This is a genomic window from Terriglobales bacterium, assembly GCA_035561515.1.
In the GTDB taxonomy this organism is placed as follows: Bacteria; Acidobacteriota; Terriglobia; order Terriglobales; family Acidobacteriaceae; genus DATMXP01.
Genome location: DATMXP010000019.1, coordinates 57,672 through 115,342, shown reverse-complemented (window position 1 = coordinate 115,342; position 57,671 = coordinate 57,672). Strand labels below are relative to the sequence as shown.

Genomic DNA, 57,671 nt, shown 5'->3' with positions numbered 1-57,671 from the left:
GTACCCGAATTACATTATTCTGGGCGCGTGTAACCCGCCGCTCGCACACCGCGCGCTTCAAGCTGAACCACGCCTGGGTCTCCTTCTGCCCTGTAACGTCACCGTCCGTGAGGTTGGGGGAGGAACCGAGATTGCGGTAGTTGATGCCGACGCGATGCTTTCAGTAGTCGAAAACGAGCAGCTCAAACCCATTGCGCGAGAAGCCTCCGACAAACTCCTGCGCGTGCTCGAGTCTGTCTGATATGAACCAGCCGCACGAGCACCATTCTCACTCGCATCAGTCAAAGCCGGTTGAGCCGGGATACCCGGAACACCCCGAACAGCGAGTTCCGCACGACCTACACCTCCAAGGTACGGAGCACGCCGGCCATGACAAACACGCTGGCCACAGCCTGGCGATGTTCCGTAAGAAGCTCTGGTTATCTGTGGTTCTGACCATTCCCACCCTCGTGTGGGGACACATGCTCCAGAGTGCTCTCGGATATGCAGCGCCACATTTCCCTGGCTCCATGTGGATTCCCGCAATTTTCGGTACCGCGGTGTTCGTTTACGGAGGCTGGGTGTTCATCCTAGGAGCGGTTCGTGAACTTCACGACCACCTGCCTGGAATGATGACGCTTATCTCTTTGGCGATCTCGGTGGCATTTGCTTTTAGTGCGGCGGTAACTTTGGGCTATCCGGGTATGCCTCTTTGGGAGGAACTGGCGACGCTCGTCACGATTATGCTCCTCGGCCATTGGATCGAGATGCGCTCGATCCAGCAGGCTCAAGGCGCATTGAAGGAATTGGCAAAGCTTCTGCCCGACACCGCCGTTCGAATCGTCGATGATCGCACGGAAGAGGTGCCTGTCTCCACACTGCGCAACCGAGACATGGTCCTTGTTCGACCCGGCGCCGCCATTCCAGCCGATGGCATCGTCCGCCAAGGTGACGGCGAGGTTAACGAGTCCATGATCACCGGTGAATCTCGGCCAGTACACAAAATCGAGGGACAGAAGGTGATCGCCGGAACGGTCAATGGGTCCAGTTCACTTCGCGTGGAAGTCACCGGCACCGGCGAGCGTACCGCATTGGCGGGAATCATGCGTCTGGTCGCTCAAGCTCAGACATCGCGCTCGCGAGCCCAGGCGTTAGCCGACCGTGCGGCATTCGTTCTCACTCTCGTCGCACTTGGATCGGGAGCCGTAACGATCATTGTGTGGCTCTCGCTCAGAGCGGCCCCCGCTTTCGCAGTTGAACGTCTGGTCACGGTCCTTGTCATCGCTTGTCCACATGCACTCGGACTGGCAATACCGCTCGTAATTGCTATCTCCACAACGCTCGCAGCACACAATGGGCTGTTGGTCCGAGATCGACGGGGGCTGGAAGAGGCGCGCCTCATCAACTCCGTCGTGTTCGATAAGACTGGCACACTGACGCGCGGTGAATTCGGTGTGGTGGCCATCACAACAGCGGATGGTTTTGTCGCCGACGAGGCGTTGCGACTCGCCGCTGCTGTCGAACGGGACTCCGAACACACCATTGCACGAGGCATCGTACGGAGCGCCGAACAGCGACAACTGCTGATCCCAGCAGCGCAGCGCTTCGAGGCAATTCCCGGCAAGGGAGTCAAGGCCCAACTCGACGGACGAGAACTACTGATGGGCGGACCGGCCCTTCTCCAAGCTTTCGGCATCATCGTCTCGGAATCGCTGCGACGAGCAGCTCTGGAAGCGGGGATTCGAGGGCAGTCGGCTATCTACTTAATAGAGCGCGGTGACGCTATCGCCGTGTTCGCAGTAGCCGATGTTATCCGTCCTGAGTCGCATGCAGCAATTCGTGACTTGCATCAACGAGGTATCGAGGTCGTCATGATGACAGGAGATGCACGTGCCGTAGCTCAGTCCGTCGGAACGGAACTTGGCATCGACACAGTGCTCGCTGAGGTCCTCCCGGAGCAGAAGTCAGCCAAAATAGAACAGCTGAAACGCTCTGGCAAGCGGGTAGCGATGATCGGTGATGGCGTGAACGATGCCCCGGCGCTGGCTACCGCCGACGTTGGAATCGCAATTGGTGCTGGGACGGATGTCGCGGTTGAAGCCGGGGATATCGTGCTAGTGCGTAGCGACCCTCGTGACGTGTCACGCATTATCGACTTGTCGAAGGCCAGCTACCGAAAGATGGTCCAGAATCTCGCTTGGGCAGCGGGATACAACGTGATTGCAATTCCTCTCGCGGCGGGTGTTCTCTCGCGCTGGGGCATTATCCTTTCGCCAGCAGTCGGGGCAGTGCTCATGTCCGTGAGCACAGTCGCGGTCGCAATCAATGCCCAGCTCCTGCGGCGAACCCAAGTTGGGAGAGTCGTGTAACAGGCATTTGGCTGACGCCTTTAGCCCATCTGTTCTCAAGTTGTTCCTGGACGGACAGCCATAGGGTTCATGTCTGTTGCGATGCTTGGAGTTCTGAGCCTCCGTCACAACTACCGGAAAGGGCTTGTTGCGGCAGTGCGTGCACGAATTTGGACTGTTCGCCCGGACAGGTTTGTGTTGTTTCCAACTGAGGTGATGCGACAACATAAGCTGCCGAAAGCAGCTTTGTTTACGAACGACCAAAAGAAATTACGGGCTGCCCTCAAGCAGCCCGTTCGTGGTCAAAACACCCAATTAGGAGCCCACAATCCAAGTTGACACAAGCTTATAAGCGCCTGAGTCGTAGAACAGCAATCCTCTTACTTGGACCTGATTCCCGTTGGCGATTGCCGGCAGATTGTGCATTTGCGTTTCGTTCTGTTTGTAGACGGTGATACTCGACACTCCAGTGAGAGTTGTGAATGCCGAGTCCGCCGGAAGTGTCAGCGTGAATGAGGCCTGAGACCCATTGGCGGTATAGTTCGAGACGGTTCCGAACAATCCCTGCTGTTCCAGTTCGACTTGGCTTGCATTGATGGTCCCGAAGCTGCTGCCGCCACCCATCATGCCGCCACCGCTCATCATATTGCCGCCGCTCACCACGTCGATCTTCTGGCCTTTGGCAATGCTGGAACTATCGAAGGTCGGAGTGAAGGGCAGGTTTGCCAAGTCAACGTTGTCGGAGTCGGCCGAATAGGGAGTACTGCTCGAAACGTTGACGGTGATGTTGCCAGCTATCGCTGACATCATCATTCTGCCACCAATTCCGTTGTGCGCGACAATATTCAACTGAGTCGGCGGGTTTCCGGTAATGCCCGTAACAATTCCCCCGCCCATCATGCCACCGTTATTCCACTTGTATTCGACATGTTGCGCAAGCAACGATCCGTCAGCCTGGGTGATTCCATCCACACTGACGATGACTCCATTCGACATCATTCCCATGCCGCTCATGCCGGAGAACTGCGTATTGCTGTTTGTGTGGAACGTGGCCGATTGCATTCCCATCAACATGTTCATGGTGAATTGCGATCCGGACACGCTTGAGACTGAGCCAACCATGTGTTGCATGTAGCCCTGCCACGGATTTTGCCCAGTGCCCAGCGAGTTCATCATGCCGGTAAAAGTCGGCGTGATCGTAACGTTGCCGTTGCTGATGGAAACCGATGACCCCATGTTCATGTCAAAGTTGAGCGACATCGGAGTAGATCCGACCGACATGGCTGGATTGAAGTTCACTGTTCCAGTGAATGGCCCGGCCATCGTTTTCTGCACGTACTGATGTGTCGCAGGGTCCATGTAGCCCATCTGAATAGAAGAAATGCTGATGGTTGCGCCTGTATAGGTTCCTTGAGGAACCTGCATGATCGAAACCGGTTGCACAGTTCCCATCAGCCGTATCATCTCCATCTGCGTGGGAGCTGGAAGCATGCTGACCGTGCTGCCATTGCTATTCGTCAGCATGATGGAGTTGACGGTCATACCGAACGTCGTGAGCCAATCAGCTGGCGAATCTCCCAATCCCACCTGTACGGTGGTACTCAACGTCGGCGCTGAAGAGGATGAACTGGGGGTTGAGGAATTAGTGCCTCCGCCGCACGCCGCCAGGACGAGCGCCAGCGAGACCAGGGTAATGGAAAGAGTGATATTTCTTCGATGGCTGTTCATAAGTACCTCGTGGCACCGGTTGCTCCGGCGCAATCTAATCCACCCCGGCCTGCCAGGAATGGGTACCTGGTAGGCCGAGGTGGGAGTATTGGCTTATTGCTGCTGATTTCTGCCGAAGAAGCGGTGCTTCAAACTCGAGCCAAAGCCTTGAATGCGGTTCCTGTTCCGGGCACGCGTCGTCGTGGTCTGTCCCCCGTTGCCCGCACCGTTTGCTGAACCGGTTCCTTGTGCTCGGTTCATTCCGCGGGTATTGCTTCCAGAACCAACTGCTTGTCCTTGATTCATCGTTCCCCAACCACCGCCAGAACCCATTCTTGGCCCTTGGTTCATCGATCCCCATCCTCCAGATCCCATCCCACTTCCTGGACCCATGCTGCCTTGCCCCATCCCAACTCCCATTCCGTGTCCGGCGCCCATGTTTCCATGACCGAATCCACCGTGCATTCCACCGCGGCCCATCTGTGCCGCACCGAAGACTGGGAAAACCGCTAGTGCCAAGAAGAACACCGAGAACTTTGCGACTGCTTTCATAACTTCACCTCGAATGAAAATGCGAGGCTTGTGACTCAAACTCATTTAATGCTTTGGTCCCATGCCACCCATCGTGCTTCCTGACCGTGTGCCCATAGTCCCTGAATTGCCCGGCATGCCGATCCCTGGCATGCCCGACATTCCAGACCCCATCATCCCGGGATTCATCTGGTTCATCATCTGCGGTTGAGTGGGCCGCTGACCGCGCCGTACCCATACCATGTGTCCAGGCTTGACCATGACTTCATCCTCGGGATGAGCTAGATTAGCCACGCCGACGAGACCCTTCTCCACCCCCACTTGCGTATCACCATTTTGGTCAACGGCAACATGGAAGATAGTTCCCCTGACAGCGATGATCGCGGTTGGCGTGGTCATCGACTTAGGGTTTGGTCTGCCACTAAGCTTTTCGATCTGCACCCGCACGTTTCCGAGCAGCAAGTTCAGAAACTCTTTCAAAGTGCCACTGCCCGGGCGAAGAACAACGTGCGAGTTGGGATAGATACGAACCGTACTTCCGTCAGGAATCCGTAATGTTGCCGAGGACTTCTTATCCGTGAGGATTTCGTCCCCGGATTGGACGGCGTCGTTATCGTGCAGAAGGACAGGCGCTGCCTGACCTCGCACAAGGCTAACCTTCCCCTTCACCTTCTCCAATTGGCCTTGCGTCACTACCTGCGACCAAACGGGCAAGGCCGTGATCAGCAGGACCAAAAGAGCAGTGAGTTTGAAGTGAGTTCGAGTCACATTAGCCTCGCTTTCAATGGTTGCAATCCAGGAACCAACCTCGCGCGAACGGAAGTCGCTGATAATGCGTGACTAGTCTTTGTCATCAATGTCCGATCTCTGCGATTCGGGCACATCGGTGTGCCCTTCATGCACGAGACCCCAGCGTTCCAACTTCTTGTAAAGAGTTCTGCGCTGGATGCCGAGGCGCTCTGCGGCCCGCGTTCGATTTCCCCCGCTCAGACGCAAGGCCTCGAGAACGTGTTCCTTTTCAGCGTCTTCTAGCGTCTGCGGATTTGCTGTCTTTGCTGTCTCTGGCGATTTTGAAATCAACGCCCGGCGGACGTCCGCCTCTCCGAGCGGACCGGGGGAAGACATAGCGACCAGTCGTTCGATTGCATTCTTCAATTCACGGACATTGCCGGGCCATGCGTGAAGCTCAAGTGCTCCGATTGCTTCTGGCTCAAGCCACACATCCTTGCCTTGTTTTTGAGTGGCTTCAGCGAGGAAACGGGATGCTAGCAGCCGAATGTCCTGTACTCGATCCCGTAATGCAGGAACTGGAATGTTGAGAACACTAAGTCGGTGATACAAGTCAGAACGAAATTCGCCGTGCTCAACCATTTCTTCTAGTGGCCGATGGGTAGCAGCGAGGATTCGAACGGTCGTCTTCCTGGCTGTAGTCCCCCCAACCGGGCGATATTCCTTTGCTTCCAGGAAGCGAAGCAGTTTCGCCTGAAATGAAATCGGTATCTCGCCGACCTCATCCAGGAAAATGGTGCCTCCACGAGCTTGTTCAATGATTCCGGCCCGGTCTCGTTCCGCACTGGTGAATGCTCCCTTAGTTGAACCGAACAGTTCGCTTTCCCAGAGATTCTCGGGGATTGCTGCGCAGTCGACGGGCACGAATGGTTGCCGAGATCGACTACTAGCGGTGTGAATGGCCCGTGCAACAAGTTCCTTGCCGCTGCCGGTTTCGCCGCGGATCAATGCCGTGGCGTCGGAGCGAGCCGCGCGAGCAATGTTCTTGTAGAGTTCAACCATGACCGAAGACTCGCCGACCATTTCTCCTTCGGCGCTGGCCTCAGCAACAGGCCGTTCGCTTCGAAGTGACTTTTCTGCTCTTTCGAGCACCTTCAGGAGGTTAGAAAGGTCAATCGGTTTGGGTAGATAGTCGAACGCGCCACCAGATTCGGCCTCCACCGTAGTTCGAACAGAGCCCTTGGCCGTCATCAGGATGACGGCACAATCTGACCACGCTGCTTTCGCGGTCTTCAGAATGTCGAGTCCCGTTACACGGTCGATGTAGATGTCAGCCAGGACGAGAGGAAATTTCTCTTCGGAGGCGAGACGTAATCCTTCCTCTCCACTGTTGGTGACCGTGACTGGGTAGCCTTTCGCTTGCAGATATGTCGCAATTGAGAACGTAATCCCTTCGTCGTCATCGACTAGCAACACAGGCAGCCTTGGTGTCATCGCTCACACTCCCTCGGGAGGAAGAGAGAAAAGCGGGAACCTTTTCCCGGCTGGCTATCCACCTCAATTCTTCCTCCGTGTTGCGTCACGATTTCCTTAACGAGTGCCAATCCCACTCCGGTGCCAGACTCGCGCTCTTCGCGATGTTTATTGGCACGGTAAAACCGTTCGAAGATCCGGCTTTGCTCAGCGACTTCAATCCCACAGCCTTGATCAGCAACTGCGACAGATGCAAACCTCGGGTCGGATCGCACGCTGACAGTGATAGACGATCCGTTCGGACTGTACTTCACTGCGTTCGCTATCAGGTTATAGATCGCATATTCAAGTAACTCTGAATCACCCGGGACCGTTACAGTCTCCAGCACCTTTCTGATCGTTATTTCTTTCTTTAAGGCCAATAACTGAGCGCGTTCGCTTGCCTCAGAAACCACTGCAGCGAGTTCAACTTGCTGCCTTTGTAACTGCAAAGCCCCGGCCGAAATCCGTTCTACGTCTAAAAAGGTGGTAACGATTCCCGACAACCTTCCGGATTCTTTAAAGATTCGCTGAGCGATCTCTTCTTTCTTCCGTTCGGGAACATCGGAATCGGTTATCAGTTGACTGGAAGCGTGAATGGCCGTGAGCGGAGTTTTGATCTCGTGGGCTACGGCCTGGAGTCGGAACGCATATTCTTTCCGTCCCTGTACTGCCTCACCGAGTTGACGGCGAATAAAGCGGGTCTGTCCAAGGAAACAAACCAGCGAAGCAGAGACGTGAGTGACTAAGCACGATGCCACCGGAATGATGAGACCCGCCCGTAGCGCCCAATACGAAAAAACAGGGATGACGACAATCCCCACGATTGCTACCGCGGCCAGAGATCGCCCCTTGCGCCACCAGGCAGCGGCGGTAACTGCTGCAACTATGGCGAGCAGAAGGATGAGTTCCGAAACGGGCCCGAGCGGTGACAGGTAGGCGCCGTCCAGAAGCGTTGCGAAGATGTTGGCGTGAATTTCGATACCACTCATCCCAACGCCAGCAGAAAATGGCGTGAATATCCGGTCTCCAGCTCCCTGGGCAGTGACGCCGAGGATCACCACCTTCCCGGTAAAGGCAGATAAAGGCACACGACCTTCCAACACGCTTGCGACAGACACGCGCTGGAATGTTCCTTCTGGTCCGCCGTAGTTAATCCAAAGGAGGCGCCCACTTGATTGCGACGCTGGCACACTACGCTTAGCCACTACGACTCGATTGGAATATTCGATCGGCGATCCCTCAGCGCCAATTGCTGCCCGAAACGCTTCAAAACCCAGAGCCCAATAGCGACTTCTTTGATTTGCTTTCGTAAGCAACAACGAGCGCGCAACACCGTCCCGATCTGGCTCAATATGCACGTGCCCGATTGCGTACGCGCGAGATTGAAAGTCTGGAAGAGGTGTTATCCACCGAGATGCTGTGGCGTCACTTCCTGGCTCCAACGCTGACGCAAGGACGACTTTTGGGAAACGACCTAATGCATCGGCTAAGCTGGCATCCGCCTTCTCTTGCGTATGTTCTGAAATCAAAACATCTACAACAAGTACGCTCGGTTTCGCACTGGCTACCGAATCGAGGGCTGATGCCAGAACGGCACGATTGAGAGGAAGGGGACCGTATCGATTGACAGTGTTGTCATCGACTGCGAGTAATACAACCTGTTTTTGAGCTGCACCCTGTCGCCGGGGGCTCAGCCTCAGCAGCATATCGTAAGACGAAGCATCGGCCGCCTCCACGAGGCCATTCCAGGCCAGGAATGGCAGTGCCAGTAGAACAAGCAGACCAACCGCCACGATAACGAACTTGCGGCTCACAAAAGAACGTCCTTCGACTCAGTCTTCGCACGCCCAATCGATACGAAGCACCGTAAGAGAGATGGCCGGGAACAGCGCTATCGGATTAACTACTTCTACCAGCATTGTCACAAACTGGATGTGATAACCATCACATGCGCAGCGGGGGGCGGCGCGTTCCGAGCAAGGCTGACGATCATTGGGCAACGATGATTAATAACGGCATAGTGATTCATCGTCCTGACTCGAGTCTTAGTTTTGAGGGATACTGTTCGAAGAAGTACCCAGGGTCATGTTTGTAGATCTGGTCCAAGAGTGATTCGCTGGCGAGGTTCTTCTTTCACGGCGCCGCCCCGCGCCTGAAAGGCGCTGAACTAAGGCGAAATCCTTCCCCGTCAGCAACACAGTCCGATTACTTCAGTCCACCTACCTGTCACAATAAATTGTGACAGCAGCCGAACTCTGGTAATCATATACATGAGCATGAACGTCGGTTGGCGCAGGTTCGCGTCTCTCCTGATACTGCTTTGGGCAGTAGTGGATATGAGTGTGCCTTCCCTGTGTCAGGCCGATAGCGACTTCCTCCCGGTTCCTCAACAACAATCGGCTACTGTATCGATCGATCAGAACCGAGATTCGCAACCAGCATCTCCTTCAAACGAGGACGATTGCTTCTGTTGCTGCTCTCACGTTTCACTCACGCCGCATTTTGAGTTGTCAACGATTGCGAGCCGCCCCGAAGACGTTGCGCCGGATCCAATCCTTCATCTTTCGGAATACGCGGAACCTCATTATCACCCTCCTCGCGCTTAGTCTGCCCCCGTCCTGACCTCCTCGGGAACTCTCCGTTGAAGGTCGCACCAGGACTTTTTTCACCGCGGACTAAATCCTATGTTCTTCAAGAAGCGCGCCATCGCGGACGCGGAACAGTTCTCTTTGAACTCGGCTCCGACCGTACTGCGATTCTTCCAGATGTTTGTAGGCGATCAGGCAGCAGCGGAAGCTCTGACGATCGACACGTTAGCGGAACACATACATGGTTCCGGCACATCCTCGAACCCTGACGCTCGGATTCCGTTGTTGCGACGGGCCTTGCAGAAAGCCGTGGCAGCGCATGTCTTGCCGTCCCGAATCACCGATCCGGTAATAAGAGCCGTGACTCAGCTCGAGCCGCGCAGACGTGCCGTAATTGTGCTCTTCCGCGGTTTGTCTCTGGATATGGCAACGATCGGAGAGATAACCGGCCTTGATCAGGGCCAACTCCGACGTCTCTGCTTTGACGCTCTGGAAGAGCTGCGCACGCTACTAAACCCAGCAAGGCCCGCCGTGCCTCCCTCTCAATTTCGGGAGGCGAGATGATCCTGCGTCGTTTGGCAGACTCAACAGGGACAAGCGCCGGGGCTGGATCAGTCGAGCGTATACGTCACTGGGCCACAACAGTGCTTCGATTTTGCGAGCTATTCCTCGGCGATCGAAGCCTGGCAGAGGAAGTAACAATCGACACGTTCGGCCAATCACCGAGCGTAGCTACCAACATCCCTGAGGGAAAGCCAGTTCAGCTACTGCGTGATGCTTTTACGCGATGCAGAACGCGTCGAGCCCGCCTGACAACTCAAGATGCTCTGCACTCTTCCATCCTTCGTCTAGCAGAGGTTGATCGGGCTATCTTCATCCTCCATGCGGCCCTGTCCATTCCGACGCCGTGGGTGGCAGCCATTGTTGGTGCTTCACATGGTGAAACCAACAGGCGGTGGGCAGAGGCTCTGTTCCAACTTCGCGATTTTCTACTACCAACAGGTTTTTTTGAGGAGCGGTCGAAATGACCCTGAAAGTCCTGCCCTGTATAGGGAGATGTCTGACCATTATATTCCTGCTGCTGATCGTGCCCGCTGGAGCCTTCGCTCAGGATCAAGTTGCAGTTCCCCAACAGCTCACGCTTGAGGAGGCCCTGCAACTTGCAATGAAGAACAACCCAATCATGCTGCGCGACCGCCAGAATGTGCCGATCGCAAATGCAAACTTGCGCCAGGCCAAGCAACTTCCGAATCCGGAATTTGATATCAATTCGGAAAGCTATCCTCTGTTCGAGTCCAATCCGGGATCCTTTTGGAACAACCAGGAGCTTACGTTTCGCGCCGGGCAAACAATTGAAACGGCCGGGAAAAGATCAAAGCGCACACGCGTTGCGCAACAAGATCTCACCGCGACAGGATCAGATGTTCAGAACACTGAGCGAGAGGTAAGGCTCGAAACCAAGCGGCGATACTTTGCAGTTGTTCTTGCAAAAGCGCAGCTCTCACTCGCGCAGGAAATTCTGAAACAGTTCGACGATGTTATCCGGCTTAACGAGGCCCGTTTTAAGGAAGGGGAATTGTCCGGATTGGAGATGAACCGTATCAGGGCGGAGAGGCTTCGCTTTTATACGGACGTCCTTGATTCCAATCTCCAGCTCAGAAACGCGAAGACTGCTCTGCTCGAAGTTGTGGGCGCATCCGACCTCACTTCGGCATTCGACGTCACCGAGCCATTAGGAACGACGATCCAACCAGTTCAACTCAGCGAGCTACTGCAGCAGGCACTTCAAAGCCGCCCCGATTTGCTGGCCGCACAGCAACGACTCGAACGCAATCGCCGAGAAGTCGAACTGCAACGGGCGGAAGCTGTACCCAACATTACACCTTCCTTCGGATATAAACGCGACTTCGGCTTGAACACTGCTGTATTTGGAATCGCTGTACCGCTGCCATTCTTCAATCGCAATCAAGGCGGAATCGGTAGAGCCACAGCCCAAGTAGAGCAGCAACGCTATGAAGTGACCCGAACGCTGCTGGCCGTCCGCCGCGAGGTCCAACAGGGATACCAAGCGCTGCAAACACAAGCGGAGCGTCTCGGTGCATTGGAAAAGGAATACGTCCCGGTTGCGAGGAAGACGCACGAGATCGCGCAGGAGTCGTATCGGCTAGGTGCGTTGGATCTGATTGGTTTGCTTGATTCGGAGCGCGTTTATCGCGAAACCCTTCGTTCCTATAACCAGGCGCAGTTCGATTACAGAATCGCTGCCTTCCAGTTGGAAGCTTCCGTAGGAAAGGAATTTTAGCGTGAATAAGAGGGCGTTCATTGCCGGTATTGTCGTCATTGCAATCATCGTCGCCGTCGTTATGTTTGTGCGTTCGCGAAAGCCAGCAGCCGAAGTTGCTGAAGCAAAGACGGATCCCAACATTGTGGAGATCCCAGCGGATGCACAGAACGCGGGAGGCATCGAGTTTTCGCAAGCCGCCGAACGAAAAGTTCAACAGGTCGTAACCACAACCGGAGTCATCTCGCCCGATGAGTCGCGCGTATCGCATATCGTTCCGCTCTCGCAGGGCGTGATCGAGGATGTTTTCGTCCAGCTAGGGGACCGGGTAAAGAAAGGTCAGCCGCTGCTGATCTACGACAGCATTGAGCTTGGGGAATCGGTCGGGGAATACAAGAACCTGGCAGGGGGCGTGGACAAGGCTCTTGCCCAACAGGACGTCGCGCGGAAGTCCCTTGACCGAGCGCATTCCCTGATCGCAGTGGAAGCGATTTCTCCTCGAGAGTTGGAGCTTCGGCGAGCCGAGTACCAGCAAGCGACGGCCGAAGTGGACAGCCGACGCGCGGAACTGTCGAGGTCGGAAGAAAGGCTGCACCGTTTTGGTCTTACCGATGCCGACATTAAGCAACTGAACAGCCCCGGGCACGCAATCCATCGGACGGCTTCTCACAATACGGTTCGTACGCCACTTTCGGGAGTTGTAACCAAGTACGATGTCTCCAGAGGCGAAGTAGTCGGACGCGATAAAGAACTCTTCACCGTGGTGGATACCAGCACGGTATGGGCGCTTGCCGATGTTTACGAAAAAGACATCCAATACGTCGCTCGGGGCGGCGAATGCGACGTAAAGCTCGCCTCCTATCCCGACGAAGTCTTCCGCGGCAAGATAGCTTACCTGAGCGATGCCTTGGATCCTTCCTCTCGCACTGCCAAGCTCCGCTGTGTTCTCCCCAATTCAGACGGCCGTCTGAAACTGGAGATGTTTGCCACGGTCACGGTACCAACGAAGGAATCCAAAACGGGTATCACTGTTCCAGCTACGGCTCTGCAGGACATCAATGGCCAGACCGTAGTCTTCGTCCGAACTGAACCAACTAAGTTTGAGAAAAGAGTCGTTGAGGTAGGCGAGCGAACACCCGACCTGGTTGAGGTCAGGTCCGGTTTAAAGGGTGGAGAACAGGTGGTCACAAAAGGCAGCTTCTACGTCAAGAGCGCCCTCATGCGTGAACTCATCGGCGGGGAGGAATAAACCTCCATGAACAGGGTCGTTGAGTTCGCACTTCGAAATCGTTTTTTAGTGATTGTCTTTGCCGTTCTAGTTATCGCAGTTGGCATTTGGGCAATGCAGGCACTGCCGATTGATGCCGTACCGGACATTACTCCAAACCAAGTCGTGGTCCTCACCAACTCCCCTGGACTAGGTCCACTTGAGATCGAGCGTCTCGTAACGTTCCCAGTCGAAACGGCAATGAGCGGACTTCCCGGCGTTACCGAAATCCGCTCTGTTTCGCGATTCGGTCTCTCTTCAGTGACGATCTTCTTCAAAGAAGGCATGGACGTGTACTTCTGTCGACGTTTAGTCATGGAACGGCTGCCGCAGGCGAAGGAAGCTATCCCAGCAGGCTTTGGCACGCCGGAGATGGGCCCGATCAGCACGGGACTTGGCGAGATCTACCAGTTCGAGGTTCGCGGTGATGGCAAATCTTTGATGGAACTTCGCAGCATCTTGGAATGGGACATTGCACCGATCCTGCGATCTGTTCCTGGCGTTGTCGAAGTCAACAGCTACGGAGGCGAGCTAAAAACTTACGAGGTTCAGCTGGATGCAAACCGCCTTGTTAGCTACAACATCCCGCTTTCGAAGGTGTTCGAAGCCCTGGAAAAGAACAACTTCAACTCCGGCGGTGGGTACATCGAGCACAATCAGGAGCAATATGTAGTACGGGGTGAGGGGCTGGTTGGATCATTGGAGGACATTGGCAACATAGTTGTCGGAGCTACAAAGAACGGCACGCCCGTTTACATCAAGAATTTGGGAAATGTGCAGTTCGCTCCAATGCTGCGGCAGGGCGCTGCGACGCGGGACGGTCGCGGTGAGGTCGTGACGGGCGTGGTGATGATGTTGATTGGAGAAAACTCACGCGTCGTTGCTAACCAGGTCGACAAGAAACTACTAGAAATTCAGAAGACCCTGCCACAGGGTGTGACGGTTGATACCTATTACGACCGCACACATCTCGTCCAGCAAACCATTAAGACTGTAGAGAAAAACCTCGTAGAAGGTGCTCTGCTCGTCATTGTCATCCTATTGCTGCTCCTCGGCAATATCAGAGGAGCATTGATCGTTGCCGCCGCTATTCCACTCTCCATGCTTGCGGCATTTGCCGGCATGGTGTGGTTCGGCATCAGCGGAAATCTGATGAGTCTCGGCGCCATCGATTTCGGTCTCATCGTAGATGGTTCGGTGGTGATGGTCGAAAACATCATTCGTCACCTGGCCGAGGCAAAATCGCGTGGAGAGAAAAACAACTTCACCGTCGTACTCGACTCGGCACGCGAGGTAGCGCGCCCCGTATTTTTCGCAGTTCTGATCATCATTGTCGTCTACGTCCCCATCCTCACACTCGAAGGAGTGGAGGGAAAGATGTTTCGGCCGATGGCCTTGACGGTCATCTTTGCCTTGATCGCCTCGTTGGTGTTTGCACTCACTCTCATGCCCGTGCTCAGTTCCTTTTTCCTGGCGAAGAACGTAAAGGAAGAAGAATCGAAGCTAATCCACAAGGTAAAGGAACACTACATACCTTGGCTGAAGAGAGTCATGATCCGTCCGGGACTCACGGCGGCAGTAGCGACCGTTGTTTTGGTCGTTGGAGTCGTTGCTGCGATATTCATGGGAGCAGAGTTTATCCCCCGGCTAGACGAAGGCACGATTGCCCTTCAGACGTGGCGACTGCCCAGCGTTGCTTTGTCTGAATCCGTTCACAGTACAACGATGGTGGAGAAGGTTCTCAAGCAATTTCCCGAAGTCGAAACGGTGGTGTCGCGTACGGGGCGGGCAGAGATTGCCACCGACCCCATGGGTGTCGAAGTCAGCGACGTATACGTGATCCTGAAGCCGCATGACGAATGGAAGACAGCATCGAACCGTGAGGGCCTTATCGAAGCCTTCGACAAAGCGCTCAAGGATAAGGTTCCGGGCAACATCTTTAGCTATTCGCAACCAATCGAGCTGCGAATGCAAGAGCTGATCGCCGGCGTTCGCTCCGATGTCGCAATTACGCTGTACGGTAGCGATCTCGACATGCTTCGGCAGAAAGCAGACGAGATTGTCCGAGTGGTGTCGCAGATTCCTGGCGCAGCGGACGTGAAGGCCGAGCAGACTGGCGGATTGCCATATCTTCGCGTGAACGTCAAACGCGACCAAATTGCGCGCTACGGGATAAACACTCGTGACGTGCTTGATGCGGTTGAGGCCATCGGAGGGAAGGAGGTGGGGCAAGTTCTCGAGGGACAAAAGCGTTTTGCGTTACAAGTGCGCTTTGAGAAATCGGATCGGGACGCCGTTGAAAAGATCGGCAACATCAAGGTCGCAGATCCACAAGGTCGCCTGATACCGATCAGTCAATTAGCTGAGCTCAAGGTGGAGGAGGGGCCGGCACAGATTAGCCGCTCTGACATTCATCGCCGTATCAGCGTTGAGGCGAATGTTCGCGGTCGTGATTTGTCCAGCTTTATCAAGGATGCGCAGGCAGCCGTCGGCAGCAAGGTCTCTTTGCCGACCGGCTACTGGATTACGTGGGGAGGCCAGTTTGAGAATCTCGAACGGGCGACGCAGCGTTTGATGATTGTTGTTCCCTTATCTATGTTCTTGATTTTCATTTTGCTCTACACAACGTTCAATACGATGCGACCGGCACTTCTAATTTTCTTGAACGTGCCGATTGCTGCCAGCGGAGGGATTCTGGCGCTTGCCCTGCGTGGATTGCCGCTCAGTATCTCTGCAGGCGTTGGCTTCATCGCCGTGTCAGGTATTGCTGTGCTGAACGGCGTCGTGCTGATCTCGTATATCCTCCAACGACGCAGAGAGGGGGCACCCCTCGAAGATGCAGTCACCGAGGGGGCGATCACGCGACTTCGTCCTGTGTTGATGACCGCTTTGGTGGCGAGCCTAGGATTCGTTCCGATGGCGCTGGCGACGAGCGCGGGAGCGGAAGTGCAGCGCCCCTTGGCGACCGTTGTTATTGGCGGATTGGTGACTTCCACACTTCTGACGCTGTTCGTTCTTCCGACACTATATCGCTGGTTCGAAGCACGGCGCGAGGAAGTGGAGATATAGGTGGAAACAATGAAAGAGATAAAAGCGATTATTCAGCCGTTCCTGCTCTCCAAGGTAGTCGAAGCCTTGAAGGAAATTGATGGTCTCCCAGGCGTAACAGTATCGGACGTGCGAGGCTTCGGTCGCGCACGTGCCGTTGGCTCCCCGAGCCCAGTGCTCAAGGAAGGCGTCGAGTACGTCAAGAAAGCGAAAGTGGAGATCGTGGTACCTGATCGACTAGTAGAGTCAGTTCTGAAGGTAATCCTTGAGAAAGCTCACACCGGCAACCCAGGAGACGGAAAGGTTTTTGTTTATCCCGTGTCCGACGTTGTGAAGATCAGGTCAGGCGAACGAGGTGAAGCCGCCATATAGGCGGGAACTCTGAAAAATGGTGCCGACAGGAACAAAACGCGGAATGCGAGCCCAAACCGATTGGTTTGGATTGGGTTCCAGTTCTCTGTTTGTGTTTATCGGTGCTTTACTGCTTGGTCGAGCCATGTGGCACATGCTTATGCACAATGACTTGATGCTTCGGACGCTCATGGGCGGCGCCTTGTTTATCGGCTTGGGTGTGTTGTTCGCACGCGAGGCGCTGCGGTCGAGCTCATCTCGAAAAAGGTCTTTCAGGAAATGAGAAAAGAGAGCTTAGTGAGGGGAAGTAGCAAGGTGGTGTATCAGGCCTACTATCACGAGGGCGGTTACGAATCCCAAAAGGAAGAACCACTTTTCGCGTCGCGTCATCGACCAGCATCTTAACTCTGTGATCGCAGTGATTGTTGTGATTTCTGAGCGATAAAAATGTGAGGCAGTCCGGAAGAATGATCGACAGCAATTCACCAACTACGGCGGACGATGTTTGGAATAGTCGTTGTTCTCGCGGCAATGATTCTGACGGTCCTTTTATGTGGTGGATGAGTGGACATCCCGTGGAGTAGGAGGGTTACCGGTCGGATCTGTGTAGTGCACAACGGCGTAGTAGCTGGCGGGGTTCTAGCCGGACCGGGCCAAGGTGATGTGTCCGCAATGGCGTCCGACGACTTCCCGACTTCCACGCTGACCGACTTCGGAAGGGGGGTTGTTCTCTGATAACTGGAACAGCACGAGAAGGTATTTTCGTCTGGAGCCAATTGCCGGTATCGTCCGTAAGCACGATGGACAAAGTTTTTGTTCGCTTTGAAGCGATCGCTTTTTGGGGCGCTTGACTGTAAAACTCTGAGAGCCCATCGAAATTCTAGCAGTCAGTTCATCTACGTCCGGATGAGACCAATTAGCGACGCGCCTGCAAAACCTTTCCTGTTAGCTTACCAGGGATTTGTGCAGTTTTTTGGGCTGTTTTCCACGTCGTAGCAGTCACCCTTAGTCTTCGATGAAAGATCGCACAAATTGAACCCGTAGTGGCGAACTCTGCCGCCCATCAAATTGTGGTTTGCGATCAGGAGCGCAAAGCATTGGATATTTCCCTTAACCGCCAATGTTCTGACCTCCGAATATCGAGCAAGACTACCGTAATCATTGCCTTCACCTATGACTATCAATACCTTCTTCTGAGGGTCTGTCCGGGCAGCGAGGTGTCGCAGAGCTATTTCAAGACCGTCGTACAAAACGGTTCGTCGGTTGTCCCAGTTCTTTATTTCAATCGGTGTTATTAACCCACTAACAGGATCCAGTGGAGTCCAGTCTTGGATCAAGTCCGGTTTGTCTGCATACGTAACGATGAAGACCTGAGACACGCTCGCACCGAGGGTCTTATCGATTAACTGCAATGCATCGTTTTCCAAGGCGATCACTGGCTTCCTGGTGATAACTCGCATCCGCTAAGATCCCCAGCAGAACGTTGGGAACGACGTCCCCCTTCTCGGGTTCTGTCGCCATGTTTCGACTGGATGTGTCAGCGGGGATTTCTCCACGATGGACACAACCTGCCATGAAGAGCAGAGCTAAGAAAACATACAGAATCCGAGCGTGACTTCTCATAGCATTCGTCTGGTCTCCCCGCCGTCGACTCGCGAGCTGCGATAGTTGCATGCAGGCTGCGTGTTGAATGTTTTGTTCCTCTCGTGTACGGGCAGCGGGCCTCTTTACGCACGCAACATGCGTAATCCACTGCCAATAACAATGAATTCGCTGATTTCATGGCCGAGAACAGCTATCGGCAAAGTGAACCAACCGCCAATCGCGCCGACGACAAGCGCCGCGATCACGATTGCCGATAACGCCAGGTTCTGGTGAACTATTCGTTGATTCCGTCTGGCCAACTGTAACGCATACAAAAGGCTTTCCAAGTCATCGGCCATCAACGCAACATCGGCCGTTTCCAACGCCACATCCGAACCCGCAGTTCCCATCGCGATGCCCACAGTGGCCTCTGCAAGCGCAGGTGCGTCGTTCACGCCGTCCCCCACCATAGCAACATGTCCGTATTGCTCAGCCAACTCGCGCACCTTCAGGACCTTGTCATGTGGCTTGAGGTCGGCAAACACTTCGTCAATACCGACCTCCTTGGCAATGGCCTGAGCGGAGCGGAAGTTGTCACCTGTGAGCATCGCAACCTTTCTCACACCTGCCGCGTGGAGCTTGGCGATGACCTGGCTTGCGTTGGCCCGCACCTGATCGCGAATGGCGATCAACCCCCATATGGAACTCTCTGTCCCAACGAGTACCACTGTCTTACCATCCGCCTGCAATCGCTCGATATGAACTTGCACGTCGTCGGGCGGGACAGTCTGGCCTCGAAAGAACGCGGGACTGCCCACGTAAACGTTCGAGCCGTCCAGTGAAGCAGAGGCGCCAACACCCGGGAGCGCGCGAAAGTCGTTGACCGCAACAGGATCCGTATTTTGTGCCGCCGCGTATTCCACAATTGCACGCGCCAGTGGATGCTCGCTGTTTTGCTCGATGCCTGCTGCCACAGATATGAACTGCTTCTCGTTAAGTGGGCCTTTCGCCGAGCCGAGAAGCATCACATCAGTTACGGCCGGCTCGCCCCGAGTAATCGTGCCTGTCTTGTCCAGCGCGATGACGGTAATTTTTGCCAACTCCTCGACATACAGCCCACCTTTGATGAGGACACCTTTGCGTGCTCCGGCCCCCAATGCAGCTACGAGTGTGATCGGAATCGAGATCACCAGCGCGCAAGGCGCAGCGGCAACAATCAACACCGTGGCCCGAGTGAGCCACATCGTCCAGTTGGCAGCGAGCAGGAGCGGGGGCGCTATGGCTACAGCAATTCCAAGCGCCAGAACCGCAGGGCTGTATCGCTTTCCGAATTGTTCGACGAAGCGCTGCCTCTTGCCCTTCTTCTCCTGCGCTTCCTGAACCATTTGGATGATCCGCGAGATGGTATTTTCTGCGAATGCCTTTGTTGCTCTTACGTGCAGTGCCCCTGTCCCATTGATCGAGCCGGCATATACAGCATCGCCCACACTTTTATCGAGCGGAACACTCTCGCCGGTGACAGGGGATTGATCGACGCTGGACGAACCGCTCTCTACTTCGCCGTCAGTGGGCATCGCTTCCCCCGGCCGAACCACAAAGAGGTCGCCGACTTGAATCTCCCCTGCTGGAATCTCGAAAAAGCCGCTGTCCCGTTGAACCCTGGCCGTCTTCGGCGTTAAATCCATCAGCGCACGCACTGCCGAGCGAGTCTTCTCCTGCGTGTAGCCTTCCGCAGCTTCTGAGATCGAATATAGAAATACGAGCATAGCGCCTTCAGCGCCCTGGCCCATTGCGGCGGCTGTTATGGCGGCGATAGTCATCAGCAACTCGATCCCGATCTCATGCTCAACAAAGAGCTCCTGTATCGCCTCGCGACCGAAGAAATAGCCGCCGACCATAATGACGATCAGGTAGATAGCTAGCGAAACGGATTCCGGTCCCCCGGCCAGGCCTGCCAACCAACCCACCAGCAGGAGAAGACCCGAAGTTGCGGATGTCAGCACCTTCGCATTGCGCCACGGCTTCGGAGGGGCAGCCAGGGTTCGTCCCTGCTGTGGAGGAAAGCCCATCTTCCTGAGCCTCTCGCGCACACTATCGGGCGAAACAGCTGCCGGATCGAACTCAAGCGTGACTTTCGCCGCCTTGGGGTACACCCGCAGCTCGAAAATGCCAGGCGTATCCTTCAGGCCGCGAGTGATGACAGCAGCTTCGTTCTCGCAATCCAGATTCGCTACGTAGATGTCCAGTCGCTTGTGCTCCATCGTATTCAGCGAGCCCCTTCCACGATTTCAAGCACGATACGTTCGACCTGCGATGCCAGGTCTTCGATTCCTGCGTTGGGGTAGAACTGCGCAATCGAACTGGGCAGGAGCGTGCTGATGTGCGTCTTACCCTTCTCCACATAAACACTGATAGGACACGGAAGCATCAGCGCGATCTTCACATCCTTCTCCAGCACTTGGCTGGCGTACTTTGCGTTGCAGATCTCGACGATCTTCAGTGGCTCCCTCGGAAAGCCCTTCTCGGCGAGAGTGGCTGCCACGTCGTGCGTGTGTAGGACGCGGAATCCTTTCTCTCCGGCCTTCCTCTCGATGGCTGTCACGGCTTCATCAAATCCCTTGTCAGTCGTTACCGTGCGTTCAAATGCTTCCATGTTTGTTCCTCCTATGACTGCCGAACCCGCTTCAGATTGCGGCTTCACCGCGTTCGCCTGTGCGGATCCGAATCACATCGTTTACTTGGTACACGAAAATCTTGCCATCGAGCGGATTCCCAGTATGAGCATGCTCCTGAATTGTCCGTAAAACTATTTCAAGTAGAGCATCGGAAACAACGGTCTCAATCTTCGTCATTTTCAGGTGCTCCGTTGCCGGCTCGCCGTTCTCGGCAGCCATTCGTGTCCGAGAAAGCACTCGCACTTCTGATACGGCGACACCGGGCATGTTCTCGACTTGGCGAAGGCTATCTAAGACTTTGTCCAGCATGAAAGGCTGAATGATCGCTTTGATCTCGTGCATGTTCTCTCCTTAGAATTCCGCTTCTTCGCGTCGCCCTTCGAACCACCGATAAATCGTGGGTAAGACGACCAGAGTCAGAAGTGTTGACGTAATAAGGCCACCAATGACAACTGTCGCGAGCGGGCGCTGAACTTCTGCGCCGACTCCGGTGCTCAGTGCCATTGGAATGAACCCAAGGCTCGCTACCAGTGCTGTCATGAGCACTGGGCGAAGCCGTGTCTTTGCACCTTCGAGAACTGCGTCTTCGACTGACCGACCTTCCTGGCGGAGTTGGATAATGTACGAAACAAGAACCACCCCGTTCAGTACCGCGACGCCGAAGAGCGCGATGAACCCGACAGCGGCGGAAATGCTGAAGGGCAATCCCCGCATTTCCAGCGCGAACAGCCCACCAGTGATCGCCAACGGTACGTTTAGAAAGATCAGCGCGGCCGGTCTCCACGAGCCGAACGCCGTGTACAGCAACAGAAATATAAGAGCCATGGTGAGCGGCACCACCACTGCCAGTCGCCGCGTGGCCTCCCGCAACTGTTCGAACTGGCCGCCCCATTCGACGTGATAGCCCGGCGGCAGCGAGACCTTCGCTCCGACCCTCTGCTGCGCTTCGGTGATGAAGCTGCCGAGATCGCGGCCACGAATATTCGCTTCGACTGTGATTCGCCGCTGCACGTTCTCGCGGCTGACCTGTGCCGGTCCCACTTCAACGTTGACATTCGCGAGTTGCGACAGCGGCACAACTTGTCCTTCGGCGGTTGAGATCGGAAGGTTCGCGAGGGCTTGCGCATCCGCAGAAACAGACTCGGGCATGCGCACCGCCAGTGAGAACCGCCGTTGCCCTTCAAAGATCGTGCCGACAACTTTGCCGACACGTGCCGCTTCAAGGGTGTCCAGCACTTGCTGCGCAGTGAGTCCATAGCGCGCCAGACGGTTTCGGTCGATGCTGGCGCGAATGACAGGAAGCCCCGCGGTCTGTTCAACCCGCACATCGGCAGCTCCCTTTACTGTACTGAGCACGGCAGCAACCTGCTCGGCTTTGTCGTGGAGCGTGTCGAGATCATCACCGAAAATCTTCACCGCGATGTCGGAGCGTACGCCGGCGATCAGTTCGTTGAAGCGCATCTCGATAGGCTGGGTAAAGGAAAAGCCCACCCCGGGGACCTGCTTCTCCAGTTCCTCCTTCATCTCAGCGATAAGCTGATCGCGGGATATATCGTGCTTCCATTCCGACCGTGGCTTCAGAATGACGAACATGTCAGACGATTCGATTCCCATCACGTCAGTGGCGACTTCAGCGGTTCCGGTGCGGGTAACAACCGTCTTCACTTCGGGAAAATGTCTAACAACACGCTCAATGCGAGTGGCGGTATTAAGCGATTCCGTCAGCGAAATGCTGGGCAGACGTATCGGCTGAAGCAGGATGTCACCTTCATCGAGGCGGGGAATGAACTCGCGTCCGATGAAGAGAAACAGAACGACACTCACGAGGAAGAGAGCGAGCGCAAGCCCCGCGACCTTCTTGCTGTTCCGCGTCGCCCAGGCGAGTGTCGGATCATAGATCCCTCGTGCTCGGCGCATGAACCACGTCTGCTCTTCACGGCCTTCGCGCAGGAAGAAGGACGCGAGAACTGGCATTAACACCACCGCCAATACCAGAGACCCGACCAGGGCGAAGATTACCGTTATCGCCATCGGCCGGAACATCTTCCCCTCGACGCCGCTAAGGGAAAGAATGGGAAAGTACACGAGGATGATGATGAGAACGGCAAACACCACAGGTCTAATGACTTCTGTAGCTGATTCCCGAATGGTTGCAAATCGGCCAGCAGGTCCAGCGGCTTCTCGTCTCTCGTGCAGCCGACGAGTGATGTTTTCAATCATCACCACGGAACCATCGACGATGATGCCGAAGTCAATCGCTCCGAGGCTCATCAGATTGCCGCTGACTCCAGCCGCCAGCATGCCGATGAAGGCAACCATCATTGCCAGCGGAATGGCGGATGCGACGACCAGCCCGCCGCGGAGACTGCCGAGAATAAGCAGCAGGACGGCCACGACTAGTAACCCGCCTTCCAGCAGATTCTTGCGAACTGTGTGCAGGACGCGATCGACGAAACTTGCCCGGTCGTAGAACGGAACGATCTTTACGCCCTTCGGTAGCGACGCTTGAATCTCGGTGATTTTGTCTTTCACGCGGGCCACTACTTGGTTCGCATTCTCGCCCGCCAGCATCATGGCGACGCCAACGACAGTTTCTCCTTTCCCATTCGCAGTAGCTGCACCGATTCGCAACATCGAGCCTTCGCGAACGTCCCCGAGGTTCTTGACCAGCACCGGCACGCCTCCCGTGCGGGTTGCAATGACAGTGTTCTCGATATCGCCAATCGACTTGACGAGGGCCTCGCCCCGGATGACGTACTGCTCCTGGTTATGTTCTATGTACCCACTGCCGGTGTTTGCATTGTTCTTCTCCAGCGCCTCGAATACTTCTTGCAGTGAGACCTTGAACGCGATCAGTTTCTTGGGATCGACGACCACTTGGTACTGCTTTGCATATCCGCCTTGAGTGTTCACTTCGACGATGCCAGGCACGGAGCGGAGACGGAACATGATGTCCCAGTCAAGGATGGTGCGGAGTTGCATAGGCGTGTAGCCCTCGCCCTCGACGGTGAACATGTAAATCTCGCTCAGCCCGGTCGTCATCGGTCCGATCTCAGGCCGGCCATATCCGGTCGGAATGCTTTCTTCGGCAGTGCTGAGGCGTTCGGAGACGAATTGGCGGGCTAGGGGAAGGCTCGTCCCGTCTTCGAAAATCACTGTTACTGCCGAGAGACCATAGCGTGACACGGAACGAATCTGCTTTACGCCGGGAATACCCGTCATCGCGCTTTCGACGGGGAAGGTGATGTATTGCTCCACCTCCACTGCGCCCAAGGCTGGGCTCTTGGTCAGGACTTGCACTTGAACCGGAGTGATGTCGGGCACAGCGTCAATTGGTAATCGCTGCATGGCCGCGACCCCGGCAATCACGAGCAGCACGGCGAAGGCGATCACAAGGAAGCGGTAGCGGAGGCAGAGATCAATCAGGCGTCCCATCGGCTAGTCCTCATCCCCGCTCAGCTTCTCTTTCTCAAGTGCCGATTTCAGGTAGAACACTCCACGAGAGACCACCTTGTCTCCCGCCTGTAGCCCATCTTTGACCTCAATCCAATTGCCCGCGGTTTCACCGACTTCCACCTCGCGCTTTTCGAAGTGCGTCGAGTCGCGCTGAACAAACGCGATGTGCTTGCCCTCCAGCTCTTGAACGGCCGAGGTTGGAATTGCCAGAGTTGAACGACTGCGGGCTGCCGGAAGGCTCACGGTGGCATACATGTCGAGCTTCAATCGGCCGTCGCGGTTAGGGACAACACAACGTGCTTTTGCAGTACGCGAATTCGGGTCCAGGTAATCGCTGACGTCAGTGATCGTTCCATGGAACGTCGCCGGATATGAAGCGACTGAAACCGTGCAAGCGCCGTGTGTGGCGATACCTGCAACGTCCTTTTCAAACACATTGGCGACGGCCCAAACCGAAGAGGTGTCTACGATCGTGAACAGTTCACCTTCCGGGCTGATCTGGACTCCAGGCGCTACGCTGAACTTGGTGATGATTCCTGCGAAGGGCGCCCGTAATACGGTCGTTGCTGTCGCTGGCTGCAAGGCCGATCCCGATATCCCATAGCGCTGGAGTTTTTGTTGAGCGGCAGCTAAATCGGCCTGCGCGCTTGTTACCGCAGCTTCAGCCTGCTCATACTCACTTTGCCGGAGATCCAGTTCTCGCTGAGAAATGGCCTCGACCTTGATCAGGGCCTTGGCACGGTCCAGGGAACGCGCGGCAACAGCGAGTTGCGCCTTTTCTTTGTTCACTTGTGCACTCAATCGGCGATACTCGCTGCCCAGTTCTCCAACCTCGATGTTGTCGTACTCCATCAACGGCTGATGTGCAGCGACGCGATCACCGAGTTTCACGTAGATCGTCTGCACGACGCCGCGGCTCAGCGGTGTTACATGAGCGACTCTCGCTTCGTCCGGCGTGATGATCCCGGTAGTCTCAGTGTTGACGCTCAGCGTGCGTTCAGCGACCAGGACAACGTCAATCTGGGTATTGCGCTGTGCCTCGGGACTCAATTGCACAACATCTGACTGTGCCTCGCGCTCTGCATTGGCGGGAGCAACCGCGGGCTTCTTGTGAAACAGCAGGGCAAGAACCACGACAGCCCCGATGACGACGGTCGTTCCAATCACGATGAATCTCTTCACGTTCAAAACTCCTTCCCAACGGCCGCTTCTATCATGGCCAACGCAATCCGACGGTCGTAGAGTGCCTGGTTCAATGTGGTCAACGTCTCGCTGTAGACTCGCTCGGCATCCAGCAACCCGATCAGGTCTAATTCCCCGAGACGATAAGACTGCTCGGCGCTGTCGCGTGCTCGCCGGGCAATTGGCACGTATTCACTCTCGATTGCAGCGACTCGCTGCGACTGAGTGGAAAATGATTGTTGAGCCTCGAAGGCCTCGCGCTGAACCGACAATCTGACTCGCTGCAGTTCGAAGTCCTGACGGGTGATGTCGGCAGAGGCTCGGGCTATGCCCGGCTGATTGCGATTGAACAGTGGCAGAGGAATAGAGACACCTGCGTATAAGGTGTTCAGACCGAAGTCTCGCTTGTACCCGAAGCTCGGCGATACGTTTGGCACCGCCAGTGATTTTTCGAGCGTGAGCTGCGAGCGGTTGCGCTCTAAGCGCTGACGCTCGGCCACGAAGTCGGGACGATTCTCCAGCGCGAGCCGCTGCAACTCGTCACGATTTGGTACAGTGACGCTGGTTTCCAAAGAATCGGCGGCTTCAAACGTCTTGTTCAGGTCGGATGCGCCTATCAGTTCCAGCAGAGCAGCGCGACCGTTGTTGAGGAGCAGTTGCGATTCCAGTAAATCATTGAAGAATCTCAGGCGCTCAGCCTTGATCCGCGCAAACTCCAGGCCAGAGATCTCACCTTGCTTGTAGCGGACTTCGTTAAGACGAATGAGATCGTCGAACCCTTGTAGCAGCTCTTGGGCAAGGTGGAGTTGGGCCTCCGCCAGTACGACACCGTAATAACGCCTCTTCAGTTCGAGAGTGAGCTGGCGACGGGTGTTCTGCACATCCGACGCGGTAGCAGCCAAGTCGTTCTGCGCTACAAGCGTTCGTTTGCCGCGTTTTCCGGCCGTCTCGATCGTCTGGCTTATGCGTGTAGTCAGCTCCTGATTATTCAGGAATGACCCCGGCTGCGGCTCAAAGACAGGGTAGCTCTCAGAGGTAATCTCGAACTCTGGGTTGATACGCTGTCGGGCTTGTCTGACAGCGGCCCGTGCGAGCGTGATGTTCTGCTGGTCTCGCAACAGTTCGGGACTGTGCGCCAGCATCAGTTCACGTGCCTGCGCGAAGGTCAGGCGTTCGGGTATGTCAACCTGCTGCGCGAAGGCGATAGACGCCATACACAGAATTGTTAGCAGCAGGACTACGCGCTGCAAAATGCAGCGCGGATCACAATAGTTCCTCACACGTACTCCTGGCGAAGGTTGAAGGCTGGCGTTGAGGACGGGACGCATACCAACGACCCAACCGCGACAGCCTTGGGTTGACTCAGTTAGTTCGGATTACGATTCGCTCAGGCTAGGCTCTTGGAGGGTGGTAGGGCGGAGACGGAATCGAGCTGACGACCGTAACGCTTACTTCCTGCTGGATTTCTGTTGAGAGGATCAGCGAAGGGAGGACAACCTGTGCCGTAGGGGCGATGTGCGCGCAACAGAAACAGTCCTCTTCGTGCTGGCATCCGAATGGCTGATTTCCCGAGTGCGCAGTCGAGACTGTGGTGGACGCGGACGCCAATGTCGGGTCATCGTCACTGCTGGCATCGGGCACGGCGATACCGACCAACATAATGACGAGAGCCACGACGGCGATTGCTTTGAGCCACTCAGACCGCATCGCCACAATCATAACCGATGTTGTTTCGATAGGTGTTCGCAGCCGCGGTGCGACACCTTTTGACCGACTCCTGCCACCCATCTGAATTAACGTCTTCTGAGAACCTACTCGCCTTGTACCACGGTAGAATGATTGAAGCATCCGAGCTCCGAGAGTTCGGTACATTCGGTACAAATGAAGCGAGAAAAAGAGTGGCTTCCCGGCTCCTAAGCGACGCCGAATGAAGCATTTAGAAGTTGACTCTATCTTGGTTCGGGACCAGGGGGTCGGAGGTTCAAATCCTCTCTCCCCGACCATTCTTCATTTTTCACCCTCTGAAAGATCAGATCGAAGGGCTTTCTGTAAGTAGGGTAAAGACTTGCACCGTCGATCTCGCAGTTCAAAAGCACCATTTTGAGCAATTGGGCTTGTTCGGCGGGTTTCCGCGTAAGGTACAGAAAATACGCCTTGTTCGCGAGTTCTAAAATCCTTTTCGCATCCAGCAGCCGGTCGTTGTTGTTGGAGTCCTGAAGTCCGGCGAGGGCCATCGTGATCCGTTGTTCTTCCGCCTGCCATTCGATCATCTTGCGTTGCCAGAAGTCTTCCGCAATCTTTCCGTCGAGCTTGTCGGTGTACGACTGATCCATACGGCGACGCACTGCCTCCAACTTCTGTTCCAACCGAGTGCGTTCACTCGCAGCTTGACTCTTCTGGCGCAGTTGGTCGCGCTCCAATGACTGTTCGATCCGAGCGGCAACCTCATCCGGGACATGAATGTTCTTGAGAATGGTGCCAAGCTTTTCTGAAATCTCCTCTTCGCGGAAACGCGGCAAATCGCATTTTCCACGATAGCCACTGCAACGGTAGTAAACGTACTTGCCTTTCTTCCGTTCCGCCGTCACGGTGCAGTGGTCGTGAGCACAGGTCAGAAGACCACGAAAAGCAATCTCGTGCTTGCGGTATTTGCTCTTGTGGTGTCCGTGAATCACATCCTGCACCGACTCAAACAAGGTGGGAGAGATAAAAGTCTCGTGGGTACCGCGATAGCTCTTTCCCGCCCACTCGAAGATTCCTATATACACTGGGTTGGTGAGGATGGTGTGCAAATAGCTCCGCGTGATGATCTTCCCGAATTGTTTATGCACAGCCTGCCGCAACGTGATTAATGAGTAATTGGCGGTCGCGTAGCGTTCGAAAATGAACTGCACGATCTTGGCATTTTCGGGATGAATCTCGATGCTCCGCGTTTCGCGATTGTTGCGGTAGCCGAAGGGAGCGCGTCCAGGATAGATGCCCTGCTCGGCCTTCTCCCGCATTCCTTTGATCACTTCTTCCCGCAGGTTCTCCACGTAGTTGCGGGCGATGAGCAGATGCAGGCCATGAGTGAGCTTGTCTTGCGAGCGCGAGTTTTTGGAAAGAACCTGATTCTCTTTCACGAAGTGAATTTCCGTCTCCAGGTCTTCCAAGGTTACCGCATCGCGGAAGTTGCGGTACAGGCGGTCGGTTTTCTCCACCAACACGATCCGGCAGGAGCGGGTGCGTTTCAGGAACTCCACCATCTCGCCAAAGCTCTTGCGCCCTGTGGTCTTGGCGGTTTCGACATCGACGAACTCGCGCACAATGCGAAACCCATTACGAATGGCGTACTCGCGCAGCAATTTCAATTGCGCGGGAATGGAGTAGCCTTCCTGCTCCTGTTCGCGGCTGGAGACCCGTGCGTAAAGAACGGCTGCGATGAGAGCGACAGTTTGACCGGACATGGAATCCCCCTACAGAAGCAATTGCTGCATGTTACGACGAGACTAGCGCAGTGGAAAGATGAGCGTGGGACGAATTATGGATTTCTACATGGGTTTCGTCGCTTCCCGGTCCCAGCGGTCGAGCAATTCAAAGAACTGGCGGAGTTGCGAGATGGAAGCGTCATCCAGTCCCCAATCTTCGGCGCTCGTTTCTGGCGAGCGATTCGGCATGGATCGGAGGCTGACAGTCTGATGGCCTTCCGTGAATGACGGCTGTTTCCCGTTGGCGGCCATCCGAGGAGAACGCTCCCACTCTGACGATAGAGTGGAAGATGGAGGCCGATTCATACTTCTTTCGACGGACTTATTCCCTTGCGATATCAATTCGAACGCCTCGAACATTGAAGTCGAGTGGGTCTGCGTCGTGGCTGAAAGGGAATGGATGACAAAGGAGATGGGAAAGGCGAAACGGCCAAGGGAAGGGAGTCCGCCCTGCGGCTTTTCTTGTTCGTGGTCCGGGGGCCATGCAGCGGCGGCCTGTCGGCCCGCCGCTGCACGCCGGGTGCGTGTGGGTGTTTTGCGTCGCACCGGGCAGCCGCCCGGCATTTGTGGTCAGTCGATGAGATCGCAGTGGATGGAGATGGTTGGTTCGGCGGCTTGTTTCTTCGGATTATGTGGAGAACGGTGCTTCGTCCACTTTCTTGCAATTGGCTGGTCCAAAGCATGGTCGGGAGGTGCTTCGGGTGGATGTTCTTGACGATGGCACGCCGTGCAAAGCAGGGCCGCGACCGACGGCGTCGGTCGCAGTACCAAATGTGGCCTAACTGCGAATTCGAACTCGCTCGGCCAAGCCGCTAGCAGTCTCGGGTGTTCCAACAACCGCCGGCAAAGATAGTAGCGTTGCTGGTTGCCGGTCGCGATCAGCAGTTTCATTGTTCCTTCTCCCATGTACCGGATCACAGGCGCGAAACGTCGTACTAAGCCAATCATCTGCGACAGAGTGCTGACATGGGGTTGATCCACGATGGCGACGCCGAGTCGTCCGTCGGGAAGCCAGAGTAGGAATTCTTCGCGCAGATACGGTCTTCCGCCGCGCTGCGGCAGAGCGCTTGCCGGGCAATTGTTGTCGGTAAAGGTCGTGATCTTTTCTTCGTGATCCAAGATGAACTCCGCTGGCCATTTGCGAGCGGCAAGATAGAAATCCACGGCCAGCAGACGGGTCTGCACCGTCGTCAGTGGATGGCGGCGTCGCGCTCCGGAGTCGCGTTCAAGGTGGCGGGTGGTGGATTTGGTGACTTGGTACACGACAGGATATGCGGTGACACGCCGCAGGAAGCCAGCGTTTTCTAGTCTTCTGAGGTAGCCTCGGGCCCGCCTGGGCGTGTCGGCAAGCTTCAACTCTTCAGCATGAGCTACAGTGCAGTACCCGCCCAAAGCAACAAGCAGTTTCAGGAACGCTTCGGACTTCTCGTCGATCATTGCCGAGCGGGTACGGAAATTCTCAGTTGTCATCTCCACCTTCCATCCGTCTTCGAGTGTGGTGGTTCGCTGGTTACGTTGGGTGACAGCTTCCGCTAGGGGGATACGACCGACCGTGGACGATTGACTCTGGGTAAGCTTGATGGATGGGAGTGGAACGAGAGAATCTTGATGGGTTACGGCGGCGGCTTCGGCGCTGGAGAGATAGACGCCGTCGCACGAGAAAAGTTTCGTCGATGGCGGCAAAATAGTCGAAAATTCTGTTGTAACGAAACTACCCGCCGCTACCAAACTTGGTAGCGGTGTTTGGGGAAGGCATGGACTTCCCCGAACACCACCCCGACAGCACTTCCCCAAGGAAGCGCCGGTAACGGAATGGTATAAAGGCAAAACCAGGCCGGAAATGTGGCGGCAAATCTGCTACGAAAATTACCGCAGCTTTCACGCGGCGTTCTCCTGAAGCTTCAGGTCCACGGTGTAGCCGAGGCGCTCCAAGCGGCGGACCAGGTTGCGAGTCAGGTGATGTTTGTTGAGCTTGTCCAGGTAGAGGTCGCCAAGGTCGTTGTAGGAGACTTGCTGGGAAAGCATGTGATAGATGGCCACCAAGATCTTGTGGGCGATGGCGACGGCAGCGCGCTTGTATCCGCGCCGCGCTTTGAGGCGGTAAAACTTGTCTCGTAGATAGGTGCCCTTGGCCTTAGCTGCGGAGTTGGCAGCCTCGACGAGGGCGCACTTCAAGTACACATTCCCCCTCGGGGTGCGGCTGCTCTTGCGCTTGCCGGCGGACTCGTTGTTGCCAGGGCAGACCCCAGCCCAGGAGGCCACCTGCGAGACGCTCTCGAATACGGTCATGTCGATCCCGAGTTCGGCGATGATGACCGCAGCCAGGGTCCAGTCCACGCCTGGGATTTCATCCAGCAAGTCCAACTGCGACGCATAGGGCTCGAGTTTCTCCCGGATGCGTTGCTCAAGCACCATGAGGTCCTTCTCTACCGATTCCACGCGCTCCAGTTGCAACTTCAGCAGAAAACGATGGTGCTCTTCGACTCGTCCTTCCAAGGCGAGTCGAAGAGCAGGAATCTTGCTCCGCATCTTCCGCTTGGCCAGTTCGGCCATCTCCTCGGGGTTGGCTTTGCCCTCGATAAGGGCGCGCAGCATCAGGCGGCCCGAGACTCCGAACACATCGCTGGCCACGCTGGCCAGTTTGATGTTGGCGGATTCCAGTAGCTTCAGCAGACGGTTGCGCTCGGCGGCTTGGCTTTCCACCAGCTTGCGCCGGTAGCGGGTCAGGTCGCGAAGCTCACGGATCGACCGGGGCGGAACGAAGCTAGGCCGCAGCAAACCATGACAGAGTAAGTCGGCCAGCCACTCCGCATCCTTCACGTCGGTCTTGCGTCCAGGGACTTTCTTCACGTGCTGGGCGTTGGCGACCACGATCTGCAACGATCCTTCCAGGATCGCGTAGACCGGCTGCCAGTACACACCTGTGCTTTCCATCGCCAGATGCGTGCAGTCTTCGGAGAGCAGCCAGTCCCGCAGGCATAGCAGCTCTCGCGTTGTGGTGCCAAAGGTCCGCATCTGCTTCTGCATTCTTCCGTCTTCCCGAACCGTTAACAAGCAAGCCACCACTGTGGCTTGATGCACGTCCAGTCCACAGCCACGCTCCACCAAGGTCCGCATAACGCCTCCTAGGGAGGCGATTGCTGCGTCGCAGGTCTCGTACAGAAACTGCTACACGTCCTTCCCATTCCTGGGTGCGACCAACAGTGGTACCTTTACCGACGCGGATCAGTCTCGACCAGCGGGATCAAGTCCTCACACGATTTACAACCGACCTTCAAGCAATCGCCTACCGCGAATGCTTGTACCACGACCCTGACCCGCATCGCTTCCCAGCGTTGAGCACCTATTTTCATTCTCAGTGGTGCGCCAACCGGGCCCATGGTGTCTCACCAGAGATTTGCCGCCCGACGCGACCAGTCTAGACGTTACGGTTGCTGTTCCTGTGTTCAATGAACCATCCGACTATGATTTTTTCGCCGACGGATCGTCCCCAGACTGGACTGACTTCTGAGACTCATCAGAATCGACGCGGTCGTGAGAAGACAATGTCGCCGACTTCTCTTCCTTCCAAGGCGGTGGCTGGTATGGCTCAAGTCGCGGAGGGATTATTCGGTCGAGTGGCCCAGCAAGCACCACTGCTGCTAAGAATCCTCCTATAACAGCGCCCAGGGCAAGTTGCCACCCTCTTACTCCTAGCAAGTACAGGACCAGCAGTGCAATTCCGATGAAACACAATTGCAGGACAGAACCGTGAGCTTTCGAAAACTGGAGCGCCTGAGAGCAGCCAGGACACTTCCACGGTTTCCAGCCTTGGTACTCTTCAGTAGGCATTCTTGTGCCACAAAAAGGGCATCTGAAGTTTCGTACAGGATATCGGATATGCAAGATACTCCACTCCCAGTTCCTACCGACAAATGCTGTCCCAATAAGTGCAAACGACCTCTCCAGCACCCGCTGCATAGCTCGCTGGGACCGCTGTTGCAGGCGTAAGACCTTGAATAAAGTCAGAGATAATCTGCCAAGTCGAAGGGTTGTAGTAAAGCGTCCTACCAAGCGTAAAGGCTGTGTTCCCAACCTCTACCGCGTACGGCGCAAGCGAAGCAGTAGCAGGCACTCCCGCGATTACAACACCAGTGCCAACGAGCGCCGTGCTCGCCGCCCCGCTAGCGTTTCGCCATAACTGGCGGTTTCCTTGGAGAAGCTGCTGACCCCAGTTTCCGACCATGAGGTCGCCATTAGCCAAGAGCCCAGATGGATACCATCCACCTGCGCGAAACAGATGTGGCCCATTATCCTTGTTGGTGCTCAGGTTGTAGTCCGTCCAAAAACCTGCTGGGTGCCAACTATAGATCTGACCGTCATTACCTACTCGATCCCCAAGCTTGCACTGCGAACATACTGCTGCACCTCCATCGCCGACAAAACCCATTGCAGTGCCACACCCGACCGAAAGCCCGTTGTACGTACAGTTTCCCGCGCCCGTCGTATAGCTACTTCCAGCAACAAAGTGATCTGCGGGATCATATCCGCTACTTCCATCGCCATGGCATCGAGGACCACACCATTGCCATAATCCTAATTTGTCCACGGCATTCGCGGGATCGTTTGACACATACGCGTAGCGATTCCAGCTTTGCGGATTAGTGGGGCTTACCGCCGCAACGCCTATCGGGTCGGGAGAAATCCACCTGCCCTGATTCGGGTTGTAGCGCCGATACAGGAAGTCGTAGATGCCGTCCGCCGTGTCCTGTGTCTGACCGGTGAAGGTTTGTCAATGGTGTTGCTTCCGTAGTTGGGTTCGCCGTAGGGTGCAATGCCTCGGCTGTAGTGCATCGTGCGGCTCGGAGTTGAGGCGAAGCGGGTGCTGCCCAGCCAGTCGGCATGCCGGTAGAAGCTCAATCCGCTGCTGGTATACACCGCTGTACCACCGCCGGGTAGGGCGACGAACCCCTGGATCAGAGCGGTGACTGCGACCGTGGCCAGTTTTTCGCCTTGCACACCGTACAGGAAGCGCGTGTAGGTGCCGCCGTCGTCCTGCTCCACCATGCGGTCGAACGCGTCGTAGGTGACACCAATCGCCTCCGCCGTCTGGGTTCTCCCTTCGGCGTCCCACTGGTAGGGGTGCATACCATCATTGGTGATGTTACCGTTGGTATCGTAAGTGATACCCAAGTTGGTGACACGATTGGTCGCCGGAGCGTAGGTGGCCAAGAACGAGACGTTGCCGGACTTGTTGATGTTGCCGAACGCATCATAGGTGAAGTCCTGCGCCCACTTGCCGGGACAATCTACTGAGGCGATACGCGCCAGATCGTCGTGCGTGTAGTTGCAGGTCATGGTGCTGCCAGCATGGAACGGATTAGTGTAGGCCAGGGTCTTCAGACTGCCGTTAGCGTTCCAGGTCAGATCGCCAATCACATTCTGCCCGTTCACCGCATACTTGAACTGAGTCATGCGACCTGTATTCACGTCGGGAGTAAAGGTATCCACATCCTGCGAACCGTAAGTCACTCCGGTAAGATAGCCCGCCGGAGCCGGAATGCTGCCCGCTGGGGCATAGGTCACGCCTGTGACTGGATTTTGTGCGCTTCCATCGTTCACCGCGCTCACTCTTCCTGCAGCATTTACGCCATAGGTGATGGCGGGTAGTCCGGCAAAGGTGACCTCGCTGGCTGCGGCTGAAGTCGCAGCCTTGGCCTGCGATTGCGTCTTTAACGCACCATGCGCCCAGTAGGTTCCGGAAACGTGATAGTACTTACCGCCCGAGGTTGCGGTTGACTGGTAAACATCCACAATCTCGCCCCGCGCACTGTAGCTGTAGAACAGGTCAGTCTTCTTGGAACCTGCTGGACCCGTGTAAGCGCGTACCAGCCGGCCTTTGGCGTTCTGCATAGCGACCGCGCTGCCGTTGTACGTCAGGCTCGCCGAGTCGTAGACAAAGTGCTTTTCCGGCGTATTCGCGGCATATGGTCCAGAGGGGTAAGTGACGGCTGTTATGACCTGCTCCCCTAGATTCGCACACAACCGAGTATGATTTCGGATTTGCGAAAGGGGAAGAGGTATGTCGAAGGGGAAGCACAGTGAGGCGCAGATGATCGGGGCGCTGAAGCAGTTGGGACGGGGCGTCGTGCCGAGGACGTGGCAAGAGAGCCGGGCGTGAGCAAGCACACGATCTATGCGTGGAAAGCGAAGTACGGCGGGATGACGGTATCGGAGGCGCAGGAGGCCAAGCAGTTGCGTGACGAGAACACGCGATTGCGGAAGCTGGTGGCGGATCTGTCGCTGGACAAGGAAGCGTTGCAGTCGGTGATCCGAAAAAACGGCTGGAGCTCGTAGCGATGAAGGCAGCTATCGAGCAGATGTGCAGAGAATATGCCTTCAGCGAACGGCGAGCGTGTGCTCTGATGCTGGTGGCGATCAGCACCTATCGCTACCGATCGCGGCGCTTCCTCCAAGGAAACCCCGGCTATACTCGTAGTGATGTACTTCGACAACTAGAGCGCATGCTCGAGAAATTTGGACTGAAACGTGAAACCATGTAGGCAATTCTGGCACTTAACCGATCCTGATGACCAAGAACCCGCTGCCGACTGGATGAAGGGGGAAGTTGATTCCCGAATAATCTACTGCCCGCTACACCCTGAACATCAGGCTGGCGGTCCGCGTTGCACGGAGCTAAGTGTTCAGTTGAAACGGCAACCAGAGACGCTCGTTTGGACGTGGATGAGCGACTGTATCATTCAGGAAGAGGCACTTCGGTTATTTTTGCAGGAACGTTTCTCAGGTTTTGAGGTTAAGCCGGTCAAGGCACAATGGGCTCGTCAACGAAAAGAACGCCTCCCTACGCTATGGGAGTTAGTGGTTACTGGGTGGGGTGGAGTCGCGGCCGAGGGATTCGGGGGTCAAACTCCTTGAGTCGTGTCCTGCATGTCCTAGACGTGTGTATTCCTGTTTCGACCGTCCGGAGAAACTGGTCGATAATGCTCAGTGGGACGGAAGCGATTTTTTCATGATATGGCCCCTTCCGGCCTTTATCTTTGTCACTGATCGCGTAGTCGAAGCACTAACTGATTCGGGACTCAACGGTTGGAAAGCGGTGGCTCAGATGTTGCTGATCACGTGATGGAGTTGCAGGTTCATCTGATCCAGCGCCTTCTGCATGTGCTGGGTGTGCACACAGGCCAACTTCACCAAACTGTCGCGATGACGCAGGATGGAACGCACCGTACATACCAGTTGTTCTGGTCGAAATGAACCGCGCAGCAACCCCACCGAATGCAGATACTGCACCCATTGACAGTCGGCCACGTCCGACTTGCGTCCGGGCACATTCTTTACATGACGCGCATTCACTAATAGGACCTGAAACTGTTGTGCTTCCAGGATTTGAAACAACGGAATCCAGTACACGCCGGTCGATTCCATGGCTACCGTCTTGATCGTGCAAGCCTTCAGCCAGTTGGCGGCAGCGTGCAGGTCTTCGGTGAACGTCGCGAATCGTCGCACCGGTTGCGCATCCCGATCCGACGCACTGCAATGTAGACTTCGGTCGCTCCGACATCTATGCCAGCAGCATTTTGGTTCAGGCAACGCAGCATCGGCTGAACGGTTCTCGGGCACTCAGTTTCCTCGACATAGCATCTCCTTTTGTGCCATGCGAGACGGCCCGGAACCGTACACGCGAGTAATCTCCTAAACGGGATCGACATGCCTCAGAACCAGGCAGTCGTTACCACTGACTTGAGCACGAAGTCCGGGGCCACGCTAAAATACGGGCTCCCAAAAGGACGCACCAATGAACTTTCGGCCTACTTGCCGTCACCCATGGGCAGAACAGATGCTAACTCTGCCGTCCACTCGGGGTGTTCCTTTCCTTCTTGATTCGAGCACAGCGCGAATCTTTCCTCAAGCCGACCAAGACATTGCGGGCCGGTCCGGAGACATAGGTAACAGAATGTACCGGCTACATAGGTAACAGTTTTGGGCCGAACGGGTTATCGAGGGGTTCGAGCACCCGCGTTTCCAGATCGAAGTATCCCAGATCATAGTCCATAAAGCTAACCAGCCAGATATCATCGTGGATTTCCTTGATGCCGACCGCCTGACCGGCGAAGACGGTGCTGAAGTTGATCTTTTTTCGGCCCAAACAGATGCGTCCGCAGTTGGTGACCAGTTCAAGAGGCATATGTTTGGTGTCATTCATTGAGTTCAGCGGTGTCGGCATCAACGTCGATGGCAGACCTCTTCCTTTGAGCGGAGAGAACGGCCAACTTCCACTTACTCCCCGCGAGCCTTGACTTCAGTTCATCTCGCTGCACGGTGCCCTTCTTCCGATCAAATATTGGTTTTCCGCGCTCCACTGCCATACGTTTCGCCTTTTCCGGCGTGGGCGTAACTACAAAAACTCAGTCGCTCACTTGCCGCCGTCCAATGCTGCAAATCCGGTACTAAGGTTATTCGAGAATCCTTGATGCCCAGGAGAGTTGGCATGGAATCAATCTGTCGTCCATCGACGCCAGGCCTTGTTGTGATGTGAGCAAGAGTGAATAGTCCGTGGCACTACGTGGCGCTACGATCATTTCAGGATTCTGCTCCGTGCCCTTCGCAATATGTGGCATGTGACTGCTCTTCACCGTCGAAGTCATTGGAAGTCTTCTCAGCGACTCTGAAATTGCAGTGATTACAGCATGATTCGATATGAACCCGGCCGTTCTTGCCAATGTATTGCGCATGGGTGAAGTCAATGAAAAAAGTAGCAGCGACGGCTAGAACTCCCGACGCCATTACGGGTTGCTCACTGCGATCGTGTGTAGAGTCCAGAATGTCCATTGACGCCTCCTCCTGGCTTTATGGGCGGAAGGCTGGTTTGTTTAACAACCTGGCCTTTTCCCCAGCCAGGCGGCTCTCCTTGGCTTCAGCATTCTGACGTGCGAGTTCACGTTGAGGGGCTTCCTGTTCGTCTAGTCGAATCGCTGTCGCAACGGCAGCCCGGGCCAGAATGTCCAACCTCTTCGAAAACGCGATCATTCCAAACGTCGGTTCGTACGAGGACCGGTAAAGATTGAACGAGTACTGCTCGTCCTCCCAGCAGGCGATGACCTTCTCGCTGTCGTTATAAACCTGAGAAGTAGAAAAGGTGATGGCTTTGCTGACAGGCTTTACCGCAAGTCCATACGTCACCGATATAGCCTCAATTACATCGGCGTCCGTTAGCCCCTCCGTTTGGCGGCGATCATAACGTACGACAATCTGGAAGAGCTCGCCGTTATAGAAGCTGAAAAGAAGTTCCTTCGCCGAATCCGGTGGAACCGACGAAAAGCCAAGAGTGCGTCCAGGGCGCCACTCAAACTCTTGGATTAAGACCGGCCGGCGGTGAATGATCTTTGCGTCCGATGGGTTCAGTTGCGTCTGCATCGCGATTGACGGGAGGTCTGATCCGAATCGAAAGCCTCGGTAAATCGACAAGTCTTGTGCGCCCATCGATGACGCAAAGAGCAGCGTCCCGAGGGCCATCAATGTCCACGTGAAAGGTTTGGTCATTCTCATTTCCTCAGGAGCTCATTTTGCGCCCGGAAACCAGCACTCGGGCAATGAATACTCCGCATACTTGACGTTAACAGTTGTCGATCACGCCGACTGAGCAATCCCGCTCATAGGCGGTGCCTCTGGTACAGCAGCGCTCTATGCACCGGTCTAGAATGCGACGATTTACGCATAGGGCGCGACTGTTTAAACCTGCACACTTTGAACAATAATCTCGGAAGCAAGAATCTGGCTCGAGCGCGCCATCGACTAATGATGCAGAGTCCATTCAAGTTCATCGACCTATCTGCCATGAGTCGCCTGAAGCAGAAGTTAATGCCTGCCGTAGCTCATTATCGGTATGTCGAATGGGGGACGGCCGAATCGAAGGATGGCGATGTGGCGCGCGGGAATGCAGGCTGTCGCATGTCTGTCGCTGATTAGCGACGGACCGGCAACGGTAGCACCGTTGGATGGATCACATCAGCTTCGACGATATCAAACTCCTTTCCACATTCAAGACAGACGCGATAAGTCCGTTTCTTAATCGTGAACACGCGGCTCAGGTGCTTGTGATGGCACCCATACAAGATTTGAAAAATCGAACGCAGGAATTTCATTGATACTGCGCACGTTGACGCCGCTCGCAGCTTGCGTTTGAGTCCAACCAAGCCAGCAAGGACCGCACACTGGCCCGAGCCAAGGCGATCGAACAGTCAGCAGCTCCGTAGTAAAGATTGATCGTGTCACCGTCGGCGTTCATCGTGTATCCACAGGGAAAGACGACATCATTGACGTCGCCGTGCCGCTCGTATTCAGCTTCGGGCCCAAAGATCCACGAGTCTCCTCGGAGCAAACATTTGTCCGGCTTCTCGAGATCAAAGAGAGCCAAGCCTAATCGATACAGGCACCCCGAAGGCGTATGCCGCACTCCGTGGTACAGCACGAGCCACCCTCTGGAAGTCTCGATTGGAGGCGGTGATAAACCAATTTTGTTTGCGTCCCACCAGGCACCACGACGTGCTTCCAGCATCAGCCTGTGTCTGCCCCAATGTCGCAGGTCCGGAGAATAGGAAATCCACATGTGAGAGCCGAGCGTTGTCATCGGTCGATGAATAAGTGCCCAATAGCCATCGATTCTCCGGGGTAGTAGCGCTGTGTCCTTATCTTCCGGCGGCATAATGACGCCGTATCGCTCGAAACTACGGAAGTCTTTGGTGAGAGCCAGAGAGACTCCGGGACCACCTCGAGAATACGAGGTGTAGGTAACCACAAAGTGCTTCAACTCAGGCACGAAGGTGATGCGAGGATCCTCGATGCCCCAGATTTCCTCCGGATAGTCCGCTGGGCTGGGCATTAAGGTCGGCTTGCTATCGATTAGCCAGCCGTCCACTCCATTTGCAGAGCGCGCAGCGCAAAGATGTGACAGTCCTCTCCGATCTTCAACGCGGCAGAGCAACAAGGTCGATCCATCCTCAAGAAGCGTTGCGCCTGCATTAAAGACACTATTAATTGGATATGGCCAGTCTCTGCCCGTCAAAATCGGGTTAGAAGGATGGCGATGAAGCAAGGGCTCATCATGTTTCTTACCCACGCTCATTGAACCTCCGTCAAGATGGGGCTCTTAAAACCAACCGAGCCGGCTCGCACTTCATGCTTGGCTTTTGGAATGTCAGCGTCTTCCAGAAGACGCATCTCCAACAGGGCCATCAGGAATGAAAGAGTTGACTCCGCGCCCTGATTCTCATTGGCGCGGTCGGGATGCAACCCATCTCGGCATCCGCCAGTGCTGGAATCGTAAAGGACGATCTGCAGATCGTTATCTCCAAGGAACCAGTTGAACGCTGACCACGCCTCTTTCAGCCAGCGGTCATCTCCAGTGGCTCGAAAAGCCTGCAGACAGGCAGAGACGACAGCTCCTGCCTCGATGGGTTGCTGATCGAAGCGGGCTCTCTCTGCGCCCTTGCGGTAAAAGCCTTGTGACCCAATAGGCACGAAGTGTCCCTTCGTTTCGCAGTGTTGCATGGAGACAAACCAATCCAGCGATTCGAGACCCGATGCAAGCATCACTTTGTCTGATGCGCGCGACGCGCAGGCTATTAACGCTTGTGGCAATCGCGCGTTCGAATATGCGAGCACATCTTCAAACCAATTCCACCCAGGTGAGTGGGTGGAAGCATAAAGACCGAGTAATCGATGTGCCATCTCGTCTCTTGTCTGAAGAGCCGCTCTGTCCCCAGGAAAGCAGTCAAGGTATTCCTGCAGGCCCAATGCGGAGAAGGCCCACGCGCGGGGACTGCTGAAGCTGCGAATCGCGGGCACAGCAGACTCAAAGAGCCGGCCTGCTGTGCCTCTTAAGCCTGGAGATTTCGACCGTCCCAAAACGATTCCTAATCCCCACAATGCGCGGCCGTGGCTGTCCTCCGATCCTTCGGCTTCGAGCCATTTACGCTCGTAATTGAGAAAATTCCTGAACCGGCCTGTCGCCGGATTGAACGCGTGCCATAGAAATGCCAAATAGCACGATGCCAACTTGGCAGACTCAGAAGTGGCAGTGATTCCAAGCTGTTCCGTCAGAACAGCCACAATCAGCGCGCGAGCATTGTCGTCGGTAGCGTAGCCTTCCCGGTAATTCGGCACTGAAAATACTGCGTGCTGCAAGAGCCCGGTGTGGTCAGTCATTCGATTTAGTTGGTCCAACTTTATAGACGGCAACCTATCCAGCGTCCTTTTGGCGTTCAGATCTGAGAACGCGATACGAGGCGTCTGCATACGGTCAGAGCGAGCGCGGACAAACGTGTTCATGTAGGAATGCGCGACCTTGTTCCAGACCATATCTCGTGCGTACAGGTAAGCGCGTTTGCGCATAGCGTGACGAGAAGCTTCATTGTCCAAAAGTTGAACCGCTGCATTTGCGATCGCGTTTGAATCTCCGAACGGGACCAGGACCCCGCGGTTGCCATCCAGAAGTTCGGTCGCATACCAGTAAGGAGTCGAAATGATCGCCTTGCCGGCACCTAGCGCATATGCCAACGTACCGGACACGGCTTGGGCCTCGTATCGATAAGGAGTAACGTAAATGTCCGCCGAGCCGACGAACTGGGCCATTTCGTCCGGAGTCACGAACCGGTTGTGAAATATCACATGGCGTTCGACGCCAAGCTTCCTCGCCAGGGCTTGCATCTGAAGCCGATACTGGTCGCCTTCGCGGCGCCGGATATGCGGATGTGTGGCACCTGCGATCACATAGACGACTTCTGGATGTTGGGCAACGATGTGTGGAAGCGCTTCAATGACTTTTTCAATTCCCTTGTTGGGCGATAGCAGTCCGAACGTAAGTAATACTGCCTTGCCTTCGGTTCCGGAGGAGTCCTTGTAGTAATTCGGATCGCCGAAGGGAAGGTCGGGAACACCGTGAGGAATGAGGTCGATCTTTTCCTCTGGGATACCGAACACATCCCGCAGGAATCTCGAGGAGCGTTCACTCATGACAATAAGCCGGTCTGACAGCGCCGCGATCTCGTCCATGACGGCACGTTGATTGGGATCTGGCTCGCGGAGAACCGTATGCAACGTCGTAACCACCGGCATCTTCAGACGCCGCAGTAATCGCAAGATGTGGTTGCCCGCGGGACCTCCGAAAATTCCGTACTCATGCTGAAGAGAGACAAGATCAACATTACTGAAGTTAAGAAAATCTGCGGCATCTTCATAGGAGGAAGGGTCGCCTTCCATCAACTCGAATCGGACGCGTGCGGGATAGCTGTATCGCGACTCCGGATCGGTGACCGGAACTGCCAGAAGGTGGGTTGTGTCGTATTCCGCACCGATGGCGTCGCACAGGTCCGTGGTGAAGGTCGCAATTCCACACTGTCGCGGGAGGTAGTTTCCGATCACCGCTATTCGGCTTGGAAGCGGAGCACTGGATCTCAAACCTAAGGACGTTGCCAAGTTTTTTTCTAACCGTGGCTTGAGTACCTTAAGTCGAGCCAGTGGGCTGGCAAGCGATGCTCTTTCTTGTAACAACATTCGTTTCTCCTGTGTTTGTGATAGGGGAAATGAGGACCTTGTGACTTGTCCAGTCGTTAACCATGCTATCTACAAGGTCGCGCCCCAGCATTGCGCCGCTCCATTTGCATCCTCCGCACACCAACTCAAAAACCGCTTCATGAAGGCTGACCCCCTTGCTCTTCTCTGTGAACATCGAGGTGACTATAGGCCAGTTGCATGTTGGACACGCGAATAGGGCCGTTATTACATTCGGCGGCAGGGTATGCGTGAATCCGACGCTTTTGCGAAATTCCGTTTCTTCCCTTGTCATTTGTTCTCTTGTTGTCATTTGATGCCTTCCTTTAAGGGGTCACAATCGAGGAGCGCCCGCCGCCGTGAAAAAATTGTTGTTACGGTGGAGAGGGAATCGTTTGAGGCCGACAAAGGCTGATCCTAGTTTTGTTTCGTTGCCGCGACTGATCGCACCTACAACGAACGATGAAACAAGGGTGAGTCCACACAGAGGAACTTCCTGCTGCGAACAACTACGCCCTCCCTTACGTCGCTTGCGGCGTCCAGTTATCAGGTTGAAGTTAGGGCTACAAGCGCAAAGACAAACAGTAGTGGATCAAGCCGCCCCATGTAGGCCTAACCCAAGTAAGATCAGAGGAGAATTGGGATCGTCCAAAGCATATTCGCTTACCTTCTGCACAACGTGAGCACCCGAGGCCTGACATTTCCTCGGGTGCCTAGCGCATTTCGAAGTGAACTAGTCTTTTCCAGCCTCAGCTACGGCCTGCGCCTTGGCGCCGCGCACTGCATCGAGGAACGTTTGAGCTACGGCAGGTACCGCAACTTTGCCCAGCAAAACGGACTTGGTCGTTACATGACGCCCATAAATTGCCTTCATGGAATCGTCATCTCGACGAATCGAAGCGCCGTTCACGGTAAGCCCAGCAAAAGCGCCTTTGGCTCGCGAGTAGGTCAGTATCTCGGTTTCCAGCTTCCAGTTGGTTTCGGCTGACGCATGACGACCTACTGGCCCAGCCGCAGCCGACGCATCTGCTCCCAGTTGGAATTTGCTGGCTAACAACCGCTGCATCCCTTTTTCATTCTGAATAATCATCACCAGATCCACACCCTCGAGACCGATCTGCAATCCCCAGCTACCGCCAGTGATGGCAAAGAATGCTGGTGCGCTCCATCCGGACGCGGTTCGGCATGTAGCTACGCCTCTGCCGTTCTGCCCGCCAAACACAAAACCACCCTTAATCATGTGCGGTACCACGGCTATGCACCTTGCATGTTCCAGCACCTCTTCCGGGATGCCGCTATCCGGCGCAGCCATAATTTCCTGGAGAACTTTGCCTGCCTTGTCTAGACGATCAGTCGATGACTCGCGATCTGTGTCCGCCCAACTCAGGCCAGCCATACTCAGCAATGCAACTAACAACATAAGCTTCTTCAAATCTCGCACCTTTTTCTGCCCCTGTGCAGCGCTTCTTACCTTTCGAGCGCATTCACAAGGGTATTTCTCACCTTAGTTGGATCACAGAAATAATTCTGAGCAATAGTGCTCAATCAAGAGTTTCGCAATGCGTTAGAATTTAAGTACTAGGCGAGTTTTTGTGCTCGCTGGCGTGGGAGATTTCTATGGCGACCAGACACAGCGCTGTTCGCAAGCGCCGGAAGTCTTCGGCTAGCCGCACCGCAGTTCACCCGGCAGCAACTCGCGAAATGGTGCCCAGTCCAGCGGCTTTCGCGTTGCCTGAACGGAGCGTTGCATTCGATCCCAGCCTCGTCCTGACAAAGCTCAGGGCTGGAAAAACCAGTCAGGAGTATCAAGGTGATGAGACCGTCTTTTCGCAAGGCGATGCAGCGGATTCGGTATTCTACATCCAGAGCGGCAAAGTGAAGCTCACAGTTGTATCGAAGCGTGGTAAGGAAGCCGTTGTTGCGATCCTCCAAGAAAGCAGCTTCTTTGGCGAGGGGTGTCTGGCCGGCCAACCCGTTCGCATGTCCACCGCGAGATCCGTCCAGCGCAGCACCATTATCCGAGTGGAGAAGCCGGTAATGTTAGGCTTGCTCCATAAAGAACCGGAATTTGCCGAGCGCTTTCTAGCTTACCTGCTTTCTCGGAATATTCGCATGGAAGCTGACCTTGTGGACCACCTTTTCAATTCCAGCGAAAAACGGCTTGCCCGCCTCCTCCTGCTACTTGCGAACTTTGGCCAGGAATCCAAACCGATACCGATTATCGCGAAGATGAGCCAGGAAACACTAGCCGAAATGATCGGGACGACCCGATCGAGGGTCAGTTTCTTTCTGAATCGGTTCAGGGATCTGGGCTTCATTGACTACAACGGCGGGGGCATGCACGTTCACAGTTCACTTGTGAGCGTCGTGCTTCATGACTAAGCGACGCAAATAGCCTCGTCCTCGACGCTTTCGGATCCGTGCTGGGGCTTTGTTGTTTGCTCTCTCTCATCTTTCGCCGAGAACCCTTCGCCTTATCCCTAAACACATCATTGCTCGCTCTTGCAGTTGACCGTTTCTTAGCAACCAACTTTTGTGACGCGCGAACCATCTCTGCTGCGTTAGCGTTTGCACGTCCGATTATCTGCTGGTTTTCACCTGTGTCTGCCATGCTCCGAGTCTCCTTTCAGGCGGATTCGATTGCTCGTCTGCGCAGAGACATTACTCCTGCGCACGAACGGCTCCCATGTGGGAAGACGATCGGTGCATCGGCAAGCTGCTGACCCTAGTGGTGCCTGTGATTTCATAATCCGTGTAACCGATGGTCAAGTCCGCGTGACCTCCAAGCCGGATAGTGCTGATGCTGTGATTGGAAGCGGGTAGCCAAAAGTCACCGAACTTGCTATAAAGCTGCACGATTTCTGACCTCCTGGTCCAGAAGGAAGGATTTCTTGCAGGCACTGCCTCCAATCGCACTACTGCAAAGTCCACGGCATCAACCCAGATTCGGCCACGATAAAGGTATTTGTCCTTTCTGAGAGGCTCTACTTGAAGCATGTACGTCGAACCGGAGAGCCCGGCTTCGAGCCCAATCAGAGTGAACCTATAGTTATCTTCAGTGAGAGCGGAGCGTCGCTGCATTTCCGAATCAAGGGCTTCTTTTTCAGCCTCCAATAACTTCATGAATACCTTGTCGATGATTAGCTTGGATCCAGTTGCAGAGCGAATCTTGAATTCCTTCGTTGCGGGCGACACGTAGCTGACATTCACTATCATCTCGGCGCTTCGATCACCTGGAAATCCCCGGTACTCAGCCCGATAGATCCTTGTCCCCTGGAATCCGTCGAGCGCTTGTGCGCGATGAAGATTCATTTGGACGAGGTTGTGTACCACTTGCTCTGCGCTGAGCGGAACAGCATCTGCATAAGGCGGGGTGCTCGGTTGCTGGGCGCTTGCAGGCCACAGCGTTACGAGCATCAACAGTAGCAGGCAGCAGAAATCCAAACAAAAGTAGTGGCCGAAAGAAATGGGCACGATCCAATAATTCTTGAGATACGTTTTCATGGCAAGCTCTTCACCTACGGGTTCGCACAACTGCAGTCGCCGGGTGGCGCTTCTTCAACATTCCGAATGAGACGATGAACAAGGCCAGGGTGACCACGTTTGCCTCCAGAGTAAATTTCGCAGGGATAGCAAGCACAACAATTGATCCGAGCACGCCAGCGATGCCAAGAAGTACCGGAATCCAAATCAATTTTTCGGCAGACTTGGAGCAAACAAAAACGCCGATGGCCACTGCCCACACAGCAAGCAATGTTGCCGCACACTCGCGGGCTGAATATCCGAACAGACTGTCGAGAGAAGCCATTCCAAGAATCCATTCCAACAGCATGTTGAGCCTCAATTCATGTGTACACTTCACAAGCGCTGCGATCGCGTGCTGTCACTCATCACGTGCTGTCACCCGGTGGGCATAGTAAGTATCGACTGTTGGGATTTCGAATACTGGTCATTATTGATCAGCTTTCGCATGTGAGGGTTGCGCTTATTTTTGATGGTGGCTCGTCCACCAGCTATTCGCAGGTGCAGCTTCAGGTGGACTGCCGGGCAGATGGCCATGTCTAGGCTGACCATCCGCCCGGGTGCATTCCTCTATCTGCCATCGTTGTGACCGCGCCCACTGTAGCTCTGCTGGTAAGCCTGTTGGTAGGCCTCGCGGTATTGTTGTTCGTAAGCCTTCTTGTCCCCATAGCTGGAGTTGTAACCGCGGTCTGGGTGCTCGTATCCGAGACCGTATTTCAAGGCGCGACCAGCGTTGCGGTCGTTCTGACCGTCAGTGCTGCCATCCCTGAATCCCATCTGATAGCCGGGACTTCGACTTTGTTCATTCCCATACTGCCAATATCCATCTCGATAGGTTCCGCGCCCGTCGTAGCTTTGCTTGTAGCCCTGTTGGTAGGCCTTGCGATACTGCTGCTCGTAGGCTTGCTTGTTGCCGTAGGTGGAGTTGTAACCGCGGTCGGGATGCTGGTACCCGGCACCGTACTTCAATTTGCGACCTGCATGACGGTCATTGCGACCGTCGGTACTCCCGTCCCTGAATCCCATCTGGTAGCCGGGACTTTGGTTTTGTTCATAGCTACCCTGCCGATCACGGTCCCAATCGGAGGCACTGCGACGGTTGCTGTTTTGGTAGCCTTCGTCGTAACCGTTTTCATAAGCGCGCCCATCGGCATCGTTGTCCGGGTGAATTCGATACTGGTGCGCTCGACCATTCGCCCCATCCGACTGGCCGTCGCTTAGCCCACGCTGGTAATTGTGGTTGCTTGCAGAGTTGTTGTCATTGTTCTTTTTGTGTCCTTGGCCATGGTCATAGCCCGACTGTGACTGAAACGCGACGGCGAGCTGCGGTATTCCGAACACGGCGATGGCGACTGCCAGGGCAGTCATCCATATTGTTGGTCGCAAATTGATTTTCACTTGGAACTCCGATCCTTCTGTTGATCTGTTGAGGAAATGCCAAAGGAAGCGTCGGCGCACTACCGACGAAACCATCAGCAATCAAACGACACGCAGCCACATTCTGTAGGCGACATCGTGCAAGGCGACATATTCATCTGCATCAACGTATAACAGGTGGCCAGTTCAGGGGTCTGATCACGATTGCTCACCCGTTAACCCTGAATCGAGAACGCCGAACATCTGCGAAGCGTACCCCCGGATAAAAACTTACTAACTGGTCAATATTGAACAGGCGAGTGTTTTCGAACGTGGAATTATTGAAAAGTGGTGGGGTGTAGCGCTCACTTGAAAGTCATGGCTCCACAAAGGCAATCTCGTGGAAGATCGACCCTCCAAAATCCGGTTTTCTGGAAATGTGTTATGAACAACGCCCCAAAGCACCTGATCCTTCTTGTCGACGATGAAGCAGCCGTTCGCGAAAACATTGCATTGTTGCTGAGGGCCACAGGATATGACGTCAGTACTGCCGCGGATGGCCTTGGATGCCATTTTGCAACTCAACAGGGTGACACCGGATATCGTGATCTCTGACCTCAATATGCCGCGCATGTCAGGATTCGAGTTCCTTTCGGTTGTTCGCCGCCGCTTTCCAGAAATTCCGATCGTCGCGATCAGTGGAGCGTACGAGTCGGGCGACCACGTACCCGGCGGTATCATCGCCGATGCGTGTTACGCCAAGGGCCGCGGTCGGCCAGAAGAACTCCTGCGCATTGTCGCTGAATTGATTCGGACCTCGAAGCAGCAGTCGATTAATCACCATCGCCAATCGGCTCCGGTGTGGAAACCAAGTAATGGTAAAGATTCGCAAGGAGTGCCCTTCATTGTGCTGGCCTGCACGCAGTGCCTCCGTTCGTTTCCACTGAGTGTCCTGCTTGAAGACATACAGGAAATACAGGAAGCACCCTGCCTGTTCTGTGCAAACCCGGTCCGATACGTCATTGACTTTTCCCTCGCCGTAAGCTCGCCAAAGAAAAGACAAGCGACCGGGGCAAGTAGTGAAGGAGCCTTCGCTGTGAATCCATGACTAACCTAAAAGGAAAGCTGCAGCTATTGTGAAGATCAATTTTCGCGCTGTTGATGGCGTAACCATTCTCGATATGGACGGCCGCATCACCCTCGGCGACGATATCGCCGTTTTCAAGAGTGCTATCGGCGGCCTGGTGGCCCAAGGGTACAAAATGGTCCTGCTGAATCTGCGCGAGGTTCCCTATATAGATAGCTCCGGAATTGGCGAACTTGTTGCTGCGTTCACGGGCCTTCGCAAGTCCGGAGGCGAGTTGAAGTTGCTCAACCTAACAAAGAAGGTCCGAACGCTGCTGGAGATTACCAGGCTCTATTCTGTTTTCGACGTCAGGGAGGATGAGACCTCAGCGATCCTCTCCTTCTCAGCGAAACCGCTCCTTGGTGATCCGAGCGTTGCAGGAAGGCGCGGATATGGAATGTAAACTAGCCGAACGTCTACGGACCATCGCCCTGGCTTCGATGGCACGTGAACTGAGGATGCTTGTCGATCGACGCAGCCTTGCAGCCACACGCACTGGTGAGGGCCATCCAGATGGGCAAGTCTTAGTCTTGTTGCGTCGAGATACTGATCACGCCCGAAAAGCGCTGCGACATCACATTGCAAGTTGCGGGAACTGCCAGAGCCCCGACAAAGGAACCAGTCGCGGAGTGATCCTCGAAGACACTGCGTAGTCGCCGCCGGCATGCTAAATGCGTCCAAAGGTTTTCCCCACGCCTTGGGGCACAAACGGCCCTGTGAAAGTTTTGGGCACACCTGTTCTGTTTTGACCAGTTTTCCCGCCGCCAATTCCGTAGTCTCACGATGAAAGTCGGCACTCTCCGCGGAAAAGTTTCTGCATTTTCAGATTAGAAGGTTGATCATGGAAAAGGAACGGAACAGCGCTTCTACGTTTTCTCCTTCGGCGGTTATTTTCACCTCACAACTTGTTTATCGCCCGTGCCGGGTCGCAAATCCGAAAGAAGAGAACGAAGCCTTCCACGAACTAGCGCAATGCCTTATTTCGGATCCGAACCGATTTCTTGATCGATTGGTGGAAGTAGCCCGAAGGCTCTGCCAGGCAGACACGGTAGGGATAAGCATGGAGTCCACTGACGCTGAAGGAAGAGCGGTCTTTCGCTGGATCACGATGGCAGGCGATTTGAAGGACTGGGCAGGTGGTACTACTCCTAGAGATTTCAGTCCGTGCGGTATATGTGTGGATCACAATCAGCCGACGTTAATGCGCGACCTGGCACGCGCTTACCCATACTTCAACGATGCCCCTCTGCCATTTGTGGAGGCATTGCTTCTTCCATGGGGAGTTCAGGGTGGTCCAATGGGGACGATCTGGGTGGTTTCACACAGTGATCGCCGCAGCTTTGACCTCCACGACGTGCGAGTGATGGGCAGCCTCGCAGCCTTTACGTTCGGAGCGATTTACCTGAAGCAGAAGACAGAGAAAGCAGAGAAGATTTCTGCTGCTATCAACGTGACCAAGGCGATGGCTCACCATATCAACAATCCGCTTCAGGAAGCCTTGCTATCCCTATTCCGGTTGAAGAACGAAGGTGACTTCAGCACAAATGGGACGGAATTGCTAGGGGTGCTGGAAGGAGAAATCAAGCGTGTTGCATCGGCGTCGTCAGACGCTCTTCGAAGAAGCGATCGTGCCGCCGCTCAAGGATCGAGGCTCGCTGGCTAGCTGAAATTTTTGTGTTCAGGTGAGCTTTTTTGACCAGCGCAACGATCGTTCGACTTCTAGGCTTGACATACGGATTGGAACTTTGTCGCTCCAAGAGCCAACTATGGTCGGGCAAACTTCGGTTGCTTTCGATCCTCAAGATTTGTTTAAGAGGGTTAAGACCCAAGCGACCACACAAGATTACCGAAATCGACAGTCGATCTTCTCGCAGGGCGACAAAGCTGATGCCATGTATTACGTCCGGTCTGGCAATGTAAAACTAACGGTCGAGTCCAAGCATGGGAAAAAAGCTGTAATCGCCATCTTGCGGCACGGCGACTTTTTTGGGGAGAGTTGTCTCGCCAAGGATTCGCTACGGGTATCTACCGCAACAGCGATTCACACCTCGACGATCTCCCGCGTAAAAAGGGCGGCCATGGTTCGCACCATTCACCAGGAGCCCGCCTTTGCAAAACTGTTTATTTCGTATCTGCTCTCCCGAATTGGCCGAATCGAAGAGGAATTTGTAGATCAAATCTTCAACTCCAGCGAAAAACGATTAGCCAGAATTTTGTTGATGCTGGCTGGTTTCGGACTGCAATCGAACCCAGAGCCGGTCCTCCTTAAGGTAAGCCAGGAGACGCTTGCAGAGATGGTTGGAACAACGCGCTCCAGAGTGAGTTACTTCATGAACCGATTTCGAAAATTGGGATTGATCAGCTATAACGGCAGCTTGCAGGTGCACAGGGAACTGCGCACTTTTCTCCTCCAGGAGCAGACGTAGCATTCCCTTCTAATTAACCGCCCATGACTGTGGCCATGCTGAGCAGTATTGCTCAGAAATTCTCATGTTCAGTGAATAACCTAATAGTAGGACGGTCCCGGATCGGACGTAACAAACGCAACATCGAGGAGGGTTCGATGTCCACTTTCAAAAGATCGGTTATGAACAATTCGTTTGTTGCATTGCTTCGCGAGTGCTGGCGAAGGATGGCGATCATGAAAGCCGCGTCCGACAGGGCTGAACATAGCGATGGCAGCCGATTCGGCGAACGACGTGCGGAGCGACGCCGCGATGAAGAAGCTTGGCTGCGCATGGATGACGAGGGCTGTCCCAACGTTCGTCAATCTAGCCTGCCTCAAGACATCGTTGAAATGGAGGCGGAGGGCTCATTAAGTTTATAGCTTCTCCCTGTTAATGGAGCATCCTCTCAGGTCTCTGCTGTACGAGCTCTTCGTAGCACCGCCCCTCCGCTTGCTGCAAGGAGCATTCGATCGAAACTGGAGTAGCGCTGCTGAGGTGCGAAAGCCTGTTTCTAAAAAAAGCCGGCGGAAGCCGACGAATTGAGTCTGACAAAATGAATGAGGTATGTCATGCGTTGTCATTGGGAAAAATTGGGCGTCCTCGGTCCTATTTATATTCTGGCTGGCGAAGGTCTGAGCGATGTTGCCATCGCCGACAAGCTGCGTCTAAATGAGGACGTCGTCCGCGGTTGCACTTCGTGGCTGTTGCGTTCGCTCGGTTGTCATACCCGAGCCGAGTTGGTTTTGTATGCTTCGTCCGCACAACAAGGAACATGGACTGTACGCGCAGCTTAGGGGAGGAAATATGACGCCTATCTCAGAGTCGCTATCGAAACCAACGGCACAGCTCGACTGCGCCTTGCAATCTGCCGTCGCCCAGAACTGGGATGAACTGATGCCGGATTCAAAATCAGGCTTGATTCACATTGAATATCAAACCGGACACGACGGTTCGCTTGATTTTATGTTGATATGGGCGTCCACAGTCAGAGGCTACTGGAATCTTGTCTGTGAGTTCTGGTTGCGCCCTTTGTGGTTTCATACCATTGGCTTACGTTTCAGTAACAACTATTACTCCGCAGCCTTCGCGCGTACATTGCAATATTTGATGGGGGAGGAGGGCGCGTTCGCAAAGCTCCCCGATAAGCATGGGTTGATTCAAGTCTATCCGCCGAAAGAAGAACGAAGAGATACTGAATGCCGAGCGAGCGTAGCCACCAACTATCAAGGGTTCAACCGGTCGTTGGTCGCCTAAACCTTTCGGCTACAACCTAATGCACCTCCGGATTAGTGCTCCCGCAGTGAGGACAAAGAGTAGACTACGCGACCGTTGAGGGTCGCGCTTCTCTCTCGCAGTTAGCACTTCTGCCTTGAACTAATCTGATTTCGTCAGGAGGTTTAGAGCTGGGAGGGCGGACTCTTCCGTAAGGGATTCACTTTGGCTAACGATTTCAAGATTGCTAGATTGCCAAGCGAGCAGAGGCCTGCTGCCGTCCGAACGTAGTCGCTACTCATCTGGCACGCCCTCACTCAATCTAGTCATAGTCGCGGACCCTCGCTAATCCATCCTTCGAACAATCGAAATTAAGCAACCAGGTTTGGCCGATGCCTCCATCAAAAAGCGTTGTTCGGAGAAGCCGCGTGTTCTCGTCACGCAGTTGCTTGGCATCCTGCGCCCGCTCACAGGATGCCGAGATCGTTGGTCGGGTCACCGTGATCCCATGCGAATCGCCGGATCGATTCCTGACAGGAGCGAAGAGTTCCGAAACGGTACTTCTTTTATCTCAGCGCCTTCGTATCAGACCAAGGACATGGTATAAGAGGGGCTAATCTAGGTTCAATACCCGGCATAAGGGAGTTGAGAGTGCTGCTATGCCACGCGCCAAGCCGAAGATAGTTCGCCCCTCGCTGACCAAAGTCCCGACAGGAATTCAAGGACTCGATGAAGTCACAGGGGGAGGTCTGCCGAAAGGCCGTGTCACGCTCGTGTGTGGCAGCGCAGGATGTGGAAAGAGCTTACTCGCGATGGAATTCCTGGTACACGGCGCGGTTCGATACGGCGAGCCTGGCGTATGCATGGACTTCGAAGAAACCGAGAAGAAGCTGGCGGCCAACATTGCATCGCTGGGTTTTGATTTGCATGAGCTTACCAAACGCAAGAGGTTATTGGTGGACTACGTTGCCGTTGAGCGAACCGAGATTGCAGAGACGGGAGAATACAACCTCGAGGGCCTGTTCATCCGTTTGGCTCACGCGGTTAAAGCGATCAAGGCAAAGCGTGTCGTCCTGGATAGTATCGAGGCGCTCTTTTCCGGATTGACTGACTCAACGATTCTGCGAGCGGAACTGCGCCGGCTGTTCCATTGGCTGGAGGACCACAAACTCACCGCTGTCGTTACCGGGGAAGCGGGAGAGCACACGTTGACACGTCACGGGCTGGAGGAGTACGTCGCCGACTGCGTGATCGCGCTGGACCACCGGGTAACGGAACAGATTTCCACGCGGCGGCTGCGCATCGTCAAGTATCGGGGCACTCTTCACGGCACCGATGAGTATCCGTTCCTGATTGATCGTGAAGGTATCTCTGTGGTGCCGATCACCTCCCTGGCACTTGCTCACAAAGCACCGACCGACCGCGTTTCCACGGGGATTCCCACATTGGACGGGATGATGGAGGGTAAGGGGTTCTTCCGTGGAAGCAGTGTGCTGGTGTCGGGTACGGCGGGAACCGGGAAATCCAGCCTGGCGGCGAACTTCACCAGTGCTGCCTGCGAGCGTGGCGAGAATTGCCTGTATTTCTCTTTCGAGGAGTCTCCCAGCCAGATTCTCCGTAACATGCGCTCGGTCGGTCTTGACTTGGAGCGGTGGGTAAAAAAACGCTTGTTGCACGTCCACGCGATGCGGCCAACCAGCATCGGCCTGGAAGGACACTTGGCCGCTATTCACAAATTGATCGACAAGCTACGACCGAGTATCGTGGTCATCGATCCCATCACGAATCTGGTTTCGGCTGCGGGTACGTATGACGTTAAGTCGATGCTTATGCGATTGGTCGATTTTCTCAAGGTGGAACAGATTACATCGATGTTCACAAACTTGACATTCGCGGGAGACCCCCAGGAGAGAACCGCAGCCGCCGTCTCCTCTCTCATGGACACGTGGATTGTGTTGCGGGATAGCAAACCCAATGGACGGCCGACGCGCGAGCTTTTCGTTCTCAAGTCCCGCGGCATGGCACATTCTCGTGAAGTGCGCGAGCTGATTGTGAGTCACCGTGGTATCGAATTGGGCATGGCGCTGAAGGACGCCGCAGCGGCCACAGCCGTTGCCGGCCATCGTGCCGTCGAAGAATAGCAGTTCTCCCATTTGGACACGAGCGTCGATATGAAGAAGAGTGCAGCCATGAAGAGCCGTCCCGCCAAGAGCAGCCCGAATGACTATTGGCGCTTGCGGCTTTACATCGCCGGCCAGACCCCTAATTCGATTGTGGCAATGGCCAACCTCAAGAAGATTTGCGAGGACAAACTGAAGGGCAAGTACCGAATCGAAGTCATTGACTTGTTGAAGAAGCCGCAACTGGCAAAGGGCGATCAGATCATCGCTATTCCAACTCTGGTGCGGAAGCTCCCGCCGCCGGTCAAGAAAATCATCGGGAACCTCTCCAGGACCGAGAGTGTTTTTGTCGGGTTGGATCTTCAACCGGTGCGCTGAAGTAAGGATTTCCATCGCCGATGTCTAGCAAGCGAGTGCGTTCCGCCAGTCGAGTCCTTCAACGAGGGCCACTCGGCAAGGCCGGTGTGCCCAAGAAAGCGCACAGAAGCGTCGCATCACCTTCACGCAAGCCGGCGTCATTCGCGTCACTGAATCAGAAAGCAAAGCTGCTCGCTCGCTTGAAAACAGCGGAAGAAACCCTGTGCGCCATACGGTCCGGTGAAGTTGACGCGCTGATGGTTTCCGGTCGCCGGGGAGCGCGGGCGGTTACTCTGGCCGGGGGAGAGTCCGCTTATCGCATTCTGGTGGAGGCCATGAGCGAAGGCGCGGCCACTGTGTCCCGCAATGGCGTCGTGCTCTACTGCAATGGCAGGCTGGCAGAACTGATTCACCGGCCTCCGGATAAAGTCATTGGACGTTTGGTTCAGTCTCTGGTCGTGAAAACCGAGCGTGACAGCCTTGAAGCTCTGCTGGCAGAGGCCCAAAAAGGGAGTGCGAAAGGTGAATTCAATCTGCGTTGCAGGAATGGAAGCTTAGTTCCGGTCTACTTATCGCTGAACCGCTTTCAGGGATACAAGGGCCAAGCGCTGGGCATGGTGATCACCGATCTGCGCGAACAGAAGCGAAGGCAGGCCGCAGAAATCAAGCAGGCAGAAACAATACACCGATTTTTCCTGCAACGCACGATTACGGCGCAAGAAGAGGAGAGACGCCGGATAGCGCGCGAATTGCATGACGAAGCCAGCCAGTTGCTGACGTCTCTTTTGGTTGGCCTGCGCAACCTGGAAGACTGCGCGAAGATAGCAGATGCTAAGGCACAGGGACATGGGTTACGAAAAATCGCTGTTCAAGCGATGGAAGAGATCGGACGACTTGCCCGCGGGCTTCACCCAGCGGTGCTGGACGACCACGGACTGGGTGTTGCGCTGAGTCGATACGTGTCTGAGTACTCAGAGACCCACAAGATAACTGTCCATCTCACACTGCGTGGACTTGATTCCAGCAACCTGTCGCAAGCAGCTCAGCTCGGGTTATATCGTATTCTCCAGGAAGCTCTGAACAACGTCGCAAGACACTCGGGAGCTGGAAAGATCGGCATCGCATTCTCGCGTTCGGGCACGGTCCTGAAAGTGACCGTGACCGATGACGGACGTGGCTTTGACGCTGAAGCGGTGACTGCCTCCTCGCATCGATTGGGCATTCAGAGCATGCGTGAGAGAGCCGTCATGTTGGGCGGAACGGTCGATTTTACATCCCAGGCTAAGGGAACCAGAGTTCTGGTGCAAATCCCACTTCACGACCGGGAGATTCAGTCCTCTGAGGGAGAGATTTGAATGCCGGTGCGAACGCCGAAGATCCGGATCATGATCGCGGATGATCACGCCATTCTCCGCGCAGGACTAAAAATGCTGATCAATGCCCAAGCCGATATGGAAGTTGTCTCCGAAGCCCCCAATGGAGAAAAGGCCGTTCAAGCGGCACTGGAAACGAGACCGGATGTGGCATTGCTCGACCTCGCCATGCCCGGAGGCGGGGGCATGAAGGCGCTTCAGGAGATAGAGCGAAAATGTCGCAAGATTCGGGTGCTCGTCCTCACGATGCACGATGATGCTGCATATTTACGATCGATGTTGGCTGCCGGAGCGGCTGGCTACCTGTTGAAACAGAGCGTAGATTCAGAGCTGCTTGCAGCCATACGAGCAGTGCATCGCGGAGGGACCTTCGTGGACCCGAGTCTGACCAACATTCTTGTCCAGGACGTGCTCGCCAAGAGAGGCACAAAAGCCGGTTGCGTGCGGCCGGTCGACATCCTCAGCGACCGTGAGTGGCAGGTGCTCATCCTTGTGGCGCAGGGATACAGCAGTCAACAAATCGCCAAGCGGATTTTTGTCGGCATCAAGACCGTGGAAACTTATCGTGCTCGTATCGCCAACAAACTCGGGCTTCGGTCGCGCAGTGAGGTGGTTCGCTATGCAGTCCGAATGGGTCTATTGACCGCAGAATCGCTGGAGACCTGAACCGCTCGGCTCGGAGTCTGAACGGCATCTTGTCGGGGATTCCCCCGACAAGACCCTCCATTTCAAGCAACCTCCCCGATACCGCTGCCCATATGTGTGCGGCACACTATTTACCAAGCGTCGCAGCAAGTGGCTTACCGAGGCAAACCAACCCAACCAACCGGCAATCATTGAGAGAACTAGCACACCATGAGCACGAGATCCATTGCCGCAAGCGTTCGGGCCCCGACTTTCCGAGTGCCTGCGGTTGGGCGCAAGCCGATTTCCAAAATTGCTGTAGTTAAGCGCGAAACGTTGAATGTCCATTTTGATCCGGAAGCCTTTCTGGAGGAGTCCGGAGTCGGCAAGACGATCATCGAGTTGGCAGCAAAGGGACGCGCATTTTCACAAGGCGACCCTGCCGCCGCCGTCTTCTATATTCAGAAAGGCCGGGTGAAGCTCACCGTCGTCTCCCACAGTGGCAAGGAAGCGAACATCGCTCTGCTGGGACCGGGAGAGTTTGTGGGAGAAGACTGCATCATTTCTGCTCACCCGACACGTATTGCCACCGCAACGGCGATTACTCCGTGCACGCTTCTTAGGATCAACAAAGCGGAGATGGTGCACGCACTTCACCAGCAGCACGCTTTGTCCGACTTGTTTGTCGCATTTCTGCTCACGCGTAATGCGCGCATCCAGGAAGACCTGGTCGACCAGTTGTTCAATTCCAGCGAGAAGCGCCTAGCCCGGATTCTCCTGCTGCTGGCTCACTTTGGTAAGCCTGGCCAACCCGAAACGATGATTCCAAAGATCAGCCAGGAAACCTTGGCCGCAATGGTTGGCACTACTCGGTCGCGGGTCAGTTTCTTCATGAACCGTTTCCGCAAACTGGGGTTTATTGATTACAACAGCAACTCAATGGATGTACACAGTTCGCTTCTCAACATCATCCTGCACGACTAGTGCATTCCCTAAGGTCAAGTCTCCGGAGGGTGTCCTCTTTCATACAAGTGCGGAGAAATCTTTGAGATTGCGTAGTCTTTACCCAACAGATGACTCGTACTACCTATAAAAAGGCGTTCTCTATGCCCAGCAAATTCGCGCACAAGATCCTAGTGGTCGACGACGAGGCCAGCATTCGAACTACGGTCACCATGTTGCTTAAGTCTGCAGGATACGAAGTCAGCACGGCCGAAAACGGATTCGATGCGCTTCTGCAACTGCGAGACACTATTCCCGCCTTGATCGTTTCCGACC

At 55.0% G+C, this 57,671-nt stretch carries 48 protein-coding genes and 3 pseudogenes (2 of these 51 cut by a window edge); 22 read left to right on the top strand and 29 right to left on the bottom strand.

The window, feature by feature from the left end; translation table 11 throughout:
- Window positions 1-241 carry the 3' portion of a DUF302 domain-containing protein gene (locus VN577_08365; GenBank protein HWR14827.1) on the top strand. It extends 167 nt beyond the left edge of the window, so the window shows 241 of its 408 coding nt (coding positions 168-408); its start codon lies beyond the left edge, outside the window; its stop codon occupies window positions 239-241.
- Between the two features lies 1 nt (window position 242).
- Window positions 243-2,348 carry a heavy metal translocating P-type ATPase gene (locus VN577_08360; GenBank protein ID HWR14826.1) on the top strand — a complete coding sequence of 702 codons (2,106 nt, stop codon included), beginning with the start codon at window positions 243-245 and terminating at the stop codon, window positions 2,346-2,348.
- A 294-nt stretch (window positions 2,349-2,642) separates the two neighbouring features.
- Here VN577_08360 and VN577_08355 read toward each other — a convergent pair whose 3' ends face one another.
- The 5 genes from VN577_08355 to VN577_08335 form a co-directional block, all read right to left on the bottom strand.
- Complete coding sequence (locus tag VN577_08355) at window positions 2,643-4,055, bottom strand: DUF5666 domain-containing protein (GenBank protein ID HWR14825.1); 1,413 nt, start codon at window positions 4,053-4,055, stop codon at window positions 2,643-2,645.
- Between the two features lie 93 nt (window positions 4,056-4,148).
- Window positions 4,149-4,586, bottom strand: a complete 438-nt coding sequence (locus VN577_08350) for a hypothetical protein (GenBank protein HWR14824.1) — start codon at window positions 4,584-4,586, stop codon at window positions 4,149-4,151.
- Between the two features lie 45 nt (window positions 4,587-4,631).
- A complete protein-coding gene (locus tag VN577_08345; GenBank protein HWR14823.1) occupies window positions 4,632-5,333 on the bottom strand; it encodes a FecR domain-containing protein in 702 nt (233 codons plus the stop codon).
- A 72-nt stretch (window positions 5,334-5,405) separates the two neighbouring features.
- Window positions 5,406-6,788 carry a sigma-54 dependent transcriptional regulator gene (locus VN577_08340; protein ID HWR14822.1) on the bottom strand — a complete coding sequence of 461 codons (1,383 nt, stop codon included), beginning with the start codon at window positions 6,786-6,788 and terminating at the stop codon, window positions 5,406-5,408.
- A complete protein-coding gene (locus VN577_08335) occupies window positions 6,785-8,602 on the bottom strand; it encodes a CHASE2 domain-containing protein (protein ID HWR14821.1) in 1,818 nt (605 codons plus the stop codon). The genes VN577_08340 and VN577_08335 overlap by 4 nt, the downstream gene beginning before the upstream one ends.
- Before the next feature lie 891 nt (window positions 8,603-9,493).
- Between VN577_08335 and VN577_08330 the strand changes: the two genes are divergently transcribed.
- The 5 genes from VN577_08330 to VN577_08310 all read left to right on the top strand — a co-directional run bounded on the left by VN577_08330 (window position 9,494) and on the right by VN577_08310 (window position 16,365).
- Window positions 9,494-9,961 (top strand): hypothetical protein, encoded by a 468-nt coding sequence (locus VN577_08330; GenBank protein HWR14820.1) that lies wholly within the window; start codon window positions 9,494-9,496, stop codon window positions 9,959-9,961.
- 460 nt (window positions 9,962-10,421) lie between these two features.
- The gene (locus tag VN577_08325) at window positions 10,422-11,699 is read left to right on the top strand and encodes a TolC family protein (protein HWR14819.1); all 1,278 of its coding nucleotides are present in this window, start codon (window positions 10,422-10,424) and stop codon (window positions 11,697-11,699) included.
- A gap of 1 nt (window position 11,700) precedes the next feature.
- A complete protein-coding gene (locus VN577_08320; GenBank protein ID HWR14818.1) occupies window positions 11,701-12,927 on the top strand; it encodes an efflux RND transporter periplasmic adaptor subunit in 1,227 nt (408 codons plus the stop codon).
- 6 nt (window positions 12,928-12,933) lie between these two features.
- Window positions 12,934-16,014 carry a CusA/CzcA family heavy metal efflux RND transporter gene (locus VN577_08315; protein ID HWR14817.1) on the top strand — a complete coding sequence of 1,027 codons (3,081 nt, stop codon included), beginning with the start codon at window positions 12,934-12,936 and terminating at the stop codon, window positions 16,012-16,014.
- A gap of 9 nt (window positions 16,015-16,023) precedes the next feature.
- On the top strand, window positions 16,024-16,365 hold the full coding sequence (locus VN577_08310) for a P-II family nitrogen regulator (protein HWR14816.1): 342 nt from the start codon (window positions 16,024-16,026) through the stop codon (window positions 16,363-16,365).
- A gap of 929 nt (window positions 16,366-17,294) precedes the next feature.
- On the opposite strand, the gene VN577_08305 is transcribed toward VN577_08310, so the two are convergent.
- The 13 genes and pseudogenes from VN577_08305 to VN577_08245 form a co-directional block, all read right to left on the bottom strand.
- On the bottom strand, window positions 17,295-17,804 hold the full coding sequence (locus tag VN577_08305; GenBank protein ID HWR14815.1) for a hypothetical protein: 510 nt from the start codon (window positions 17,802-17,804) through the stop codon (window positions 17,295-17,297).
- Between the two features lie 267 nt (window positions 17,805-18,071).
- Window positions 18,072-20,189, bottom strand: coding sequence for a cation-translocating P-type ATPase (locus VN577_08300; protein HWR14814.1), 2,118 nt, complete (start codon window positions 20,187-20,189; stop codon window positions 18,072-18,074).
- 5 nt (window positions 20,190-20,194) lie between these two features.
- Window positions 20,195-20,581, bottom strand: coding sequence for a DUF302 domain-containing protein (locus VN577_08295; protein HWR14813.1), 387 nt, complete (start codon window positions 20,579-20,581; stop codon window positions 20,195-20,197).
- A gap of 31 nt (window positions 20,582-20,612) precedes the next feature.
- Window positions 20,613-20,945, bottom strand: coding sequence for a P-II family nitrogen regulator (locus VN577_08290; GenBank protein HWR14812.1), 333 nt, complete (start codon window positions 20,943-20,945; stop codon window positions 20,613-20,615).
- Window positions 20,946-20,954: 9 nt separating this feature from the next.
- Window positions 20,955-24,038: a CusA/CzcA family heavy metal efflux RND transporter gene (locus tag VN577_08285; protein HWR14811.1), complete on the bottom strand. Its 3,084-nt coding sequence runs from the start codon at window positions 24,036-24,038 to the stop codon at window positions 20,955-20,957.
- Window positions 24,039-24,041: 3 nt separating this feature from the next.
- Window positions 24,042-25,241, bottom strand: coding sequence for an efflux RND transporter periplasmic adaptor subunit (locus VN577_08280; GenBank protein ID HWR14810.1), 1,200 nt, complete (start codon window positions 25,239-25,241; stop codon window positions 24,042-24,044).
- 2 nt (window positions 25,242-25,243) lie between these two features.
- Window positions 25,244-26,455 (bottom strand): TolC family protein, encoded by a 1,212-nt coding sequence (locus VN577_08275; GenBank protein ID HWR14809.1) that lies wholly within the window; start codon window positions 26,453-26,455, stop codon window positions 25,244-25,246.
- Window positions 26,456-26,633: 178 nt separating this feature from the next.
- A complete protein-coding gene (locus tag VN577_08270) occupies window positions 26,634-26,948 on the bottom strand; it encodes a hypothetical protein (GenBank protein ID HWR14808.1) in 315 nt (104 codons plus the stop codon).
- A 242-nt stretch (window positions 26,949-27,190) separates the two neighbouring features.
- Window positions 27,191-28,687, bottom strand: a complete 1,497-nt coding sequence (locus tag VN577_08265) for a recombinase family protein (protein ID HWR14807.1) — start codon at window positions 28,685-28,687, stop codon at window positions 27,191-27,193.
- A gap of 84 nt (window positions 28,688-28,771) precedes the next feature.
- Window positions 28,772-29,014, bottom strand: a complete 243-nt coding sequence (locus VN577_08260) for a hypothetical protein (protein HWR14806.1) — start codon at window positions 29,012-29,014, stop codon at window positions 28,772-28,774.
- A 264-nt stretch (window positions 29,015-29,278) separates the two neighbouring features.
- A complete protein-coding gene (locus VN577_08255; protein ID HWR14805.1) occupies window positions 29,279-30,391 on the bottom strand; it encodes a hypothetical protein in 1,113 nt (370 codons plus the stop codon).
- A 327-nt stretch (window positions 30,392-30,718) separates the two neighbouring features.
- Window positions 30,719-31,825: pseudogene (locus VN577_08250) on the bottom strand (IS110 family transposase).
- A 1,548-nt stretch (window positions 31,826-33,373) separates the two neighbouring features.
- Complete coding sequence (locus VN577_08245; protein HWR14804.1) at window positions 33,374-34,732, bottom strand: hypothetical protein; 1,359 nt, start codon at window positions 34,730-34,732, stop codon at window positions 33,374-33,376.
- 37 nt (window positions 34,733-34,769) lie between these two features.
- On the opposite strand from VN577_08245, the pseudogene VN577_08240 reads away from it, so the two are divergent.
- A pseudogene (locus VN577_08240) lies at window positions 34,770-35,223 on the top strand (transposase).
- 589 nt (window positions 35,224-35,812) lie between these two features.
- Here the strand turns inward: VN577_08240 and VN577_08235 are convergent.
- The 4 genes and pseudogenes from VN577_08235 to VN577_08220 all read right to left on the bottom strand — a co-directional run bounded on the left by VN577_08235 (window position 35,813) and on the right by VN577_08220 (window position 38,248).
- Window positions 35,813-36,306: pseudogene (locus tag VN577_08235) on the bottom strand (transposase).
- Window positions 36,307-36,671: 365 nt separating this feature from the next.
- Window positions 36,672-36,911: a hypothetical protein gene (locus VN577_08230; GenBank protein ID HWR14803.1), complete on the bottom strand. Its 240-nt coding sequence runs from the start codon at window positions 36,909-36,911 to the stop codon at window positions 36,672-36,674.
- Between the two features lie 377 nt (window positions 36,912-37,288).
- Window positions 37,289-37,537: a hypothetical protein gene (locus tag VN577_08225; protein ID HWR14802.1), complete on the bottom strand. Its 249-nt coding sequence runs from the start codon at window positions 37,535-37,537 to the stop codon at window positions 37,289-37,291.
- Between the two features lie 18 nt (window positions 37,538-37,555).
- Window positions 37,556-38,248, bottom strand: a complete 693-nt coding sequence (locus tag VN577_08220; protein ID HWR14801.1) for a hypothetical protein — start codon at window positions 38,246-38,248, stop codon at window positions 37,556-37,558.
- Window positions 38,249-38,503: 255 nt separating this feature from the next.
- Between VN577_08220 and VN577_08215 the strand changes: the two genes are divergently transcribed.
- Entirely contained in the window at window positions 38,504-38,674 is a 171-nt protein-coding gene (locus VN577_08215) for a hypothetical protein (GenBank protein ID HWR14800.1), read from the top strand.
- Window positions 38,675-38,846: 172 nt separating this feature from the next.
- Here VN577_08215 and VN577_08210 read toward each other — a convergent pair whose 3' ends face one another.
- The 3 genes from VN577_08210 to VN577_08200 form a co-directional block, all read right to left on the bottom strand.
- Window positions 38,847-39,830, bottom strand: a complete 984-nt coding sequence (locus VN577_08210) for a hypothetical protein (protein HWR14799.1) — start codon at window positions 39,828-39,830, stop codon at window positions 38,847-38,849.
- Entirely contained in the window at window positions 39,827-42,181 is a 2,355-nt protein-coding gene (locus VN577_08205) for a glycosyltransferase family 4 protein (protein ID HWR14798.1), read from the bottom strand. Before VN577_08205 ends, VN577_08210 begins: the two co-directional genes overlap by 4 nt.
- An 808-nt stretch (window positions 42,182-42,989) precedes the next feature.
- Window positions 42,990-43,676 carry a lipid-binding SYLF domain-containing protein gene (locus VN577_08200; GenBank protein HWR14797.1) on the bottom strand — a complete coding sequence of 229 codons (687 nt, stop codon included), beginning with the start codon at window positions 43,674-43,676 and terminating at the stop codon, window positions 42,990-42,992.
- Between the two features lie 197 nt (window positions 43,677-43,873).
- Between VN577_08200 and VN577_08195 the strand changes: the two genes are divergently transcribed.
- The gene (locus VN577_08195; GenBank protein HWR14796.1) at window positions 43,874-44,638 is read left to right on the top strand and encodes a Crp/Fnr family transcriptional regulator; all 765 of its coding nucleotides are present in this window, start codon (window positions 43,874-43,876) and stop codon (window positions 44,636-44,638) included.
- Between the two features lie 279 nt (window positions 44,639-44,917).
- Here VN577_08195 and VN577_08190 read toward each other — a convergent pair whose 3' ends face one another.
- The 3 genes from VN577_08190 to VN577_08180 all read right to left on the bottom strand — a co-directional run bounded on the left by VN577_08190 (window position 44,918) and on the right by VN577_08180 (window position 47,176).
- Complete coding sequence (locus VN577_08190) at window positions 44,918-45,760, bottom strand: hypothetical protein (GenBank protein ID HWR14795.1); 843 nt, start codon at window positions 45,758-45,760, stop codon at window positions 44,918-44,920.
- Window positions 45,761-45,770: 10 nt separating this feature from the next.
- Window positions 45,771-46,064, bottom strand: coding sequence for a hypothetical protein (locus tag VN577_08185; GenBank protein HWR14794.1), 294 nt, complete (start codon window positions 46,062-46,064; stop codon window positions 45,771-45,773).
- Between the two features lie 284 nt (window positions 46,065-46,348).
- Entirely contained in the window at window positions 46,349-47,176 is an 828-nt protein-coding gene (locus VN577_08180) for a hypothetical protein (protein ID HWR14793.1), read from the bottom strand.
- 402 nt (window positions 47,177-47,578) lie between these two features.
- On the opposite strand from VN577_08180, the gene VN577_08175 reads away from it, so the two are divergent.
- Window positions 47,579-47,749, top strand: a complete 171-nt coding sequence (locus tag VN577_08175; protein HWR14792.1) for a hypothetical protein — start codon at window positions 47,579-47,581, stop codon at window positions 47,747-47,749.
- Between the two features lie 19 nt (window positions 47,750-47,768).
- Here the strand turns inward: VN577_08175 and VN577_08170 are convergent, their stop codons facing one another.
- Window positions 47,769-47,978 (bottom strand): hypothetical protein, encoded by a 210-nt coding sequence (locus tag VN577_08170; protein ID HWR14791.1) that lies wholly within the window; start codon window positions 47,976-47,978, stop codon window positions 47,769-47,771.
- Between the two features lie 292 nt (window positions 47,979-48,270).
- Here VN577_08170 and VN577_08165 point away from each other — a divergent pair, with 292 nt between their 5' ends.
- The 11 genes from VN577_08165 to VN577_08115 form a co-directional block, all read left to right on the top strand.
- The gene (locus tag VN577_08165; GenBank protein HWR14790.1) at window positions 48,271-48,663 is read left to right on the top strand and encodes an STAS domain-containing protein; all 393 of its coding nucleotides are present in this window, start codon (window positions 48,271-48,273) and stop codon (window positions 48,661-48,663) included.
- A 438-nt stretch (window positions 48,664-49,101) separates the two neighbouring features.
- Window positions 49,102-49,923 carry a GAF domain-containing protein gene (locus VN577_08160; protein ID HWR14789.1) on the top strand — a complete coding sequence of 274 codons (822 nt, stop codon included), beginning with the start codon at window positions 49,102-49,104 and terminating at the stop codon, window positions 49,921-49,923.
- 103 nt (window positions 49,924-50,026) lie between these two features.
- The gene (locus VN577_08155; protein ID HWR14788.1) at window positions 50,027-50,686 is read left to right on the top strand and encodes a Crp/Fnr family transcriptional regulator; all 660 of its coding nucleotides are present in this window, start codon (window positions 50,027-50,029) and stop codon (window positions 50,684-50,686) included.
- Between the two features lie 137 nt (window positions 50,687-50,823).
- Window positions 50,824-51,087, top strand: a complete 264-nt coding sequence (locus VN577_08150) for a hypothetical protein (protein ID HWR14787.1) — start codon at window positions 50,824-50,826, stop codon at window positions 51,085-51,087.
- A gap of 424 nt (window positions 51,088-51,511) precedes the next feature.
- Entirely contained in the window at window positions 51,512-51,961 is a 450-nt protein-coding gene (locus VN577_08145) for a hypothetical protein (GenBank protein ID HWR14786.1), read from the top strand.
- Between the two features lie 617 nt (window positions 51,962-52,578).
- Window positions 52,579-54,060 carry a circadian clock protein KaiC gene (kaiC, locus tag VN577_08140; protein ID HWR14785.1) on the top strand — a complete coding sequence of 494 codons (1,482 nt, stop codon included), beginning with the start codon at window positions 52,579-52,581 and terminating at the stop codon, window positions 54,058-54,060.
- A 30-nt stretch (window positions 54,061-54,090) separates the two neighbouring features.
- The gene (locus VN577_08135; protein HWR14784.1) at window positions 54,091-54,417 is read left to right on the top strand and encodes a circadian clock KaiB family protein; all 327 of its coding nucleotides are present in this window, start codon (window positions 54,091-54,093) and stop codon (window positions 54,415-54,417) included.
- 20 nt (window positions 54,418-54,437) lie between these two features.
- A complete protein-coding gene (locus tag VN577_08130) occupies window positions 54,438-55,751 on the top strand; it encodes an ATP-binding protein (protein ID HWR14783.1) in 1,314 nt (437 codons plus the stop codon).
- Window positions 55,752-56,435 carry a response regulator transcription factor gene (locus VN577_08125; GenBank protein ID HWR14782.1) on the top strand — a complete coding sequence of 228 codons (684 nt, stop codon included), beginning with the start codon at window positions 55,752-55,754 and terminating at the stop codon, window positions 56,433-56,435.
- Between the two features lie 189 nt (window positions 56,436-56,624).
- Window positions 56,625-57,377 carry a Crp/Fnr family transcriptional regulator gene (locus tag VN577_08120; GenBank protein HWR14781.1) on the top strand — a complete coding sequence of 251 codons (753 nt, stop codon included), beginning with the start codon at window positions 56,625-56,627 and terminating at the stop codon, window positions 57,375-57,377.
- Between the two features lie 122 nt (window positions 57,378-57,499).
- Window positions 57,500-57,671: the 5' portion of a response regulator gene (locus VN577_08115; protein ID HWR14780.1), read on the top strand. It continues 452 nt past the right edge of the window; only the first 172 of its 624 coding nucleotides appear in the window; it begins with the start codon at window positions 57,500-57,502; its stop codon lies beyond the right edge, outside the window.

Bases quoted from the DNA above. Each gene is read 5' to 3' on its own strand.
- VN577_08360 (HWR14826.1), top strand. From the start codon at position 243: ATGAACCAGCCGCACGAGCACCATTCTCACTCGCATCAGTCAAAGCCG.
- VN577_08355 (HWR14825.1), bottom strand. From the start codon at position 4,055: ATGAACAGCCATCGAAGAAATATCACTCTTTCCATTACCCTGGTCTCG.
- VN577_08350 (HWR14824.1), bottom strand. From the start codon at position 4,586: ATGAAAGCAGTCGCAAAGTTCTCGGTGTTCTTCTTGGCACTAGCGGTT.
- VN577_08340 (HWR14822.1), bottom strand. From the start codon at position 6,788: ATGACACCAAGGCTGCCTGTGTTGCTAGTCGATGACGACGAAGGGATT.
- VN577_08330 (HWR14820.1), top strand. From the start codon at position 9,494: ATGTTCTTCAAGAAGCGCGCCATCGCGGACGCGGAACAGTTCTCTTTG.
- VN577_08325 (HWR14819.1), top strand. From the start codon at position 10,422: ATGACCCTGAAAGTCCTGCCCTGTATAGGGAGATGTCTGACCATTATA.
- VN577_08315 (HWR14817.1), top strand. From the start codon at position 12,934: ATGAACAGGGTCGTTGAGTTCGCACTTCGAAATCGTTTTTTAGTGATT.
- VN577_08310 (HWR14816.1), top strand. From the start codon at position 16,024: ATGAAAGAGATAAAAGCGATTATTCAGCCGTTCCTGCTCTCCAAGGTA.
- VN577_08305 (HWR14815.1), bottom strand. From the start codon at position 17,804: ATGCGAGTTATCACCAGGAAGCCAGTGATCGCCTTGGAAAACGATGCA.
- VN577_08300 (HWR14814.1), bottom strand. From the start codon at position 20,189: ATGGAGCACAAGCGACTGGACATCTACGTAGCGAATCTGGATTGCGAG.
- VN577_08295 (HWR14813.1), bottom strand. From the start codon at position 20,581: ATGGAAGCATTTGAACGCACGGTAACGACTGACAAGGGATTTGATGAA.
- VN577_08290 (HWR14812.1), bottom strand. From the start codon at position 20,945: ATGCACGAGATCAAAGCGATCATTCAGCCTTTCATGCTGGACAAAGTC.
- VN577_08285 (HWR14811.1), bottom strand. From the start codon at position 24,038: ATGGGACGCCTGATTGATCTCTGCCTCCGCTACCGCTTCCTTGTGATC.
- VN577_08275 (HWR14809.1), bottom strand. From the start codon at position 26,455: ATGGCGTCTATCGCCTTCGCGCAGCAGGTTGACATACCCGAACGCCTG.
- VN577_08270 (HWR14808.1), bottom strand. From the start codon at position 26,948: ATGCGGTCTGAGTGGCTCAAAGCAATCGCCGTCGTGGCTCTCGTCATT.
- VN577_08265 (HWR14807.1), bottom strand. From the start codon at position 28,687: ATGTCCGGTCAAACTGTCGCTCTCATCGCAGCCGTTCTTTACGCACGG.
- VN577_08260 (HWR14806.1), bottom strand. From the start codon at position 29,014: ATGAATCGGCCTCCATCTTCCACTCTATCGTCAGAGTGGGAGCGTTCT.
- VN577_08230 (HWR14803.1), bottom strand. From the start codon at position 36,911: ATGAATGACACCAAACATATGCCTCTTGAACTGGTCACCAACTGCGGA.
- VN577_08225 (HWR14802.1), bottom strand. From the start codon at position 37,537: ATGGACATTCTGGACTCTACACACGATCGCAGTGAGCAACCCGTAATG.
- VN577_08220 (HWR14801.1), bottom strand. From the start codon at position 38,248: ATGACCAAACCTTTCACGTGGACATTGATGGCCCTCGGGACGCTGCTC.
- VN577_08215 (HWR14800.1), top strand. From the start codon at position 38,504: ATGATGCAGAGTCCATTCAAGTTCATCGACCTATCTGCCATGAGTCGC.
- VN577_08210 (HWR14799.1), bottom strand. From the start codon at position 39,830: ATGAGCGTGGGTAAGAAACATGATGAGCCCTTGCTTCATCGCCATCCT.
- VN577_08200 (HWR14797.1), bottom strand. From the start codon at position 43,676: ATGTTGTTAGTTGCATTGCTGAGTATGGCTGGCCTGAGTTGGGCGGAC.
- VN577_08195 (HWR14796.1), top strand. From the start codon at position 43,874: ATGGCGACCAGACACAGCGCTGTTCGCAAGCGCCGGAAGTCTTCGGCT.
- VN577_08190 (HWR14795.1), bottom strand. From the start codon at position 45,760: ATGAAAACGTATCTCAAGAATTATTGGATCGTGCCCATTTCTTTCGGC.
- VN577_08185 (HWR14794.1), bottom strand. From the start codon at position 46,064: ATGGCTTCTCTCGACAGTCTGTTCGGATATTCAGCCCGCGAGTGTGCG.
- VN577_08175 (HWR14792.1), top strand. From the start codon at position 47,579: ATGAACAACGCCCCAAAGCACCTGATCCTTCTTGTCGACGATGAAGCA.
- VN577_08170 (HWR14791.1), bottom strand. From the start codon at position 47,978: ATGGTGATTAATCGACTGCTGCTTCGAGGTCCGAATCAATTCAGCGAC.
- VN577_08160 (HWR14789.1), top strand. From the start codon at position 49,102: ATGGAAAAGGAACGGAACAGCGCTTCTACGTTTTCTCCTTCGGCGGTT.
- VN577_08155 (HWR14788.1), top strand. From the start codon at position 50,027: ATGGTCGGGCAAACTTCGGTTGCTTTCGATCCTCAAGATTTGTTTAAG.
- VN577_08150 (HWR14787.1), top strand. From the start codon at position 50,824: ATGTCCACTTTCAAAAGATCGGTTATGAACAATTCGTTTGTTGCATTG.
- VN577_08145 (HWR14786.1), top strand. From the start codon at position 51,512: ATGACGCCTATCTCAGAGTCGCTATCGAAACCAACGGCACAGCTCGAC.
- kaiC (HWR14785.1), top strand. From the start codon at position 52,579: ATGCCACGCGCCAAGCCGAAGATAGTTCGCCCCTCGCTGACCAAAGTC.
- VN577_08135 (HWR14784.1), top strand. From the start codon at position 54,091: ATGAAGAAGAGTGCAGCCATGAAGAGCCGTCCCGCCAAGAGCAGCCCG.
- VN577_08130 (HWR14783.1), top strand. From the start codon at position 54,438: ATGTCTAGCAAGCGAGTGCGTTCCGCCAGTCGAGTCCTTCAACGAGGG.
- VN577_08125 (HWR14782.1), top strand. From the start codon at position 55,752: ATGCCGGTGCGAACGCCGAAGATCCGGATCATGATCGCGGATGATCAC.
- VN577_08120 (HWR14781.1), top strand. From the start codon at position 56,625: ATGAGCACGAGATCCATTGCCGCAAGCGTTCGGGCCCCGACTTTCCGA.